The 56,784-nt window shown below is 64.4% G+C and carries 55 protein-coding genes (2 of these 55 only partly in view); 25 read left to right on the top strand and 30 right to left on the bottom strand.

Annotated features, from left to right (window positions below):
* From E1832_RS22225 to E1832_RS22190, 8 genes are all read right to left on the bottom strand, one after another.
* Positions 1–179 carry the 5' end (the start) of a branched-chain amino acid ABC transporter ATP-binding protein/permease gene (locus tag E1832_RS22225; protein ID WP_245514086.1) on the bottom strand. 1,618 nt of this gene lie to the left of the window's left edge, so 179 of the gene's 1,797 nt are visible here — the first part of the coding sequence; it begins with the start codon at positions 177–179; its stop codon lies off the left edge, out of view.
* Positions 172–1,005: a branched-chain amino acid ABC transporter permease gene (locus tag E1832_RS22220; RefSeq protein WP_133361967.1), complete on the bottom strand. Its 834-nt coding sequence runs from the start codon at positions 1,003–1,005 to the stop codon at positions 172–174. The genes E1832_RS22225 and E1832_RS22220 overlap by 8 nt, the downstream gene beginning before the upstream one ends.
* A gap of 89 nt (positions 1,006–1,094) precedes the next feature.
* The gene (locus E1832_RS22215; RefSeq protein WP_133361966.1) at positions 1,095–2,243 is read right to left on the bottom strand and encodes a substrate-binding protein; all 1,149 of its coding nucleotides are present in this window, start codon (positions 2,241–2,243) and stop codon (positions 1,095–1,097) included.
* A 59-nt stretch (positions 2,244–2,302) separates the two neighbouring features.
* Positions 2,303–3,148 carry a nitrilase family protein gene (locus tag E1832_RS22210; RefSeq protein ID WP_133361965.1) on the bottom strand — a complete coding sequence of 282 codons (846 nt, stop codon included), beginning with the start codon at positions 3,146–3,148 and terminating at the stop codon, positions 2,303–2,305.
* A gap of 203 nt (positions 3,149–3,351) precedes the next feature.
* Positions 3,352–3,960, bottom strand: coding sequence for an ANTAR domain-containing response regulator (locus E1832_RS22205; protein WP_133361964.1), 609 nt, complete (start codon positions 3,958–3,960; stop codon positions 3,352–3,354).
* Complete coding sequence (locus E1832_RS22200) at positions 3,957–5,105, bottom strand: transporter substrate-binding domain-containing protein (RefSeq protein WP_133361963.1); 1,149 nt, start codon at positions 5,103–5,105, stop codon at positions 3,957–3,959. The genes E1832_RS22205 and E1832_RS22200 overlap by 4 nt, the downstream gene beginning before the upstream one ends.
* 385 nt (positions 5,106–5,490) lie before the next feature.
* On the bottom strand, positions 5,491–6,510 hold the full coding sequence (locus E1832_RS22195) for an alpha/beta fold hydrolase (RefSeq protein ID WP_133361962.1): 1,020 nt from the start codon (positions 6,508–6,510) through the stop codon (positions 5,491–5,493).
* A 70-nt stretch (positions 6,511–6,580) separates the two neighbouring features.
* Positions 6,581–7,912 (bottom strand): purine-cytosine permease family protein, encoded by a 1,332-nt coding sequence (locus E1832_RS22190; protein WP_133361961.1) that lies wholly within the window; start codon positions 7,910–7,912, stop codon positions 6,581–6,583.
* Positions 7,913–8,321: 409 nt separating this feature from the next.
* On the opposite strand from E1832_RS22190, the gene E1832_RS22185 reads away from it, so the two are divergent.
* From E1832_RS22185 to E1832_RS22140, 10 genes are all read left to right on the top strand, one after another.
* The gene (locus E1832_RS22185; protein ID WP_133361960.1) at positions 8,322–8,594 is read left to right on the top strand and encodes a hypothetical protein; all 273 of its coding nucleotides are present in this window, start codon (positions 8,322–8,324) and stop codon (positions 8,592–8,594) included.
* 285 nt (positions 8,595–8,879) lie between these two features.
* A complete protein-coding gene (locus tag E1832_RS22180) occupies positions 8,880–10,115 on the top strand; it encodes a transporter substrate-binding domain-containing protein (RefSeq protein WP_206021093.1) in 1,236 nt (411 codons plus the stop codon).
* Between the two features lie 72 nt (positions 10,116–10,187).
* Complete coding sequence (gene urtB / locus E1832_RS22175; RefSeq protein ID WP_133361959.1) at positions 10,188–11,057, top strand: urea ABC transporter permease subunit UrtB; 870 nt, start codon at positions 10,188–10,190, stop codon at positions 11,055–11,057.
* A gap of 10 nt (positions 11,058–11,067) precedes the next feature.
* Complete coding sequence (gene urtC, locus E1832_RS22170; protein WP_133361958.1) at positions 11,068–12,150, top strand: urea ABC transporter permease subunit UrtC; 1,083 nt, start codon at positions 11,068–11,070, stop codon at positions 12,148–12,150.
* A 26-nt stretch (positions 12,151–12,176) separates the two neighbouring features.
* Positions 12,177–12,905: an ABC transporter ATP-binding protein gene (locus tag E1832_RS22165; protein WP_165978952.1), complete on the top strand. Its 729-nt coding sequence runs from the start codon at positions 12,177–12,179 to the stop codon at positions 12,903–12,905.
* A gap of 2 nt (positions 12,906–12,907) precedes the next feature.
* Positions 12,908–13,609: an urea ABC transporter ATP-binding subunit UrtE gene (urtE, locus tag E1832_RS22160; RefSeq protein ID WP_133361957.1), complete on the top strand. Its 702-nt coding sequence runs from the start codon at positions 12,908–12,910 to the stop codon at positions 13,607–13,609.
* A gap of 46 nt (positions 13,610–13,655) precedes the next feature.
* Positions 13,656–14,699 carry an aliphatic amidase gene (locus E1832_RS22155; protein ID WP_133361956.1) on the top strand — a complete coding sequence of 348 codons (1,044 nt, stop codon included), beginning with the start codon at positions 13,656–13,658 and terminating at the stop codon, positions 14,697–14,699.
* Positions 14,700–14,766: 67 nt separating this feature from the next.
* Positions 14,767–15,912, top strand: a complete 1,146-nt coding sequence (locus E1832_RS22150; RefSeq protein ID WP_133361955.1) for an AAA family ATPase — start codon at positions 14,767–14,769, stop codon at positions 15,910–15,912.
* 4 nt (positions 15,913–15,916) lie between these two features.
* Positions 15,917–17,077 (top strand): transporter substrate-binding domain-containing protein, encoded by a 1,161-nt coding sequence (locus E1832_RS22145; RefSeq protein WP_245514085.1) that lies wholly within the window; start codon positions 15,917–15,919, stop codon positions 17,075–17,077.
* Positions 17,070–17,669 carry an ANTAR domain-containing response regulator gene (locus E1832_RS22140; protein WP_245514084.1) on the top strand — a complete coding sequence of 200 codons (600 nt, stop codon included), beginning with the start codon at positions 17,070–17,072 and terminating at the stop codon, positions 17,667–17,669. Before E1832_RS22145 ends, E1832_RS22140 begins: the two co-directional genes overlap by 8 nt.
* Before the next feature lie 282 nt (positions 17,670–17,951).
* Here the strand turns inward: E1832_RS22140 and E1832_RS22135 are convergent, their stop codons facing one another.
* The 7 genes from E1832_RS22135 to E1832_RS22105 form a co-directional block, all read right to left on the bottom strand.
* On the bottom strand, positions 17,952–19,235 hold the full coding sequence (locus E1832_RS22135; protein WP_133361953.1) for an ArgE/DapE family deacylase: 1,284 nt from the start codon (positions 19,233–19,235) through the stop codon (positions 17,952–17,954).
* A gap of 1 nt (position 19,236) precedes the next feature.
* Positions 19,237–20,034, bottom strand: a complete 798-nt coding sequence (locus E1832_RS22130; RefSeq protein ID WP_133361952.1) for a dienelactone hydrolase family protein — start codon at positions 20,032–20,034, stop codon at positions 19,237–19,239.
* On the bottom strand, positions 20,031–20,792 hold the full coding sequence (locus E1832_RS22125; RefSeq protein ID WP_133361951.1) for an ABC transporter ATP-binding protein: 762 nt from the start codon (positions 20,790–20,792) through the stop codon (positions 20,031–20,033). The genes E1832_RS22130 and E1832_RS22125 overlap by 4 nt, the downstream gene beginning before the upstream one ends.
* On the bottom strand, positions 20,789–21,760 hold the full coding sequence (locus E1832_RS22120; protein WP_133361950.1) for an ABC transporter ATP-binding protein: 972 nt from the start codon (positions 21,758–21,760) through the stop codon (positions 20,789–20,791). Before E1832_RS22120 ends, E1832_RS22125 begins: the two co-directional genes overlap by 4 nt.
* The gene (locus tag E1832_RS22115) at positions 21,757–22,590 is read right to left on the bottom strand and encodes an ABC transporter permease (RefSeq protein ID WP_133361949.1); all 834 of its coding nucleotides are present in this window, start codon (positions 22,588–22,590) and stop codon (positions 21,757–21,759) included. The genes E1832_RS22120 and E1832_RS22115 overlap by 4 nt, the downstream gene beginning before the upstream one ends.
* Before the next feature lie 26 nt (positions 22,591–22,616).
* Positions 22,617–23,576, bottom strand: coding sequence for an ABC transporter permease (locus E1832_RS22110; RefSeq protein WP_133361948.1), 960 nt, complete (start codon positions 23,574–23,576; stop codon positions 22,617–22,619).
* A 74-nt stretch (positions 23,577–23,650) separates the two neighbouring features.
* A complete protein-coding gene (locus E1832_RS22105; protein WP_133361947.1) occupies positions 23,651–25,213 on the bottom strand; it encodes an ABC transporter substrate-binding protein in 1,563 nt (520 codons plus the stop codon).
* Between the two features lie 225 nt (positions 25,214–25,438).
* Between E1832_RS22105 and E1832_RS22100 the strand changes: the two genes are divergently transcribed.
* Complete coding sequence (locus E1832_RS22100; RefSeq protein ID WP_206021092.1) at positions 25,439–26,839, top strand: amidase; 1,401 nt, start codon at positions 25,439–25,441, stop codon at positions 26,837–26,839.
* Positions 26,836–27,690: a MurR/RpiR family transcriptional regulator gene (locus E1832_RS22095; RefSeq protein WP_133361945.1), complete on the top strand. Its 855-nt coding sequence runs from the start codon at positions 26,836–26,838 to the stop codon at positions 27,688–27,690. Before E1832_RS22100 ends, E1832_RS22095 begins: the two co-directional genes overlap by 4 nt.
* Before the next feature lie 191 nt (positions 27,691–27,881).
* Here the strand turns inward: E1832_RS22095 and E1832_RS22090 are convergent, their stop codons facing one another.
* Positions 27,882–28,721 carry a universal stress protein gene (locus E1832_RS22090; RefSeq protein WP_133361944.1) on the bottom strand — a complete coding sequence of 280 codons (840 nt, stop codon included), beginning with the start codon at positions 28,719–28,721 and terminating at the stop codon, positions 27,882–27,884.
* Between the two features lie 197 nt (positions 28,722–28,918).
* On the opposite strand from E1832_RS22090, the gene ccoN reads away from it, so the two are divergent.
* Genes ccoN through ccoP form a run of 4 tightly spaced genes read left to right on the top strand, consistent with a single transcriptional unit; the run spans position 28,919 to position 32,329 of the window.
* Positions 28,919–30,523, top strand: a complete 1,605-nt coding sequence (gene ccoN / locus E1832_RS22085; protein ID WP_133361943.1) for a cytochrome-c oxidase, cbb3-type subunit I — start codon at positions 28,919–28,921, stop codon at positions 30,521–30,523.
* Between the two features lie 14 nt (positions 30,524–30,537).
* The gene (gene ccoO, locus E1832_RS22080) at positions 30,538–31,266 is read left to right on the top strand and encodes a cytochrome-c oxidase, cbb3-type subunit II (RefSeq protein ID WP_133361942.1); all 729 of its coding nucleotides are present in this window, start codon (positions 30,538–30,540) and stop codon (positions 31,264–31,266) included.
* Between the two features lie 11 nt (positions 31,267–31,277).
* Complete coding sequence (locus tag E1832_RS22075) at positions 31,278–31,463, top strand: cbb3-type cytochrome c oxidase subunit 3 (RefSeq protein WP_133361941.1); 186 nt, start codon at positions 31,278–31,280, stop codon at positions 31,461–31,463.
* Positions 31,460–32,329 (top strand): cytochrome-c oxidase, cbb3-type subunit III, encoded by an 870-nt coding sequence (ccoP, locus tag E1832_RS22070; protein WP_133361940.1) that lies wholly within the window; start codon positions 31,460–31,462, stop codon positions 32,327–32,329. Before E1832_RS22075 ends, ccoP begins: the two co-directional genes overlap by 4 nt.
* Positions 32,330–32,512: 183 nt before the next feature.
* On the opposite strand, the gene E1832_RS22640 is transcribed toward ccoP, so the two are convergent.
* Entirely contained in the window at positions 32,513–32,677 is a 165-nt protein-coding gene (locus E1832_RS22640) for a hypothetical protein (protein WP_165978951.1), read from the bottom strand.
* A 102-nt stretch (positions 32,678–32,779) separates the two neighbouring features.
* Between E1832_RS22640 and E1832_RS22065 the strand changes: the two genes are divergently transcribed.
* From E1832_RS22065 to ccoS, 5 genes are all read left to right on the top strand, one after another.
* Positions 32,780–33,673 carry a LysR family transcriptional regulator gene (locus tag E1832_RS22065; protein WP_133361939.1) on the top strand — a complete coding sequence of 298 codons (894 nt, stop codon included), beginning with the start codon at positions 32,780–32,782 and terminating at the stop codon, positions 33,671–33,673.
* A 120-nt stretch (positions 33,674–33,793) separates the two neighbouring features.
* Positions 33,794–35,230 (top strand): cytochrome c oxidase accessory protein CcoG, encoded by a 1,437-nt coding sequence (ccoG, locus tag E1832_RS22060; RefSeq protein ID WP_206021091.1) that lies wholly within the window; start codon positions 33,794–33,796, stop codon positions 35,228–35,230.
* Positions 35,231–35,232: 2 nt separating this feature from the next.
* Positions 35,233–35,691, top strand: a complete 459-nt coding sequence (locus tag E1832_RS22055; RefSeq protein ID WP_133361937.1) for a FixH family protein — start codon at positions 35,233–35,235, stop codon at positions 35,689–35,691.
* 231 nt (positions 35,692–35,922) lie between these two features.
* A complete protein-coding gene (locus E1832_RS22050) occupies positions 35,923–38,106 on the top strand; it encodes a heavy metal translocating P-type ATPase (protein WP_133361936.1) in 2,184 nt (727 codons plus the stop codon).
* A gap of 4 nt (positions 38,107–38,110) precedes the next feature.
* A complete protein-coding gene (gene ccoS / locus E1832_RS22045) occupies positions 38,111–38,269 on the top strand; it encodes a cbb3-type cytochrome oxidase assembly protein CcoS (RefSeq protein ID WP_133361935.1) in 159 nt (52 codons plus the stop codon).
* Between the two features lie 39 nt (positions 38,270–38,308).
* Here ccoS and E1832_RS22040 read toward each other — a convergent pair whose 3' ends face one another.
* Positions 38,309–40,345: an NADH:flavin oxidoreductase gene (locus E1832_RS22040; protein ID WP_133361934.1), complete on the bottom strand. Its 2,037-nt coding sequence runs from the start codon at positions 40,343–40,345 to the stop codon at positions 38,309–38,311.
* 229 nt (positions 40,346–40,574) lie between these two features.
* On the opposite strand from E1832_RS22040, the gene E1832_RS22035 reads away from it, so the two are divergent.
* Complete coding sequence (locus E1832_RS22035) at positions 40,575–42,236, top strand: ArnT family glycosyltransferase (protein WP_165978950.1); 1,662 nt, start codon at positions 40,575–40,577, stop codon at positions 42,234–42,236.
* Positions 42,237–42,242: 6 nt separating this feature from the next.
* On the opposite strand, the gene E1832_RS22030 is transcribed toward E1832_RS22035, so the two are convergent.
* From E1832_RS22030 to lptF, 4 genes are all read right to left on the bottom strand, one after another.
* Complete coding sequence (locus E1832_RS22030; RefSeq protein ID WP_133361932.1) at positions 42,243–43,709, bottom strand: ArnT family glycosyltransferase; 1,467 nt, start codon at positions 43,707–43,709, stop codon at positions 42,243–42,245.
* Entirely contained in the window at positions 43,675–43,992 is a 318-nt protein-coding gene (locus tag E1832_RS22025; protein WP_245514083.1) for a lipid-A-disaccharide synthase N-terminal domain-containing protein, read from the bottom strand. The genes E1832_RS22030 and E1832_RS22025 overlap by 35 nt, the downstream gene beginning before the upstream one ends.
* Positions 43,989–44,741, bottom strand: coding sequence for a glycosyltransferase family 2 protein (locus E1832_RS22020; RefSeq protein WP_133361931.1), 753 nt, complete (start codon positions 44,739–44,741; stop codon positions 43,989–43,991). The genes E1832_RS22025 and E1832_RS22020 overlap by 4 nt, the downstream gene beginning before the upstream one ends.
* A gap of 221 nt (positions 44,742–44,962) precedes the next feature.
* Positions 44,963–46,096, bottom strand: a complete 1,134-nt coding sequence (lptF, locus tag E1832_RS22015) for an LPS export ABC transporter permease LptF (RefSeq protein ID WP_133361930.1) — start codon at positions 46,094–46,096, stop codon at positions 44,963–44,965.
* 141 nt (positions 46,097–46,237) lie between these two features.
* Between lptF and E1832_RS22010 the strand changes: the two genes are divergently transcribed.
* Positions 46,238–47,827 carry a GMC family oxidoreductase gene (locus E1832_RS22010; RefSeq protein ID WP_206021090.1) on the top strand — a complete coding sequence of 530 codons (1,590 nt, stop codon included), beginning with the start codon at positions 46,238–46,240 and terminating at the stop codon, positions 47,825–47,827.
* On the opposite strand, the gene E1832_RS22005 is transcribed toward E1832_RS22010, so the two are convergent.
* From E1832_RS22005 to E1832_RS21990, 4 genes are all read right to left on the bottom strand, one after another.
* Positions 47,824–48,705 (bottom strand): EamA family transporter, encoded by an 882-nt coding sequence (locus tag E1832_RS22005; protein ID WP_133361928.1) that lies wholly within the window; start codon positions 48,703–48,705, stop codon positions 47,824–47,826. The two genes, E1832_RS22010 and E1832_RS22005, sit on opposite strands and share 4 nt — an antisense overlap.
* A gap of 56 nt (positions 48,706–48,761) precedes the next feature.
* Complete coding sequence (wrbA, locus tag E1832_RS22000) at positions 48,762–49,394, bottom strand: NAD(P)H:quinone oxidoreductase (protein ID WP_133361927.1); 633 nt, start codon at positions 49,392–49,394, stop codon at positions 48,762–48,764.
* Between the two features lie 30 nt (positions 49,395–49,424).
* Positions 49,425–50,402: a cyclase family protein gene (locus E1832_RS21995; RefSeq protein WP_133361926.1), complete on the bottom strand. Its 978-nt coding sequence runs from the start codon at positions 50,400–50,402 to the stop codon at positions 49,425–49,427.
* Between the two features lie 104 nt (positions 50,403–50,506).
* Positions 50,507–51,400 carry a LysR family transcriptional regulator gene (locus E1832_RS21990; protein ID WP_133361925.1) on the bottom strand — a complete coding sequence of 298 codons (894 nt, stop codon included), beginning with the start codon at positions 51,398–51,400 and terminating at the stop codon, positions 50,507–50,509.
* 171 nt (positions 51,401–51,571) lie between these two features.
* Here E1832_RS21990 and E1832_RS21985 point away from each other — a divergent pair, with 171 nt between their 5' ends.
* On the top strand, positions 51,572–52,213 hold the full coding sequence (locus E1832_RS21985) for a DsbA family oxidoreductase (protein WP_133361924.1): 642 nt from the start codon (positions 51,572–51,574) through the stop codon (positions 52,211–52,213).
* 200 nt (positions 52,214–52,413) lie between these two features.
* Here E1832_RS21985 and E1832_RS21980 read toward each other — a convergent pair whose 3' ends face one another.
* From E1832_RS21980 to ectA, 4 genes are read right to left on the bottom strand one after another with little or no spacing between them, the layout of a single operon-like run.
* Positions 52,414–53,913 (bottom strand): aspartate kinase, encoded by a 1,500-nt coding sequence (locus tag E1832_RS21980; protein WP_133361923.1) that lies wholly within the window; start codon positions 53,911–53,913, stop codon positions 52,414–52,416.
* 60 nt (positions 53,914–53,973) lie between these two features.
* Positions 53,974–54,366, bottom strand: coding sequence for an ectoine synthase (locus tag E1832_RS21975; protein WP_133361922.1), 393 nt, complete (start codon positions 54,364–54,366; stop codon positions 53,974–53,976).
* Positions 54,367–54,372: 6 nt separating this feature from the next.
* On the bottom strand, positions 54,373–55,668 hold the full coding sequence (gene ectB, locus E1832_RS21970; RefSeq protein WP_133361921.1) for a diaminobutyrate--2-oxoglutarate transaminase: 1,296 nt from the start codon (positions 55,666–55,668) through the stop codon (positions 54,373–54,375).
* Positions 55,669–55,719: 51 nt separating this feature from the next.
* A complete protein-coding gene (gene ectA / locus E1832_RS21965; RefSeq protein WP_206021089.1) occupies positions 55,720–56,250 on the bottom strand; it encodes a diaminobutyrate acetyltransferase in 531 nt (176 codons plus the stop codon).
* A 249-nt stretch (positions 56,251–56,499) separates the two neighbouring features.
* Here ectA and E1832_RS21960 point away from each other — a divergent pair, with 249 nt between their 5' ends.
* Positions 56,500–56,784: the 5' portion of a MarR family winged helix-turn-helix transcriptional regulator gene (locus tag E1832_RS21960; protein WP_133361920.1), read on the top strand. Its footprint extends 192 nt past the window's final position; 285 of the gene's 477 nt are visible here — the first part of the coding sequence; its start codon is at positions 56,500–56,502; its stop codon lies off the right edge, out of view.

Here is a 56,784-nt window from a genome sequence, read left to right as displayed (position 1 = left end):
GTGATCGCCAGGATGGCGTAAATCATCGACCGCGTCAGAACATTGATGCTGAACCGGTCCAGGAACATCGGGCCAAAGACCACCAGCGCGAGCGCGCACAGGGCGAGCACGCCCAGAAATGCGGCCCGGCGCCGGACCTTTGCGCTGCGGGGAGGCGAGGCGGCAAGCACGTCAGACACGGGCAAACCCTTTCGAACTGATACGGAGGACCAGCGCGCTAAGAACGGCGACCGTGATCCCTCCGAGAATGGGACTGATGAAGGTGGAGACCAGAACCTGGGCCCCGCCGAAGACAAGGCACGCGACGGCCAGGGCCCCAAAGGAGGATCCCGCCACCATCACCAGCATGAAAGAACCGATCAGCCAGGCGACACCCATGGTGGGATCGACGCTGGTCAGCGGCGTCAGAAGGACACCGGCCAGCGCGGTCAACCCGGTGCCGATCATGAAGGTCACCAGACGGATTCGGGTGGTGTCCAGCCCCAGTGCGCGGGCCAGCGATTCATTCATGATGATGGCGCGGGCCGACAGACCGAGGCGGGTTCCCTCCAGCAGAAAGGCGAAACCAAGCCCGATCACGACCGCCGCAGCCAGTGCGAAAATGCGGTAAAGCGAGTAGCTGGTGCCAAGCACATGGATGGTGCCGGACAGCAGGTTTTCGGTGAAATGCACGTCGCGCCCGAACCACAGCGTTATCAGCTGGCCGATGACGATACCCAGCCCCCAGGTGGCAAGGATCGCGTCCAGCGGCCGGGCATAGAGCGGCCGCACGATCAGGCGTTCGGTCACGCCCCCCAGCACCGCCCCGGTGACGAACGCCATGGGCAGCGCCAGCCATGGGTTGAGCCCCAGCCCGCCGGCCACCACGGCGCAATAGGCCCCAACGGTCAGCCAGGCGCCATGGGCGAAATTCACGATTTCCAGAACGCCGAAAATAGCGAGAAGCCCCGCCGAGACGATGAACAGGATGGCTGCGGTGGTCACGATATCCAACAGAAGTGTCATCGGGCCGATTTCTCCATGTGCGGATGGATGCGGGTGTATGCGGATGGATAATGCGGCCGGGGAAAGGGGCCCCCGGCCGCGCTGTCAGATCAGAGCTTGGGACACTGTTCGCCCGGATCGACGTCCTTGAAGGTTCCCACCACCTTGACCGAGCCGTCGTCCTGCACCTGACCCAGATACATGGTCAGCGGCGCGTGGTGCTGTTTGCTCATCTGGATGGTGCCGCGCGGGCCGGTGAAGGACACTTCGTCCAGCGCGTCCAGAACTGCCCTGGCATCGGTGCAACCGGCCTTTTCGATGGCGGCCTTGTAGAGATAGACGGCCTCGTACTGCGGCACCGACAGATCGTTGGGGGTGCGCAGATCATCGCCGAATTTGGCTTTCATCGCGTCCAGAAAGGCCTTGTTCTCGGCACTGTCGATGCCGGTCACATAGGAGGCCGAGATCAGGATTCCGGCCGCGTCGGCACCCATGTTCTTGGCGGTGCCCTCATCGACGGCGAGGTTGGCATAGGGCAGATCGACCCCGGCACCGCGCATTTGCTTGGTCAGGGTGACGTTCGGAGCGCCGCCGGCGGTCGAGGTGATCAGAGCCTCGGCGCCGGAGGCCTTCAGCTTGGAGATGATCGCAGTCCAGTCCGAGCCATCCATAGGCAGGTATTCCTCGCCCACGATTTCGCCGCCGGTGCTTTCAACATAGCTGCGGGCGAATTCGAGCATACCGCGGCCGAAGGAGTAGTCGCTGCCGATCAGGAAGTATTTCTTGGCGCCCTCGGCGTTCAGGTAGTCGACGATCGGCGGCACCTGCTGTTCCGGCACCCAGGCGTTGACGAAGAGGTACGGGTTGCACGAACGGCCTTCGTAGAACGAGGTGTAGATATAGGGCACCTGGCCGCGCGACACGATCGGCAGCCCGGCGTTGCGGGCGGCGCTGGTTTCCATCGAAATCAGGACGTCGACCTCTTTCTGGAACACCAGCGAGTCAAAAGCCTTCTGAGCCCCCGCCGCGCCCGAGGCGTCGTCGGCGATGACCAGTTCCATCGGACGGCCCAGCACACCGCCGGCAGCGTTGATCTGTTCGACCGCCAGTTCGGCCGATTGCACCACCGACGGCGCGACGACGCTGTTGGCGCCCGACAGGCCGACGGGGACACCGATGCGGATCGGATCGTCTGACGCGAAGGCGCCGCCTGCCAGCATGACGCTGGTCACGGTTGCAAGAAGAGAGGGTATTTTCATTGTCGTAGTTCCCTGTTTGGTTTGAGTTGAGTGTGATTGAGCGGAGGGTGATATGGGGTTCAGCCGTAGACGTCGGTGCGCCGGTCGCCGAAAATATCATTGAATTCGTTCAGTTTTCTTTTGGCCGACACCTCTGCCGGGGTGATCTGGGCGTAAAGGATGTCTTCGTTCTCGTGGCTGGCGGGACCGGCCAGCGGCCAGCCGGTGGCGTCGATGATCAGGCTCTGGCCGATGAAGGGCTGGCCGCGTTCGGTGCCGACCCGGTCGGCGCAGGCGATGAACAGCCCGTTGGAATGCGCTGCGGCCTGGTGCAGGATGTTCGACATCGCTTCGTCCTGCGGATCCTGATCGGGCATCGGCACCCAGTTGGTGGGCACGCAGATCACCTCGGCCCCCTTTACCGCCAGCTGGCGGAAGGTTTCCGGGAACCAGCCGTCATAGCAGATCGCAATGCCGATCCGGCCCAGCGGGGTGTCGAAGACCGGCAGGCCGAGGTTGCCCTTTTCGAAGAACAGGTTTTCCCGATACCAAAGGTGCATCTTGCGGTAGGTGCCGATGTACCCATCCGGGCCGCACAGCATGGCCGAGTTGTAAAATGTGCCGCCCGCCGCCTCGGCCAGACCTGAAACGATATAGACCTCCAGTTCGGACGACAGCGCGATCAGGCGCCGGGCACTGCGGCCGTCGGGGATCGGCTGGGCCAGTCTGGCCAGTTCTTCGGCGCTGTCGAAGACATAGCCGCTGTCGGCCAGTTCGGGCAGCACGATCAGCCGCGCGCCCTTGGCATGGGCCTGGCGCACCCGGTCCTCGATCGCGTCCAGATTGGCGTCAAGTTCCCCGATCTTCGGTTCGAACTGAATGCAGGCGATGGTCACGGGGTGTGAATGGTCGGTTTCAAGGGGCACGTCGGTCTCCAAAACGCAAAAAGCCCCCGCCCACGGTCAAAGACCGCAGTATCGGGGGCTACATAGCCGGGATGTGAAGCGGCAACCTTGCCGCAGAGCAATCCTGCTCGTCACCCGCATGCTGTCATGCAAGGCGATCGGGTTCAATTTTAATATTTAGGCAAATGCACAGTTTTTGAGCCGCATTTTTCAGCGATACTGAATCAGCGCCCCAGGCCAAGCCGGCGCATCGTCTCATGGGCCGCGATCAGGTCTTCGGCGATCGCCGCCATCGTGATCCGTTCCGAGGTGGCCTGATCGCGCAACAGACGATAGGCGGCGTCCTCGGCCAGCCCCTGTTCGTCGACCAGCAGCCGGATCGCCCGGTCCACCAGCCGGCGGCCCTTCAGGGTGTCTTCCAGTTTGCGCACCTTTGCGGTCATGCGCGCCTCGTAGCCGTGGCGGTAGCGGGCCAGGGTGAACTGGGTCAGGATACCCAGCGGACGCAAAGGTTTGCTCATCACCCCATGGGCATTGAGATCGTAGATCGCGCGCAGCGAGGTCGGGCTTTCGTAGGTGACGACGGCGATAATCGCCGGGTCGTGGCCTTCGAACACCTGCACGGCCTGGTCTGTCGCCGTGTCCTCGACGCTGATGAACACTGTATCCGTGCCCTCGGGCAGCGCCGCCGGCAACGGCCAGACCGCGTTCACCTCGCAGCCCAGCCGGCGCAATTGGCTGATCAGCACGGTGCCATCCTCGTCGCGCGGATGGATCACCAGAACCCGTGCCCGGCGTAGATCGTCGAGGATGCGGCGTGGCGGACCCTTCATGCCCACTCCCGCAGGGACGGTTCCTCGAAGCGGGTGGTGGCCAGATAGGGGTCGGCATGAACCGGCGCCCCGCCTTCCCAGACGATGTCAAAGAGGCCGTCCGCCCGCGCCACCCCGATCCGCGGCGTGAGCCAGGTATGCCGAGTTTCCGGATCGACATGGATTCGGCCGCCCGGCGCGTCGAAGTCCAGGCCCAGAACGGCCTGCCCGATCCGGTGGGTGTCCATCGCGCCGACCCGTTCCAGCGCACGGGCGAACAGGTGGACCTGATTATAGGCCGGTTCGGACCAGACGCTGGTGACCGCCGTTGATCCGAACCGCGCCTTGTAGGCCGCCACGAAGGCGCGGTTCACCTCGGTGTCGATGGTCTGGAAATAGCTTGCGGCAAGGATGTGGCGGGTGCATTTCTCCGGTCCGATGCGCGCGATCTCGCCCTCGGCCATGGTCAGGCTGGCGATCGGGCAGGCGGCGCGGTCGATCCCAGCGGCGTCGTAAAGCGTATAGAAGGCCTGGGCCGAGGTGCCCACCAGCGTGGAAAACACGGCGTCGGGCCGCACCTGTTCGATCTCGCGGACCAGGGCCATTTCGGCGGTCGCGGTCGCCCCCAGCGGCAGGTAATGTTCGGCCACGGTTTCGCCGCCCCGGGCTTCGATCAGATCGCGCATGATCCGGTTGGATTCCCTGGGGTAGATGTAATCCGAGCCGACAAACAGAATCCGGTTGCCGTAGGTCTGCAGCAGATAGTCGGCCAGCGGCAGGCACAGCTGGTTCGGCGTGGCGCCGGTATAGACGAGGTTCTCGCAATACTCGAACCCCTCGTACATGGAGGGATAGAACAAGAGGCCGTTGTGGCGTTCGACCACCGGCAGAACGGTCTTGCGGCTGCCGGACATCGAACAGCCGAAAATGACGTCCAGTTCGTCCTCGGACAGCATCTGGCGGGCCAGCGTGCGATAGGCGTCATTGTCCGATCCGGGATCTTTGCAGATCGAGACGAGCGGGCGTCCGAGGACGCCGCCCGCGGCATTGATCTCGTCGATGGCGAGGACCGTGCCGTTGTAATGCTCGGTCTCGGTGACGGCGGTGATCCCGCTGCGCGAGAAAAGCACCCCGACTCTCCAGCCGTCCTGTGCAGATGGGGTCATGCTGATACCTCGTGCCAACCGGCCCTGCGGACCTCTTTGGGGATACATACGCGGCAAGCCGGAGCCGCCGCAAGCGGCGCGGGCCGGGCAGGGGCCGCCTCACCCGGCGTTGGCTGCCGTGTCATCCTTTCCGATAGCGGGGCGGTTTGTTGCCGGGCGTCCTGCTCAAGCCTGCAATCTTGTGCGCTCTGGACCGCCTGCTGGGCAGCTTGGCAAAATCGGCGCCGCGCCGCCGCGGGATCTGTGCGGGGCGCCCGGACAGCCCATCATCAAGCCCGGGGGAAACCGCCGTCCGGGCAATGAGGGGCCTCGCCCAGCCACCGATATGCGAAACTGAAAGCGGCGCCTGAAAGGCGCCGCTCCGGGGTGTTGAGGATGCCGCAGTTCAGCTCGCCAACAGTTCTTTGAGTTTCTCGTCGATGAAGGCCACATCTTCGGGATTCGTGCCGGGACCGCCCGCGAAATGGCCCCAGATCGAGGGAACAGGAACATACTCGGCGTTGGGCATGTTCGCGACCTCATTTTGGCTGTCCTCGACCGGGAAATACAGATCGGTCTGACCAGGCATCACGTAGGCCTTTGCCTTGATCGCACCGAGTGCCGCCTTGTAGTCGCCGTTATAGAGATCGTTGTCGCTGATGTCGCCGTGCTGCCAGGTCCAGGCCATGGTCAGCAGGTTGTTTGCGTCCTTGGGCAGGAAGAAACCCTCCCAGAAGCCGATCAGGAAATCTTCCAGCGAGGCATAGCCGAGCGCCTTGAGGTCGAGTTCTTCGCGGTAGAAGGTCTGCGACAGGCCCCAACCGGCATAGACACGGCCAACAGCGCGCAGGCCTTTTTCAGGCTTGCTCGTATAGCGCCCGTTCTCCCACGCCGCATCGGCGCGCAGCGCGGCCTTGACGCCTTCGAGAAAGACATAGTTGTGGCGCGAGCACTTGGCCGAGCCGCAGAAGGGTGCGATCAGCTCCACCATGTCGGGGAAAAGAGCGCCCCAATGGAAGGTCTGAAGCGCGCCCATGGACCAGCCGGTCACCATGCGGACCTTCTCGATACCGAATTTCTCGGTGATCAGCCGGTGTTGCGCCATCACGTTGTCATAGGCGGTGACATCGGGGAAGCGGTCGGCATTGTACGGTTCGGGCGTGTTCGACGGAGAAGACGAAAGGCCGTTTCCGAACATGTTGGGGATGACAATGAAATACTTTTCGGGGTCGAGGGCCATACCCGGGCCGATCAGCCATTCATTGTCGTAGTGCTGGCCGGAGTACCAGGTCGGGTAGACGATTACATTGTCCTTGGCGGCGTTGAGTGTGCCGAAGGTCTTGTAGGCCAGCTTGCAGTCCGGCACGGCCAGACCGCACTGGAACTTGTAGGTGCCAAGGTCGAAGATGTCGTAGTCGAGGGTCATGGTAGGATCCTTTGGTTGTACTGTGTGCTGCGGCCGGAACCGCAGCACACTCGGAACAGGTCCGATGAGATTACGCGCGCGCGGTTTTCCCGGCGAGGGAGCTCAGCACATAATAGGCGATGCCGCCCACCAGGCCGGCAGAAATCGCCGTGGACAGATGCGGCAAATACCACTCGACGATGAAGGCCACTGCCGAGCCACAGGCCCACGCCAGAAAGGCGGTGCCGCGCCAGTCGGCTTCGATCTCCGAGCCCTTCCGGACGAGGTACTGATCGACCAGGATGATCGCCCCGATCGGCGGCACCAGAATACCCAGCAGCGACAGCCACTGAATGAAAAAGGCCCAGACGTTGGTCGCGGCGATGACGATGCCGATCGCGCCGAGGATGATCGCGAAGAGCCGCATGTGGCTGTGCAGGATGCGCGACCAGCCGGTGGCTGCGTTATACAGACAGTGGGCGCAGACCGAGCCGAGGTTCACGTAGAGGAACAGGAAGGCCAGCACGCTGAGCCAGGTCATCTGCTGGGCGTTCATGTAGCCGAACATGTTGTCGGTGCCGAAGGGATTGGCATCCGGCACGGCCAGCGCTGCCGTCATCACGCCGCCGACCAGCATGGCGACCAGGTTGGCAAAGGGGAATGCGCTGAAGGTGGCGACCCACGAGCTTTTCTTGTCCGCAGCCCAGCGATTGAAGTCGGCGGTCACTGTGCCGGCGTCGATGAACAATGCGATGACGACGGTCAGGCCGACCCCCATGGTCATGGTGGCGGTGCCGTTATTTCCCGGATAGGCCATGATCGCGTCCCAGCCCGAGGTGGCGGCGGCGTCGCCGGCGACCCATAGCCCGAGAACGATGAACAGCGGCACCGAGATCGTGCCGATGATGTGCAGCCCTCTTACGCCGACGAAGGTAATGCCGATGTAAAGTACGCCGGCGATCACGGTCATGACAACGTAGTTCAGCCCGTAGGTCGAGCTGACCAGCGCGCCGGTAATCCCGGTCTGCACCGCATACCAGCCCAGCAAGAGGGTCGAGAGCAGGCCGGAGGCGAAGACATAGCCCTTGCGACCGAAGACGATGCTGGCGAGCAGGGCGAAGTTCAGTCCCTTGCGGGCGCCCAACTGGCCCAGCAGGCCGACATAGAACAGCATGATCAGGTTGCCGATGATCATGGCTTTGAGCGCGGCGGCAAAGCCCATGCCGAGCACGAGGATCGAACCGGTCATTGCCCCGGTGATGATCATCGGAAAGCCCATCCAGACCATGGTGATGGAGAACATGCTGCGCCGGGCCTTGGCCGGCACCGGTTCATGTTCGTATTCTTCGCCCAGGGCGTGGTCGACGTTCTCTTCTATTTTCTCGAGCTCATCAGGTTCGATGTGCTTGATTGATCCAGACATTGCAGTACCTCTCTGTCGTTGCAGGCGCGGATTTTTTCCGGAAAGCGGGTTTACAAGGCATGCGATGACCCTTTGCCCGCCGGCGATGCCGAGGGGCGCCCAAACGGACGAACGTGTTGATTGGGGTCTTGTGATCCGCCTGGCCGACAAAGGATGTCCGCAAGAGCGGAGTGTGCCGAGGGGGCGTTTCGGGGTCGAACGTCAGTGCCTTGCGGTGTTTCCTCCCAGCCGGACGGATTGTTGGGGACAACAAAAACGAAAAAAGCCCCGACTCGCCGAATCACTGTCGACTGAGTTCGAGGCCTAACTGCCGAATTGAGGCTCAGGCACGCCTTTGGACCCGAGCTCCCAAATTGCTTGCATGATTCGTTTACAAATGCAAATTTTTGATTCTATCCGGGTGAGATGAGTGGAGAAATCGGCGCATTTTGCCGGTTTTTTGGACCAAAATTCGCGAAAACAGGTCCGTATCGCCCCTAAGTTGAAGGATTTTCGCATTTTCGGGCTTGGCGGGAAGGCCCCCGCGCCGATGGCTTTTCCCTATATGAACCGTGAAATTGCGCAGATGGTGGCTCTGCCTTTTCAGGTGGTTGCTTGGGTGCGAATCGCTTGCTTTGCGGGACGGATCTGCGGTGATGGCCCGCGGTTTCGCAGCCGGCGTCCTGGCGTCCGAGCGGTGTGATTCTCTTGCCGGCACGCTTTGAAAACAGACGAGGCCGCACCTTAGGTATTGCGGCATGGGTTTGCCGAAATCGCCTCATCAACAGTTTAAGCATAAGAAAAATAACCAGAAAATTTTCCTTGCAAAAACAAGGATTATGCTCAACGATTGATTCAGGCTCAAATGCGAGCCTGACAATATGATGAGCAAATAGGCTCTCCGTTCGTGGTGACTGCACCGCGCCGGAGGGCCTTTTTTTATTGCCAAATCCAATGGCTGCTCGCATCCAACAGAGGAGAAGTCTGAATGAAACGTCGTGATTTTCTTGGCAGCCTTGGAGCCGTCGGGACAGCCGGTATGTTGTCGACACCGGCCTTGTTGTCCTCGGCCGGCCGGGCCCTTGCGCAGGGCAACGATATCCCTGTCGGCCTGCTGTTCTCGCTGACAGGTGCGGTGGCCGTTGTGGAAAGCACGTTGCATGACGCCGCCCTGATGGCCATTGAAGAGATCAATGCGTCAGGCGGGATTCATGGCCGTCAGCTGCGACCGATCATCGAGGATCCCGCATCCGATCCGGCGACCTATGCCGACCGCGCGCGTCGCCTCATGATCCGTGACAAATGCGTCAGCGTCTTCGGCTCCTACACCTCGGCGAGCCGCCAAGCCGTCCTTCCGGTCACCGAACAGCGCAAGAACCTCTACTGGTATCCGACGCTCTATGAAGGCCGCGAATGTTCGCGCAACGTCATGTACGGCGGCGCCGTTCCCAACCAGCAGCAGGACGATCTCATTCCCTGGGCGATCGAGAATTTCGGCCCTCGTTTCTACATGATCGGAAACAACTACGTCTATCCGAAAGAAGAAAACAACTATTGCAAGACGCTGCTCGAACAATACGGCGGCGAGGTCGTGAACGAGGAATATGTGCCGCTCGGCCATTCGGATTTCAGTTCCGTCATCAACCGCATCCGTTCGGAAAAACCGGATGTCATTTTCGCCACCGTGGTCGGCGACTCGGACGTGGCCTTTGCCCGCCAATATCACGCCGCCGAACTGGATCCGTCGAAAATGCCGGTGGTCAGCCTGACCCGTTCCGAGGTCGAGGTCAAAGCGATCGGCGGCGAAGCCGCGGCGGGCCATTTCTCGTCGGCACCGTATTTCATGGGGCACGCCACCCCGGAAAACGAAAAGTTCGTCGAAGCCTACAAGTCGCGCTACGGCGGCGACCAGGTGACGCATTTCGTAAGCGAGGCTGCGTATTTCCAAGTCTATCAGTTCAAGGCCGCGCTTGAGAAACTCGATCCCTCGAACATCACGCCGGAAACCATTCGCGATGCGGCCGTCGGCCTGACACTCAACGCGCCGCAGGGCGAAGTCCTGATCGACGAGAACCTGCACACGCATCTTTGGCCGAAGATCGGCCAGTGGCAGACCAATGGCCAGGCCGAGGTTCTCATCGAATCCAAGGAACGGGTCGCGCCCAAGCCCTATGCGGCCTACGCGGGTCAGACCTGCACCGGTAAAGGACTGGTCAAGGCCTGAGTCCACCATTCAACCGAGAAAAGATGTGTCCGGCCCTGAAATATGGGTCGGACCAACTGGAAAGGCGTTCCTATGGACGTGATTGCAAACCAACTTTTCGCCGGTCTGAGCATGGCGTCGATCCTGCTCATGATCGCGCTCGGATTGGCGATCATCTATGGCGCGATGGGGGTTATCAATCTGGCGCATGGCGAGTTCGTGATGCTCGGAGCCTATGCGACCTGGGCGCTACAGACCTATGCCGGCATCGGTATCCTGCCGGCGCTGCCATTCGTGTTCATTTCCGTGGCCGCCGTGGGCTGGATCGTTGAAAAGGTCGTCGTTCAAAACCTTTATCACCGACCCCTCGACACCATCCTTGCCACATGGGGCATCGGGATCATCCTGCAACAGGCTGTGCGTCTTGGCGTGGGCGCTGAATCCCGTTTCGTGAAAGGCCCGGATCTGCTGTCCGGGAACACGGAAATCGGTCCTCTGATCATGTCGAATTACAGGTTGTTCGTGATCGTTTTCTCGATGGCGGTCCTGGCCGCGACCTGGATGCTGATGACCCGCACCGAGTTCGGGATGAAGCTGAGGGCGGTGATCCAGAACCGGGCTATTTCCGAATGCTACGGGATCGAGGCAAAACGCATCTATTCGGTCACCTTCGCATATGGCGCGGGCCTTGCGGGCCTTGCCGGCGCGCTCATCACGCCGCTTTTCAGCACGATTCCGACCATGGGGACCGGCCTGGTCGTCGATGCCTTTCTGGTCGTCATCGTCGGTGGCCTGGGAAGCCTGATCGGGTCGGCCGCGGCCTCGGTCCTGATCGGCGAAGCGACGGCGATCTTCTCCATCGTGATCAACGACACGCTCGGTCGCATCGCGGTTCTGGCGGGCATCATCCTTCTGATCCGGTTCCGTCCTCGCGGACTCTTCCCGACCGAAACACGTCGCTAAGGAAACAGGCATGTCATCTAAATTCCAATACGACCTTGTGGCTCTGGTGATTTTTGCGCTCGTGGTCGCCTTCGGGGTTCCGGCCGTCATGAACTACGACGGTTTCGAGCTCAACACATTCGCGCGGTATCTCGCCCTGGCGATCGTGTCGATGGCGCTGTCGCTCTCCTGGGGGACCGCCGGGCTTCTCAACCTTGGTCAGGCCGCGACCTTCGGCATGGGCTCCTATGCGATGGCGATGCATCTGAAACTGCGCGCCAGCGACGGCCTCCCCGATTTCATGGCATGGAACAATGTCGAAACACTTCCCTGGGTGTGGGTTCCGTTCGAGTCCCTGACGTTCACCTTGCTGGCCGGGTTACTGGTGCCCGCCTTCATCGGCGGCCTGATCGCGATCTTCATGTTCCGTGCGCGCATCGCCGGCGTCTTCGTCGCCATCATTACGCTCGCGTTCCTGGTCGCTTTCCAGCTTCTGTTCATCAATCAACAGGGGCATACCGGCGGGCAGAACGGCCTGACCGGCCTTGCTCAGATGTCCTTGTTCGGATGGATCGTCGATCCCTACAGCATGGGCTTTTACAATCTCGTTGCGGGATGCCTTGTCGTGGCGCTGGCGTTCGGGGTTTACCTGACGCACAGCAAGTTCGGCCTCATCCTGCGGGCCATTCGCGAGGATGCCGACCGGGCCCGGTTCTTCGGCTACAACGTGGCCAACTATCAGACGCTTGTGTTCTGCATTTCCGCCGCGCTCGCGGGGTGGGCGGGCATGCTCTACACGTTGGTGCTCGAGTTCGCATCGCCAACCTATATGAGCGTCTCCTTCAGCCTGGCGATCGTGATCTGGTGCGCCGTGGGCGGACGGGAATCCGTTATCGCGGCGGCATTCGGCGCCATCGTGGTCAACATGCTCGAAGGGCGCCTGTCGGATGTCTTCGTCGAAGGGTGGCACCTCATACTGGGTGTGATCTTTGTGCTGGTGGTCATGTTCATGCCGCGCGGCATCTATGGGCTGCTTTCGGAAAGCTTGCAGAAACTGCGCGGAATAGGCCGCCCGCGCGATCATCGCGACGCTGAAACCTTTCCGAACACGTAATCCCGTACAAGGCAGGAGCAGAACTCATGGAACAACTGCAAGTTACCGATCTGCAAGTGGAATTCGGCGGGCTTCGTGCCGTGGATGGCCTCAGCTTCTCGGTGCAAGAGGGTGAAATCCTTTGCTTGCTTGGCCCAAATGGTGCGGGCAAGTCCACGACGCTGGACCTGATCTGCGGAAAGACACAGCCAACCGCCGGGTCCATTCAACTGAATGGCGTCGAGATTTCACAGATGCTCGAGTTTCGCCGGGCCCGGCTGGGAATTGGCCGCAAATTCCAGGTGCCTTCGGTGTACAAGAACCTGACGGTCGATGAAAACCTGTCCGTCGCCCGGTCCAGACGGCCGGGGATGTGGAGCGCGCTCACCCGGCTTTCCCTGACTGACGCCCGCGAGAGCGCAGCGATCCTGGACCGGGTGCATCTCGGCGCCAAGAGGGCCGAGTTGGCCGGAAACCTGTCGCACGGCGAGACCCAGTGGCTCGAGATAGCCATGCTGATCGCGCAGGACAGCAAATTGATCCTCATGGATGAGCCGACCGCGGGCATGACCATCCAGGAAACGGAACGCACCGCCAAAATCTTTCGATCACTCAGCGACAGCCACACGCTGATAGTCGTCGAGCACGACATGTCCTTTGTGCGCACCGTGGCCGACCGGATCATCGTGATGAACCGCGGGGCGATGCTGGCCGAAGGCTCGATCGAAGAAATCGAAGCCAATGAAGACGTCAAGACAGCGTATCTGGGGCACTGAACATGGAAAACATGAAAGCGAGAGAGCTGTATTCCTACTACGGCACAAGCCCGGTTCTTCAGGGCGTTTCATTCGATCTCGAACAGGGTGAGTTCCTTGCGGTCTTGGGGCGCAATGGCGTTGGCAAGACGACACTGCTGAAATCGATCATGGGTTTGACCGACCGGTGCGACGGCGGTCTTGCCTTCGGTGAGCGGGAGATCCTGAGCCTTTCCACACCGCAGCGATCGCGGCTGGGGATCGGCTATATCCCGCAGGGGCGGGAAATCATCCCTCAGTTCACGGTGCGTGAAAACATCCTGATGGGCACATTCGCGCGGCCGGACGGCAAGCGGGACATTCCCGATTACCTGTTCGACATGTTCCCGATCCTGAAGGAATTCATCTCGCGCCGCGGGGGCGATTTGTCCGGCGGTCAACAGCAACAACTGGCCATTGCGCGTGCGCTTGCGATGGACCCCAAGATTCTCATCCTCGACGAGCCAACGGAGGGCATTCAGCCGAACATCGTCAAGCAGATCGAGGATGCGATCGTCTGGCTCAACCGGGAACGCGGGCTGGGTATTATTCTTGTCGAGCAAAACGTGCCGTTCGCAAGATCGGCGTCGGACCGTTTCCTGCTGCTCGACAAGGGCCGGGTCGTACTGACCGGAAAATCGGATGAGCTGACCGACGACCTCGTCGAAAAACACCTGACCTTCTGACGGATCAGGACACTTCACCAATCAACCCAACGGGAAAGGAAAAAACATGAGACATGGTGATATTTCAAGCAGCGACAGCACGGTTGGCGTTGCGGTCGTGAACTACAAGATGCCCCGGTTGCATACCAAGGCCGAGGTCATGGAAAACGCCGAGAAGATTGGCGAGATGATCATCGGCATGAAGCAGGGGCTTCCGGGCATGGATCTGGTCGTTTTCCCCGAATACAGCACGCAGGGGATCATGTACGACCCCGACGAGATGATGGAAACGGCCGCAAATATCCCGGGTGATGAAACCGAGGTTTTTGCGCGGGCTTGCCGGAAGGCCAATACCTGGGGGGTGTTTTCCCTGACCGGTGAACGCCACGAGGAACACCCGAAGAAGACCCCGTACAACACCCTTATCCTTATGAACAACAAGGGTGAAATCGTTCAGAAGTATCGCAAGATCCTGCCCTGGAACCCGATCGAAGGATGGTATCCCGGCGATCAGACCTATGTCGTCGAGGGGCCGAAAGGGCTCAAGGTCAGCCTGATTATCTGCGATGACGGCAACTATCCCGAGATCTGGCGCGACTGCGCGATGAAGGGGGCGGAACTCATCGTGCGCTGCCAGGGCTACATGTATCCGGCCAAGGAGCAGCAGGTCATCATGGCCAAGGCGATGGCCTGGGCCAATAACAGCTATGTCGCGGTTTCCAACGCGGCCGGGTTCGACGGTGTCTACAGCTACTTCGGCCACTCGGCGATCATCGGGTTCGATGGACGCACGCTTGGTGAGTGCGGCGAAGAGGAAATGGGCATTCAGTATGCCCAGCTTTCGATCCCCGAAATCCGCGATGCGCGCGCGAACGACCAGTCGCAGAACCACCTCTTCAAGCTGCTCCATCGCGGCTACACCGGCATCCATGCCTCCGGCGACGGCGACAAGGGCGTGGCAGAGTGCCCGTTCGAGTTCTACCGCAACTGGGTCAACGATGCCGAGAAGACCCGCGAACAGGTCGAGTCGTTCACCCGCACGACCATCGGCGTCGCATGCTGTCCGGTCGGAGGCCTTCCGACCGGTGCCAAGGAAAAAGAAGCCGACTGAATTGGCGCAACGGATCGGGGCGGCCGTTCGCAACCGCCCCGGTCCACCCTAAATGGCAGGAGAACACATGCCTTTCTTGACGGATCGGATGCATGACAGGCAGCGGCAGGACAAGCTTGCCGCGGCGCTTGCAGATGAAAACTCCGGGGGCGCGGCGCAGATCGGCGACCGGACCAGCCCGGTGCAGGCGCTCGCATCGCGCTTTTCCTTCGACCTTCAGAAAATAGAAGACGAACTGCGCGCATCCATCATCGGGCAGGACGAGGCAATCGAGCAGGTACTGGAGATTCTCAAGGTTGTCCGGGTCGATATAGGCGATCCGCGCAAACCGCTGGCCTCGGTTCTGTTCTGCGGGCCGACCGGCGTCGGCAAGACGGAAACTGTCCGCACGATTGCGCGTGCCATGTATGGCGACGCGGATGCCTTTTGCCGGGTCGATATGAATACGCTCTCGCAGGAACACTATGCCGCCGCGATCACGGGCGCACCGCCGGGATACGTAGGGTCCAAGGAGGGCACCACCATCCTGGATCAGGAAAAGATCGAGGGAACGCGAAACCTTCCGGGTCTGGTGCTTTTCGACGAATTGGAAAAGGCCAGCAACGAAGTTGTCCTGGCTCTCATGAACGTCTTCGACAACGGTCTGCTGACCGTCGCGTCCGGGGAACGTACATATTCGTTCAGGAACAGCCTGATTTTCATGTCGTCCAACCTTGGCGCGCGCGAGCTGATGATGCTGGATGAGCGCGCATCGGGGCTTCGGGGGCTTTGGTCCCGGATGTCGCAAGGAGGAAAAAAGCGAAGCGAACGCGCACATGAAATCGTCATGCGGGCGTTGCTCGAGAGGTTTCCTCCGGAACTGGTCAATCGGATAGATCACATTGATACGTTCAACTGGATCGACAGCAGCAGGATGCCGGATCTTGTCGATGTGGAGTTGCAGCGCCTGAACAGGCGGCTGAAGAAACACGGTCTCTGGCTTGAGATATCTTCGGATGTCAGGGACTTCATCGCATTGAAGGGCTATGATAAGCGGTTCGGGGCGCGCGGGCTGCGCCGCTCGATGCGTCGCCATCTTGAGTTTCCTCTCGCCGGTTACCTTCTGGGCGACCAGGGTGATTTCTCCCCTCCGGAAGGAAGCGCGATTGTGAAACTCTCGGCTCAATGCCGAAATAATGCCGTTTCATTTCGGCAGGCTTCGAAAAAGGAATAGATCTTTGAAGAGTTGGAAAATCGGCCTGCTTTTCTCGGAAACCGGGGTGACGTCGATCATCGAGCGATCGCAGTTGAACGGGGCATTGTTGGCCATTGACCAGATCAACGCGAAAGGCGGTGTGCGCGGCCGCCCGATCGAGCCTGTGTCATACGATCCGGCGTCGGTGACACGAAATTACGGGGAACTGGCCGAGAAAATGATCGTCGAAGACAAGATCGGCGTGATTTTCGGGTGCTACATGTCTTCTTCGCGCAAAGAGGTTCTCCCGGTGGTTGAACGCCGCAATGCCCTGTTCTTCTACCCGACCCTTTATGAGGGCTTCGAATATTCTCCGAATGTCATCTATGGCGGCGCATGTCCGAACCAGAACAGTGTGCCCTTGGCGAACTACCTTATGAACGCCTACGGGAACCGGTTTTACTTCGTCGGCTCCGACTACATTTACCCCAGGGAATCCAACCGCGTGATGCGCAACGTGCTGCGCCAGGGCGGCGGCGAAGTGCTGGGCGAGGTCTACTTCGACCTCGAGGCCGGACAAGCGGATTTTTCGCAGGTGATCGACGACATCATGGACAAAAAACCGGATGTGATTTTTTCGACGGTTGTCGGGCAGGGATGTATCGAGTTCTATAAGGCCTATCATGCCGCAGGCGGGGACGGTCGGAAGTGTCCCATCGCCAGCCTCACGATGAATGAAGGGGAGATAGACGCCATAGGTTGCGAAGCTTCTGCTGGCCACATTACCGCCGCGCCATATTTCCGCTCGATCAATTCTCCTGCGAACCGCAGCTTTCTCAAGGCATATCAGGCCAAGTTCGGCTCGACCGTCGATGTGACAAGCGGGTGCGAGGCCGCGTACAGCCAGGTTCACCTGTTTGCCGCCGCGCTTGAGGAAACCGGAGAGATCGACACAGAAAGCCTGCGCGAAGTCTTGCTGGGCGCCAGCTTTGACGCGCCTCAGGGTCTGATCAAGATCGATCCGGACAACAATCACACCTATCTCCGGTCGTGCATCGCCAAGGTGAATGACGCCGGCGAATTCGTCATACAGGCAAAAGTGCGACGCGCCATCAAACCCGATCCTTACCTAGTCTTCCCCGCCATTCACGATTGGAGTTTCCGCACGCTGAAGGTGGGTGGAACCGGGCGCAGAAATGAGTGATCCGATTCAGGATCTTCGAGACCTTCATGCGCTGGTCGTCCATCCGCGGGACAGAAGCGCTGACGAACTGTTGCAGCAGGTAAACCGGATTGGCTGCAATTTCGATCACATGTGGCCGTTGCCCAAGACCTTGCCCGACAAGTTTGATCTGGTTTTCCTGGATGTCACGGACCAAAGCGCCCAACGGTTGACGTCTTTTCTCAACAGCAACGAGAAAGAGCCGACGATCATAGCGATCATTGGCTATGAAAACCCGTCTGTTCTGGATGTCATTTTCGAAATCGGCGCCCACGCGGTCCTTACAAAGCCGGTCCGCGCCGCCGGGGTCCTCAGCAGCATGCTGATGGCCCGGCGGTACCAACAGGAGCAACAGCGCTTCAAAAAAGAGCTGAAGAAAGTTCGCGAGAAGCTGGATAACGTGCAAAAGGTGAATGACGCGAAATTCATCCTGATGCGACATCGCGGCATTACCGAGCGTGACGCTTATGACCTGATCCGAAAGCAGGCGATGACCAAGCGAACGACGACAACCGAAATCGCGCAGTCCATCATCAATGCCGAGAGCATTCTGAGCAAGATGGGCGACACATAAGTCGTGTTCGCGTGGCGTGCTGCGGAAACAGCGGCAACAGAGGTCAGGGCGCCGGCCCATGCGATGACCCGGCCCTCGGCCTCGAAATAGACCATTCCAAAGAATAACTCTCGAATGCCTATCGGGGCCGCAACTGCCCTTGAGGGTGCAGCCAGGCCCATTTCGCCACGCCTTGCGGGTGCGCAAAGCGTGCGGAGGAGGGGCCGCATTCCGGCGTTTGCGTACCGTGTGAACGGCGGAGAGGTCATTTCAGGCCCCTCCGGCGATGTCGTCACGCCCGCCTCAGGACGCCGGTTCCAGACCACACCAATCGGCGATGAAGAGCGTCATCGCCTTTGTGATCTTTCGCAGCGAGGGCAGGCTGACGCGTTCATCGAACCCATGGATCGAGTCCGCCACCGGCCCGTAGACCAGCGCCGGCATCCCGCCATATAGCCCGAAGAACCGCGCATCGGTGGTGGCGGTGGAGGAGACCTCTTCCAACTCGGTTCCGAACACCGCGCGATGCGCCCCGGCCAGCACGCCAACCGGTTCCTGTGCATCGGTCAGAACATATCCCTCGGCCTCGAAGCCATGATAGGTCACCTCGGGCGGGCTGTTGCGCAGGAACGCGTTGCCGCGCGCGGCGTCAAGAACGGTTTCCTCGATCTCGCGTTTGGCCGCCGCGATGCTCTGCCCGGGATAGATGGCGACCCGGACCTCGAAGCTGCACCAGGCCGGCACGCTGGAGGCCCAGTCGCCGCCCTCGATCCGCCCGACGTTCAGGTTGATCGGATGGTCGACGTCGCGGTAGTGGGCATGGTCCGCCTTGTTGTCGTTCCACCGTGCCTCGAGCCCGCGCAGCGCCTGCATCACACCATAGGCCGCGTCGATTGCATTGGCGCCTGTGGTGGCGTCGGAGGCGTGGACAGGTACGCCGCGCACCGTGACCCGGAACCAGATCACCCCCAGTTGGGCGCGGATCAGGCAATCATGCAGCGGTTCGGGGATCAGCACCGCGTCGGCGCGGTATCCGCGCGCCAGACAGGCCAGCGCGCCATTGCCGGTGCATTCCTCCTCGACCACGCTTTGTACGATAATGTCGGCGGTCGGTCTGAACCCGGCCCGCCCGATGGCATCCAGCGCCGCCAGACAGGCCACCTGTCCCGCCTTCATGTCGCCGCCGCCCCGGCCAAAGAGCCAGTCGCCGTCGATGCGCGGCTCGAACGGCGGTGTCGTCCACATGTCGAGCGGGCCGGCGGGCACCACGTCGATATGACCGTTCAGAATGACCGAGCGTCCCCTTGGCGTTTCGGCCCGATAGGTGCCGACCACGTTCCAGGCATTGTCATAGTTCACATGCGCCGGCGAGAAACCGGGCAGGTGCCGGATCTCGTCCAGATCGATTAGAAAGCGGTCGACCGAGAGGTCCCGCCGGCGCATCTGATCCGCCATGAAATCCTGCGCGGTGGCCTCATTGCCCCGGGTGGAGGGGAAGCGCACCAGATCGGCGGTCAGCCCCACCTGCGCGTCAAAACCTTCGTCAACGGCCGCGTTCAGCGCCTCGGCGATCTTGTCTGTCATCATGTCAGTGCCCCCTGTTTTTCTTGGTATCATTTGCGATGGTCAGGATGAAATCGAGGATTGTCTTCTGTACGTCACGATCCGATGAGAGCCAATGTTTGCCCGCCAGATGCGAGGGCGCGCGGTAGACGATCGCGCGTTGTTCCGGCCCCTGCATGAAGGCGCCGCACTCGCCGTGCAGGACGGGCGCGCGAAACCAGGGATCATCCGCGCCCACCAGGCTCAGGACGGGCTGGCCCTCGGGGGCGTTGAGTCCGCGATACTCGGGCCATCCGGCGTGACAGGTCCAGCCCTCGATCACCCGGCCGTCAGCGCCGATAGCCGGGATGGTTGCCGTGGTGATACCGCCCTCGGACTGGCCCATCAGGATCAGCGGCAGGTCGGGGGCGAGCGCGCGCAGACGCTCGGCGGCAAAGCGCATCTCGGCCTGACGCCAGCCGAGGACGGCGCGGTGCAGCCCGCCGCGCGGGATGCCGGGATCGCAGCTTTTCGGCTTGTTCGTCCGGGCGAAGCTGTCGGGCGCCACCGTCAGCACCCCGGCCTGCGCCAGAAACCGACCGGTGGCGGCCGAGATCTCCGACAGCCCGTCGCAGCCATGGGCATAGACCACCACCGCGCGGGGGGAAGCGGCCGCGAGGTGTTCCGCCAGTTCCGCCGCGCTCAGCCGCGCATAGCCCGCTGCCCCCTCCGCCGGGGCAAAGACCCAGGCGGCGTCCCAGGTTCGTTGCAGCTCATCCGCCGCGCGGGCCCCGGTCCCGGCCCCCAGGGCCAGAGCGAGCGCGACACCCAGAGCCCACCTCATCCGATCGCCGCCATGAGTTTTCTGCTGTAGGGATGCTCCGGCTCGCCATAGAACCGCGCCGCCTCCGCCACCTCGACGAACTCACCCTGATACATCACCGCGATCCGGTGACTGATGTAGCGCGTCGCGGCCAGATCATGGGAGATGAACAGCGCCCCGAACCCGTGCTGATCCTGCAACTCCCGGACAAGGTTCAGCACCTGCGCCTGTACCGAAACGTCAAGGGCGCTGACCGCCTCGTCGAAGACGATGAAGCGCGGCTCGGTGATCAGGGCCCGGGCAATGGCCACGCGCTGACGCTGACCGCCGGAGAGCTGGCCCGGGAACCGCTCGGCAAAGCTGGCGCCGAGGCCGACGTTCTCCAGCATCGCCGCCACCCGCGCCCGCCGCTCCTCTGCCGGGGTGCCGAGAACCACCAGCGGTTCCTCCACAGAGCGGCCGCATTTGAGCCGCGGGTTCAGCGCCCACTCGGGGTGTTGCAGCACCACTGAGAGCTGGCCGCGCCGTTGGCGCAGGGCGCCGAAGGCCTCGCCGCAGAACCGCATCTCGCCCGCGCTGGGGGGCTGCAGGCCGAGGCAGACCCGGCCCAGCGTGGTCTTGCCCGATCCGCTCTCGCCGACCAGCCCGACGGTTTCGCCGGGGGCGATCTGCAGGCTGATCCCCTTGACCGCCTGAAAGCCGTCGCGGCGGAACGGGCCGCCGCCATAGGTGACAACGATGCGGTCCAGATCGACTACGGGGGTGAGGGGAGCAGTCATCGCGCGGCCTCCTTCGGCTCGGTTTGCGTTCCGGCCAGTAGACAGAGCACCTCGCGTCCCTCGACCTCACGCGGTTCAGGCCGGGTCGTATGACAGTTTTCCTCCGAAACCGTACACCGCGGCTCAAACGAACAGGCGGCGCAGCGCGCGCTCAGCAGCGGCGGGGTGCCCGGGATCGGTGTCAGCCAGTCGCCGGGCTTCTCATGTCCCGCCGCCGCCTTCAGCAGCGCGCGGGTATAGGGGTGGACAGGGGCGTCCAGCACCCGACCGGTTGGCCCCTGCTCGACGATACGGCCACCATACATCACAGCTACACGGTCGGCATGGCGGGCGATCATGTGGACGTCATGCGACAGGATCACAAGGCTGGCGCCGCTTTCCGCGCGCAGCCGGCAGAGCGTGCCCATCACCTTGTCCCGGATCGAGGCATCCAGCGATGCGGTCGGCTCGTCCGCGATCAGCAGGCGCGGCGTGCGGGCGGACGCCATGGCAATCACAACGCGCTGTGCCATGCCGCCGGAAAGCTGGTGCGGAAAGCTTTTCGCCACCCGCGCCGGGTCGTCCAGTTCGGCCCGTTCGAGCAGCGCATGGATTTCCTCCGAACCCGCCCTGCGGCCCATGGCGCGCTGCATTTGCCGCCCGATCCGCATGGTGGGATCGAGCGCCACCATCGGGTTCTGAAACACAAACCCCAGCAGGTCGCGGCGCAGTTCGCGCAGATCGTTCGCGGCGATGTCAAAGACCGGCTGGCCGGCGACATCCATCCGGCCGTCTTCCCGTTCCGCCTCGGCGGGCAGCAGCCGGCCCATCGCCATGCCCAGCGTGCTCTTGCCCGAGCCGCTTTCGCCGACGATGGCAAGCGTCTCGCCCTCGGAGATGGTCAGATCCACCCCATCCAGCGCCCGCACCGGGCCGTTCGAGGCCCGATAGGTCACCACGAGATTTTCGCAGGTTACGATATGGCTCATGTCAAAGACCGCCCTTTCAAAGGCTCCAGCGCGTCGCGCACCGCATCGCCGGTCAGGTTGACGGACATGATCGCCGCCGACAGCACGGCGCCCGAGCTCAGCACCAGCCAGGGCGCAAAGGTCAGATAGGCGCTGCCCTGTCGCAGCAGCGAACCGAGCGAGGCATAGGGCGGTTGCACCCCCAGCCCGAGAAAGCTAAGCGCGCTTTCGATGATCATGCCGATCGACAGCGCATAGGTAAGCTGCACGATCACCGCGCCGATAATATTGGGCAGGATATGCACCATCATTACCCGCCAGGGCGAGGCGCCCGCCACCTGCGCGGCGACGATGAACCCGCGCGAGGCCAGCCCCAGCGTGACCGCCCGCACCACCCGGATGAACAGCGGCAGCGTCGCCACCGAGATCACCGCGATCGCCGAAATCTGTCCGGGCCCCATCACCGCCGCGATCAGCAGGCCCGCCAGGATCGCCGGAAAGGCGAACAGGATGTCGGCGCCCCGCGCCACCAGCTGATCGGCAAAGCCCCCGAAAAACCCGGAGACCATGCCCAGCAGCGTGCCGATGACAGCGGTGATGATCACCGCGACCGCGGACAACAGAAAGGTGGCGCGGATACCGTCGACCACCCGCGGCAGGAACGAGCGTCCCAGCTCGTCGGTGCCAAAGGGGAACTGCCAGCTTGGCGGCGTGAGGCGCGGACCGGCGCCGATCCTCATCGGGTCGCCCAGCGGCAGATGCGGGCCGACCAGCCCCAGAAGAATGAGAAAGATCAGCAGACCCAGACCGAAGCGCGACAGCCGGTCCAGGCGCCAGAGAATTGAGAACATTGACGGTATTCCTTTTGCGACCGCCATCAGTGCCGTCCGCTTCCGACCCGGGGGTCGATCAGCGCATAGGCGAGATCGGCCAGCATGTTGATGGTGATAAAGACCGCGGCGGCGATCAGCACGCCGGCCTGCACGATGGCATAGTCGCGGTTCTCAAGGCCGCTGAAGATGAAAAATCCGATGCCGGGGATCGAAAACAGCACCTCGACGACGACGGCGCCGCCCAGCAGGAAACCGAAATAGGTCGTGACGACCGTGACGACCGGAATCGCGGCATTGCGCAGCACGTGCAGCCGGACGATGTCGATCGGCCTCTCGCCACGCGCGAGCGCGGTGGTGATATGGCCCTCGGTCATCACCCGGAGCACGGCATCGCGGGTGGTGCGCAGGACCAACGCGATGCCGAACAGCGACAGCGTGAGCGCAGGCAGCAGCATGACCCGCAGATTGCCAACCGGATCCTCGATCGGGCCGACATAGCCGCCGACCCGCAGCCACAGCGACCAGACCGAAAAGACAAAGATCAGCAGGCTGCCCAGCACGAAATCGGGAACGCTGGCCCCCAGCGCTCCGACCAGCCGCGCCAGCAGTCCGCCCCGATGGTCCGGTGGTGCGATGCCGGCAAGGATGCCCAGCGGCAGGCCGCCGGCGAGCGCGACGATCAGAGCCAGCAGCGCCAGCTCAAGCGTGACAGGCGCGCGGCGGAGAAACTCGTCCAGCACCGGGGCACGGGTCACCATCGAAACACCCAGATCGCCCTGGAACAGCGCCCCCAGCCAGTTCAGATATTGTATCAGCAGCGGCTGATCGAGGCCGTAGCGCACCGCGATCGCCTCGCGCGCCTCGGGCGTCACGAAGGGACCAAGGAGCACATCGGCATAGCCGCCCGGGATCATCCGCAGCGACAGGAACACCAGTGCCGAGACCCCCAGCATGGTGATGGCGGCGACCGCCAGCTTTGGCAGGAAATAGAAAAGGATACGCATGGTTCAGTCCGTATGGAGGCAGGTGTCGCGCGAACGGTCACCAGGGACCATCCGCGCGGCTGTCTTGCCTGTGTTCAATCCAGCGATTTGAAATCGTAGATGAACTGGAACGTGTTCGACGACCCGGACCGGTTCGCCGCCTTCACCTCGATCTTGTCGGCGCGATAGGCGATGTAATCGGTGCGGCTGACCAGCGCGAGCAGGTTGGCGCCGTCGTCGATCAGGTCACAGATCTCGACCAGCTTGGCGTCGCGGATTTCGCCGTCGGGCAGGGATTTCACCTCTTCCAGGGCGGTATCGAGCGCCGGCACATCCTCTTGGAAGGACTGGTTCCAGACGGCGAAGGTCGGGTTCCACCAGGCAATCACCATTGTTGGGTCGGTGTAGCCCGCCAGCCAGGACAGCGAGACGTCGAAATCGCCCTTGGTAAAGACCTTGTCGAGGTATTCGGCCATCGGCGGCTGCACGATGTCGGCGACAAAGCCGGCCTCGGCCACGCTCTGCTGCGCGACCTGGGCGATGCGGCCATAGACCGGATCGGCGGAGGTCGCCATGATGGTGATCTCAGGCGCGGTGGTACCGGCCTCGGCCAGCAAGGCCTTGGCCTTGGCCAGACGGTCTTCGCGCGACAGCGCATAGGTGGGGGCGTTCTGGCAGGCCGATTTGCCAAAGGCGGCGGGCACCGGGTAATCCACCGTGGTGGAGCCGGCGAAGACCAGATTGTTGATCGCATCCCGGTCGAGCGCCAGGTTGAAGGCCTGCCGCACCCGCTTGTCGTGGAACGCTGAGGCTTCGCTCTTCGCGTTCACGTCCATGCGGTAATAGTTGGTGGTCTGTTGCGGCAGCACCTCGATGTTGCTGTCGCGCGACAGCATCAGCGCCACGTCGGGATTGCTGAAGGTGGTGAAATCGATACGCCCGTCGCGCAGGGCCGCCATGCGGGCGGAATCGTCGGGGATGATCGGCGCGCTCAGCGTCCCGGGCGCGGCCGCGTCCTTGCGCCAGTAGTGCGGGTTTTTGGCCAGCGTCCAGCTTTCGTCCTGCTTGTGCTCGGCCACCATGAAGGGGCCCGAGCCCATCAGTTGCGAGGTCGGATCGAAGCTGCCGTCTTCCAGTTCCTTGATCGGCAGGATCGCCGCCGTGATATGCGCCAACGCGGCCAGAAAGGCGGTGTGCGGCGCCTCAAGCTCGACCGTCACGGTGTGATCGTCCGGTGCCTCGATCTTGGCGATCGTGCCAAGCTGCGCGGTCCAGTAGGAGGCGGTTTCAGGATTCTTGATCCGCATCAGGCTGCCAATCACATCGGCCGCGACCACCGGACGGCCGTTGGAGAAGGTCGCGCCGGGGCGGATCCTGAAGACATAGCTGGTGGGCGAGGTCTGCTCCCAGCTTTCGGCGAGACCGGGCTGCAACGCCATGGCGTCGTCGGTGGTCAGAAGGGTTTCATAGACCATCTGGTACATCTGCCAGGAGGTCACGGTCCCCGCGACATGGGCGTCGAACCCGGTGATCTCGCCCGGCTTGCCCCAGATAATGGTGTCGTCTGATGCAAGGGCCGCGCCCGGCAGCCCCGCCATCACCCCCAGCCCCGCCGCGAAAGCGAGCCCGAGAAGTCCCTGTTGTGTTGTCGTTTTCATTTATCGCTCTCCTGAAGTGTGATCCGAGAGTTGCTGGATATGGTCACATCGGCATGCCGTTATCGGCGCCGATGTCGATATTGATGGTAGACATATCACATCAAGTCAAGCAATGTTATTTTGGAAACTTTTGGCCAAACGCCCGACCATGCCGTCTGGTGAGGCACAAACCTGAAAACAGGGCAGGACATGATAGGGCATTTCGAATACCGTAAACACGACGCCTTGGGACTCGCAGATCTGGTGCGCTCGGGGCAGGTCACGCCAGAGGAGTTGCTGGAGACCGCCATCGTCGCGGCCGAGGCGTCCGACCCGGCTGTGCATGCGCTGTCGCAAAAGCTCTACGATCATGGACGCGAGGCGCTTTGCCACGGCACGGAAAAGGGGGCCTTTGCCGGGGTGCCGTTTCTGCTCAAGGACATCGGCGCGACGCTGAAGGGGACCGTGACCACCCAGGGCTCGCGGTTTTACGCGGATCAGCCGCCGGCTGAGGCGGACTCGACCCTGACCGCCCGTTATAAGCGGGCAGGGCTGGTGATTTTCGGCAAGACCACGACGCCGGAAATGGCGCTGGCGGCCTCGACCGAGGGGGGCTTTACCGGCACCACCCGAAACCCCTGGGCGCTGGACCGGACCGCGGGGGGCTCCTCCGGCGGGGCGGCGGCGGCGGTGGCCGCGGGCATTGTTCCCGCGGCACATGCCAGCGACGGCGGCGGCTCGATCCGCATCCCGGCCTCCTGCTGCGGGTTGTTCGGGCTGAAACCCACCCGCGCCCGCACGCCGGCCGGACCCTATGCCGGCGAAGGCTGGGGCAGCCTTTCGGTAAATCATGTGCTGACCCGCAGCGTACGCGACAGCGCCGCGCTGCTGGACGCCACCCAGGGCTATGCTCCGGGCGATCCCTATTGCGCGCCCGCCGTCGAGCGCCCCTATCTTTCGGAAATCGGCCAGCCGCCCGGCCGCCTGCGAATCGCGCTCCAGCGGCACCCGCTGTCCGGTGTCCCGGTCGATCCCGAATGCAGCCGCGCCGCCGAGGCCGCCGCGCATCTTTTGGCGGACCTGGGCCATGATGTCGAAGAGGCGCAGCCGCCCGGCGATTGGGAGGCTTTGGGATCCGCGCTTTGGACCCTGGTGTCCAGCAATGTCTCGGCGACGCTCAGGAAACGCGCCGCGGAACTGGGCCGGCCGCTGTCGGAGGGTGATGTCGATCCGGTGACCTGGAACGCCGTCACTCATGCCGCGACGCTTGATGTCGATGCCTATCCCGACGCGCTGTCGGAGATCCACATGCAGGGACGCCGGATGGCGGAATTCCACGCGATCCACGACGTGATTCTCAGCCCCACGCTGGCTAGGCCGCCGGTTCTCCTGGGAACGCAGCGCACCGACAATCCGGATCTGGAGGCCTATGGTCGCGCCCTTGCCGAATTCAGTCCCTTCACCCAGCTCTTCAACATCACCGGGCAACCGAGCATGTCGGTGCCGCTTCACTGGTCGCCGGACAACCTGCCGATCGGGGTGATGTTCAGTGCCCGTTTCGGCGACGAGGCTTTGCTGTTCCGCTTGGCATCGCAGCTGGAACAGGCCAAACCTTGGTTTGACAGAGTTGTGACCGTGAGCCGATGACCGAACCGATAGCCGATACCCTGCGCAAAGCCTTCCCGGATCTGACCAGATCCGAGAAGGCGGTCGCAACCTATCTTCTGGCCCATATGCAGCAGTTGCCGTTCGAAACCGCCGCCTCGATCGCCGACAGTGTCGGCGTCAGCCAGATGACGGTCAGCCGGTTTCTCAGGACGCTGGGGTACAAGGGGTTGAGCGACCTGAAAGAACGTCTGCGCGCGGATCTGGCGGCGACGCCGCTGCTGGTTTCGGACCGGCTCGACCGGATCCGCACCGATCCGGCGGCGGATGCGCGGCTTGCCAGAAATCTCGAGCGGGAACTGCAGGCCACCGTCGCGGTTTATGAATTGCGGCACAGCCCCACCTGGCACCGGGTGGCCAGGCAGCTGTGCAGCGCCGAGGCGGTCTTTGTCGCGGGGTTTCAGACCATCAGTGGCATTGCGTCGGATTTTGCCGGCAGGTTGGACTATATCCGTCCCAACGCGGTGTTTCTGCAAGACAAGAGCGGCACCTTCAGCGAGCTTTTCGCCTCTGGCGGGGACGGCAAGCTGCTGATCCTGTTCGAGATGCGCCGCTATACTCGGCTCAGTTTCCAGCTTGCCCGCGCCGCGTCCGAAGCCGGTATTGCCCTGGCGATCATCTGCGATACCCATTGCTACTGGGCGCATGATTTCACCGAGGACGTGCTGGCGGTGAACACCGAGGCCGAGTTGTTCTGGGACTCTCAGGCCCCCTTTGCGACGCTGAACAATCTGCTTCTGGACGACGTCATCGCGCAACTGGGCGATCAGGTCGCCAAGCGCATCCAGCATATGCGTCGCCTGCAGGACCAGTTCGAGGCCTTTGTCGACTGACACCGGACCGGTCCGGCGGTGACCGGGGCAGTCAATGGCCTTGCTGTCATTCTGCGCGCGGTTCCGCCGCAAGAGGGGCCGATATTCAATGAAAAATCGCGCCGCCTGGGAGCGGCGCGATCTGCAATTCATCCGGTCAGGGGGCGATCCGTTGTTGCCCTGCCTCCCGACACCGCCGGCCCGGAGCGGGCCTAGTGGGCCATGAAAACCGGAACCTTGGCCTTTTCCAGCATATTGCGGGTGGCGCCGCCCAAGATCGCCTCGCGGAACCGCGAATGGCCATAGGCGCCCATGACGATCATTTCGGCGCCGGTGTCGGCGGCGTGGCGGTTCAGAACGTCCGAGACCCGCGTCATCGTCTTGCTCAGCACGTCGATCTCGCAATTCACGCCATGGCGCGACAGCATCTGCGAAAGCAGGCCGCCGGGGTCGGACCGTTCGGGCCCGTGCTGCGGCGGGTCGATCACCACGATGCGCACCTGTTCGGCCCTGGTCAGGAAGGGCAGCGCCTTGCGGATTGCCGCCATCGCCTCGATGCTTTCGTTCCATGCGACCAGAATCGTTCCGGGCTGGGCAACCGGCGCCGCCTCGTCCGGGACGACCAGAACCGGGGCGCGTCCTTCGAACAGGGCGGCCTCGATGATCGGCTCTGCCTCGGCGCCATGGCCATCGCCATAGGGGCGCGGCAGCACCACAAGGTCGGAGAACCGCGCGCGATAGGCCACATGCCGGCCCAGATCGGCGATCTGCGCGACGCCGTCCTCGGCCGACCAACGCACCCCCGATTTGCCCAGCTTGTCCTTGGCGTAGGCCAGCGTCGCCTCGGCCTCCTTGGTGGCGCGTTCCAGAGTTTCCTGTAGAATCATCGCATTGGCGCCAGCGTAATAGTAACCGGTCTGCGTCCGGTCCACACCCAGACAAAGCGCTTCGGCATGAGCATCCTGCGCCTCGGCCAGCGCAACAATCTGCGCCAATGCCGCATCCGACACTTTCGGGTCGGTCAATACGGTCAGCAGGGTTTTGTAAGCCATTGGAACCTCGTTCTCTTTTCATATGGCCCCGGCAGATCCCGAAGCCCTTCGGGTAGTTTCGATCCGTGTCATAGAATTGGCAAGGGTGTCTTGATGCAGATCAAAGCGATTGCATAAGCCCTCCGGCATGACATCATCGGTCTGAATCCGTCTGGCGCGGCGGAAGAATCGCGCGGGACAAGGAAAAGGGACGTGACATGTCAAACACACTCAAGCTAATCGCGCTTGGTCTGATCACATTGTTTTCGGCAATGGCGATCAACTATGCGCGCGACCTGGCCTATATGGTGCACGCAGCGATCATTCTGCTCGTGGCCGGTGGCCTGTTTCTTTATACATTGCGCAGGACAGGCGATCCCACGCCCGCGATTCCGCAAAATGAATATTTCGACAGCGTGGTGCGCGCCGGGGTGATCGCCACCGCCTTCTGGGGCGTGGTCGGTTTCCTGGTCGGAACGTTCATCGCCTTCCAACTCGCCTTTCCTCAGCTCAACTTCGACTGGCTGAGCGGTTTTGGCAATTTCGGCCGCCTGCGCCCGCTGCACACCAGCGCGGTGATCTTTGCCTTCGGCGGCAACGCGCTGATCGCCACCTCCTTCTATGTGGTGCAGCGTACCAGCGCGGCACGGCTCTGGGGCGGCAACCTGGGCTGGTTCGTGTTCTGGGGCTATCAGCTCTTTATCGTGCTGGCCGCGACCGGCTATCTGCTGGGCGCCACCCAGTCCAAGGAATACGCCGAGCCGGAGTGGTACGTCGACTGGTGGCTGACCATCGTCTGGGTCGCCTATCTGGCCGCCTTTCTGGGCACCATCATCAAGCGCAAAGAGCCGCATATCTATGTGGCCAACTGGTTCTATCTGTCCTTCATCGTCACCGTGGCGATGCTGCATGTGGTCAACAACATCTCGATCCCGATCTCGATCTGGGGATCGCGCTCGGTTCAGGTGATGTCGGGCGTGCAGGATGCGATGACCCAGTGGTGGTACGGCCACAACGCGGTGGGCTTCTTCCTGACCGCGGGCTTCCTGGGGATGATGTACTATTTCATCCCGAAACAGGCCGAACGCCCGGTGTTCTCCTACAAGCTGTCGATCATCCACTTCTGGGCGCTGATCTTCATCTATATCTGGGCCGGTCCGCACCACCTGCACTATACCGCGCTGCCCGACTGGGCCTCGACGCTGGGCATGGTGTTCTCGATCGTGCTGTGGATGCCCTCGTGGGGCGGCATGATCAACGGGCTGATGACGCTGTCGGGCGCCTGGGACAAGCTGCGCACCGATCCGGTCATCCGGATGATGGTGATCTCGGTCGGTTTCTACGGCATGTCCACCTTCGAGGGGCCGATGATGTCGATCCGCGCGGTCAACTCGCTGTCGCACTACACCGACTGGACCATCGGCCACGTGCACTCGGGTGCGCTGGGCTGGAACGGCATGATCACCTTTGGCGCGCTTTATTTCCTCGTGCCGGTGCTGTGGAAGCGTGAACGCCTCTATAGCCTGCAGATGGTGTCCTGGCACTTCTGGCTCGCGACCATCGGCATCGTGCTCTACGCCGCGTCGATGTGGGTGACCGGCATCATGGAGGGCCTGATGTGGCGCGAGGTGGATGCCAACGGCTTCCTGGTGAACTCTTTCGCCGACACCGTGGCCGCCAAGTTCCCGATGTATGTGGTGCGTGGTCTGGGCGGGGTTCTGTACCTCACCGGGGGCCTCGTGATGGTCTATAACCTGTGGATGACCGTGAAGCGGGCGCCGGCCAAAGAGGCCAGCCTCGCCACCACGGTCCCGGCTGAATAAGGAGGGTCGGAGCAATGGCAATTCTCGACAAACATAAAATAATCGAGACCAACGCGACCCTCCTGCTGGTGTTCAGCTTCCTGGTCGTGACCGTGGGCGGCATCGTGCAGATCGCACCGCTGTTCTGGCTGGAAAACACCATCGAGAAGGTGGACGGGATGCGTCCCTACACCCCGCTCGAACTGGCCGGACGCGAAATCTACGTGCGCGAAGGCTGCTATGTGTGCCACAGCCAGATGATCCGCCCGATGCGGGACGAGGTCGAACGCTATGGCCACTACAGCCTGGCGGCGGAGTCGATGTACGACCATCCGTTCCAGTGGGGGTCCAAGCGGACCGGGCCGGATCTGGCCCGCGTCGGCGGCCGCTACTCGAACGAGTGGCATGTGGATCACCTGCGCAACCCGCAATCGGTGGTGCCGGAATCCGTCATGCCGAAATATCGCTTTCTCGAGGATCGTGTGATCGACGGGCGTTACATCCAGGACGTGATGTCCACGCATGCCTTTGTCGGCGTTCCCTATACCGACGAGATGCTGGAAAATGCCCAGGCCGACTTTCTGGCCCAGGGCGACCCGGACAGCGATTATGACGGTCTGATCGAGCGGTATGGCGACAAGGTGACGGTGTCGAACTTCGACGGTCAGCCTGGCCTGTCCGAAGCCGACGCGCTGATCGCCTATCTGCAAATGCTCGGGACTCTGGTCGATTTCTCGACCTTCACGCCCGACGCAAGCCGCTGAGGGAGGGTGTCATGGAAATCTACACACTCCTGAGGCAATTCGCAGATAGCTGGGTGCTGTTGGCGCTGTTCGCCTTCTTTGTGGGCATTATCGTCTGGGTGTTCCGCCCGGGCAGCAGCAAGACCTACAACGACACGGCCGACATTCCGTTCAGGCACGACGACAAACCCGCCACGGACAAGGAGGCGAGGACATGAGCAAAGCCCCTCAAAAGCACAAGGGCGATCCGGAAACGACCGGCCACAGCTGGGACGGGATCGAAGAGTTCAACAATCCGCTTCCGCGCTGGTGGGTCTGGGTGTTCTACGCCTGTATTGTCTGGGCCATCGGCTACAGCATCGCCTATCCGGCCTGGCCGGGCGTCAAATCCGCGACAGCGGGTCTGTTGGGCTGGTCTACCCGGGCCAATGTCCAGAAAGAGATCGACGCGGTGGCCGAGGCCAATGCGGCGATCAACGAACGGCTGGTTTCGGCCGAACTGACCGAGATCGCGGCGGATCCCGAACTGAACAGCTATGCTGTTTCGGCCGGTTCGGCGGTGTTCAAGACCTGGTGCGCCCAGTGCCACGGTTCCGGCGCGGCCGGTGCCAAAGGCTATCCCAACCTGCTGGACGACGACTGGCTCTGGGGCGGCAACATCGAGGATATTCATGCCACGATCTCTCACGGCGTCCGCAACGAGGACGACGGTGATGCGCGGTATTCCCAGATGCCCGCCTTCGGTCGTGACGAACTGCTGGCCGGGGACGAGATCGACCAGGTGGTGAACTATGTCATGTCGTTGTCGGGCACGCCGCAGGACGCGGCGCAGGTCGAGGCGGGCGCGGTGGTGTTCGCGGACAACTGTGCGGCCTGTCACATGGACGACGGCACCGGCGACCGGACCCAGGGCGCACCGAACCTGACCGATGCGATCTGGCTCTATGGCGGCGATTTCGACACCCTCAAGGAAACCGTCACCAACAGCCGCTTTGGCGTGATGCCCGCTTGGGGCCTGCGTCTGAGCGAAGACCAGATCCGGGCGGCCGCCATCTATGTCCACCAGCTGGGCGGCGGCGAGTAACCTGTGATGAGAGATACCTTCGGACCGTCCCTGCGGTCCGGAGGCACGGCGCCGGCTTTTCGATCTGTTCGCGCGTTTCCTGAGAAGCCGGCGCCGACCAGTTAGTGAGTGAAAGTATAAACCTGTGGCCGGGCCCGTCCATATCTTCGGATATGGGCGGGTTCGTTCGTTTCGGGCCGTGGCTTACAGCCGGGTCGGGTCCTTGCAGCGCGATTTCTCCACCCACCAATGCCCCTTCGGCAGCCAGCGGCGGCGCTGGCCGGCGGGTTTGGCGGGCGGCACGCCCCGCATCCGGACGCAGCCGGTGCGGGTGGCGGTCATGAAACTCTGGGCATAGATGGTGATCATGGTCCTCTCCTCGGGTTGCGGGCGATATGTCCATGCAGACTTGACCAAAACGGGGAATGATGCGATTCAATTGGAATTCCAATCTGTAAGTGGGGCTTACATATGGACTGGCTCACCATGCCGCCTCTCGCCGCCCTGCGCGCCTTTGCGGCCTTTGCCGAGACGGGCAATCTGGCCCGCGCCGGCGCGTCGCTGAACATCAGCCACGCCGCAGTGAGCCAGCATTTGCGCGCGCTTGAGCGTCATATGGGTCTGCCGCTGATGGACCGGTCTGGCCGGGCGCTGCGGCTGAACGCGCAGGGTCGGCAACTGGCCGATTCGCTGGCGCTGGGCTTTGGCACCATCGCCGCAACGGTGCAGGATCTGTCCGGTCGCGGCGCCGACCGGCCGCTGCACGTCTCGGTCACGCCCAGCTTCGCGGGCTATTGGTTGTTGCCGCGGCTCGCAGTTTTTTCCCAGGCGCACCCCGATATCAGCCTGCGCGTCGATCCCTCGCCGCAGCTCATCGATCTGACCCCGGGGGGCATCGATCTGGCGCTCCGCCACGGCGCGGGCGGCTGGCCGGGATTGCACAGCGAGGTATTGCTGCCGGCGCCGCTGATCGTGGTGGCCGCGCCGACGCTGTTGCAGGGCCGCCGGATCGACAGCCCGGCCGACCTGATCGATCTGCCCTGGATCGAGGAACTGGGCACTAACGAGGCCAGCACCTGGCTGGAAACCCATGGCGCGGCGCCCGGGGGCGCACGCCGCCGCATCCAGCTGCCCGGCAACCTGATGCTGGAAAGCGCGCGGCAGGGGCAGGGGGTGTTGATCACTGTGCGGCTCTTTGTCGAGCCCGACCTCGCCGCCGGCCGGCTGGTCGAGCTGTTCGAGATGCGCCATGACGCCTATTATCACGTCGTCACCCGCCCCGGTGTGCTGCGACCGGCGGCCCGGGCCTTTGTCGCCTGGTTGCGGCGCGAGGCGCGGGCGGCATCGTCCCTTGCGGCCGGGTGAGCCCCGCGTCACAAGAGCACATTCCAAACCTGCCTTGCCGATGCGCATTTTTGATACAAATCAAAGTGTGCGGCCGCGCCAGATGTGACAAGGCCGCAACCCCAAATGCCCAGCCGGAGTATGTCCGTGAGCGATTCCAATCCCACCTCCAGCCTTTATGCCGCCCGGGAGCCGATCTTTCCGCGCCGCGTCTCAGGCAAGTTCCGCAATCTGAAGTGGGTTCTGCTCACCCTCATGCTGGGCCTTTATTATGTCATGCCCTGGTTCCGCTGGGACCGGGGGCCCAGCCTTCCGGATCAGGCGGTACTGCTCGACCTGGCCAACCGGCGCTTCTATTTCCTCTGGATCGAGATCTGGCCGCATGAGTTCTATTTCGTCGCCGGTCTGCTGATCATGGCGGGGCTGGGGCTGTTCCTGTTCACCTCGGCGCTGGGCCGGGTCTGGTGCGGCTATGCCTGCCCGCAGACCGTGTGGACCGACCTGTTCATCCTGGTCGAGCGCTGGATCGAGGGCGACCGCAACGCCCGGCTGCGCCTGCACCGGCAGAAGAAACTGGATTTCCGCAAGACGCGGCTGCGGCTCACCAAGTGGATCGCCTGGCTGCTGATCTCGGTAGCCACCGGCGGGGCCTGGGTGTTCTATTTCACCGATGCCCCGACGCTGTTCGTCGACCTCTTCACGCTCAGCGCCCATCCGGTCGCCTACACGACGATCGCGGTGCTGACCGCCACCACGTTTTTCTTCGGCGGCTTCGCGCGCGAACAGATCTGCATTTATGCCTGTCCCTGGCCCCGCATCCAGGCGGCGATGATGGACGAGGATACCATCACCATCGGCTACCGCGAATGGCGCGGCGAGCCGCGCGGCAAGCATCGCAAGGCCGAAGGCGCCGAACAGCTTGGCGATTGCATTGACTGCATGGCTTGCGTCAACGTCTGTCCGATGGGCATCGACATCCGCGATGGCCAGCAACTGGCCTGCATCACCTGCGGGCTATGCATCGACGCCTGCGACGATGTGATGGCCAAGGTCGGCAAGCCGCGCGGACTGATCGACTATATGGCGCTCAGCGACGAACCCTCGGAACGATCGGGCAACGCGCCCAAGAACATCTGGAAACACATTCTGCGCCCGCGCACGATCCTTTATACCACGCTCTGGGCGCTGGTGGGCTTCGGGCTGGTCTTCGCGCTGTTTATCCGTTCTGATATCGACCTGACCGTGGCGCCGGTGCGCAACCCGACCTTCGTCACCCTGTCGGACGGCTCGATCCGCAACACCTATGACATCCGGCTGCGCAACAAGCATGGCGAGCCGCGGCCATTCAAATTGTCGGTGGTGGGCGATCCGACCCTGCGGATCCAGCTCGAGGGGACGCCCTACGACTCGGTTGAGGTTCCGGCCGATACCGCGCATCTTCAACGGGTCTATGTGGTCTCGCCCAAAGGATCGGTTCCCTCCAACGCAGAAGCGACCGATATCCGCTTCTGGATCGAGGATCTGGCCAGCGGCGAGCGCGCGTACAAGGACAGCACCTTCAACGGCCGGGCAAACTGACCATGTCGGAACGCAAATTCACGGGGCGCCATGCGCTGATGCTTTTTGTCGGCGCCTTCGGGGTGATCATCGCGGTGAATCTCACGCTGGCCTACAGCGCGATCAGCACCTTTCCCGGGCTGGAGGTCAGGAATTCCTATGTCGCCAGTCAGGAGTTCGATGACCGCCGCGCCGCGCAGGAGGCTCTGGGCTGGACCGTCAACGTGTCCTATACCGGCGGGCTGGTGATCATGGCGGTGACCGATAGCGCCGGCGCCCCGGTCCGCGCCGCCAGGATCGAGGCCACCGTCGGCCGCGCGACCGAGCGGCGGGACGATGTCGCACCGGCCTTCGAATTCGACGGGACCGCCTATGTCGCCCCGGCCGAACTGCGCCCGGGGAAATGGGATCTGCGCCTCAAGGCGCTGGCCGGGAACGGCACCGAATTCACCCAGCGCCTGGTGTTCTTTGTGAAAGGCTGAGATGACCGCATTCCCCTCCACCCGCGCGGGTCCGAGCGCCCGGCCGACCGCCGCTTCGATGCGGCGGGCGCAAAGCTGGTGGAGGCCGCCGGGCCGTGACAGCCTTGCGCAGCGAACCTTGGTTCTGCGGCCTCGCCCCCGCCCCGCGGGGGACGGGGGCGGCGCGCCTGCGGCGCGCTTGTCTGCGGAACATCTGATCGGCCTTCCTTGTTCTCAACCGCGGGTATCCCCATGACCGCTGAACTCCGCCCCCCTTCGGCCGCCGCCTGTCCCGGCTGCCTCGCCGCCCCGGCTCAGCCGGTGGAGGAGGCGCCCAAGGACGCCCGTATCGCCCTGTCGCTGCCCGGCATCCATTGCCAGGCCTGCATCTCCACAGTCGAACGGGAACTGGCGGCAGCCCCGGGCGTGCAGTCGGCTCGGGTCAATCTGACGCTGAAACGCGCGATGATCGAGGCCGACCCGGATGTGCGCGCCGCCGACCTGATCCCGGTGCTGGAGCGCGCGGGATATGAGGCGCATGAGCTGGATGCCGGCGCGCTGCAGGCGACCCAGACCGACCGCGCCGGGCGCGACCTGCTGATGCGGCTGGCGGTCGCCGGGTTTGCCTCGATGAACGTGATGCTGTTGTCCGTCTCGGTCTGGTCCGGGGCGACCGATGCGACGCGGGACATGTTCCACTGGATCTCGGCCGCGATCACGCTGCCGGCCATCGCCTTTTCGGCGCAGCCGTTCTTCCGCAACGCCTGGAGCGCGCTGCGGGTGCGGCGGCTGAACATGGATGTGCCGATCGTCCTGGCCATCGTTCTGGCGCTGGCCACATCGCTTTGGGAAACCTCGCTCTCGGGCGCGCATGCCTATTTCGATGCCGCCCTCACGCTTACGTTCTTTCTGTTGGCGGGCCGTTACCTGGACTATCGCACCCGCGCCGTGGCCCGCTCGGCCGCCGAGGAGCTGACCGCGCTGGAGGTGCCCCGCGCCCTGCGGCTGACGGCGGACGGCAGCGAAGAGGAGGTTTCGGTGGCCGAACTCAGGATCGGCGATCTGATCCGTGTGCGTCCCGGCGGGCGGATGCCGGTGGATGGCGAGATCATCGAGGGGCGCTCGGAACTCGACCGCTCGCTGCTGACGGGCGAAACCGTGCCGGTCTTTGCCGAGCCGGGGCTGGGCGTCTCGGCGGGCGAGGTCAACCTGACCGGCCCGCTCACGGTGCGCGCCAGCGCGGTGGGCGAGGATACCTCGCTGCACCGGATCGCCGATCTGGTGGCGATCGCTGAATCGGGCCGCTCGCGCTATACCTCGCTGGCCGACAAGGCGGCGAAACTCTACGCGCCGGGCGTGCATATCCTCTCGGCGCTCAGTTTTGTCGGCTGGTATCTCTACACCTGGGATCTGCGCACCGCGCTGAACATCGCCGCCGCCGTCCTGATCATCACCTGTCCCTGCGCGCTGGGCCTTGCGGTGCCGGCGGTGACCACCGCCGCCTCGGGGCGCCTGTTCCGCAAGGGCATGCTGATCAAGCATTCCACCGCGCTGGAGCGGCTTGCGCAGGTCGATACCGTGGTGTTCGACAAGACCGGCACACTGACCGCCGGCACGCCGGAGCTGACCAATTCCGGCGATCACACCCGCGCCGATCTTGAGATCGCGCTGGCGCTGGCCGAGGGGTCGTCGCATCCGCTGTCCGTCGCGTTGGTCAAATCGGCGCGCGCCGCCGGGATCAGGCCCGCCACCCTGTCGGACGTGATCGAGGTGCCGGGGTATGGCACCCAGGGCATCTGGCGCGGGCGCACCGTGCGTCTGGGCCGGGCGGGCTGGGTCGGGGCCGAACAGGGCGCACAAACCGCCGCCTGGCTGTCGGTGGGCGAGGGCGATCCGCGCCCGTTCTATTTCTCCGACGCGCTGCGTCCCGGTGCGGCCGCGGCGGTCGCCGCGCTGCGCGAGACCGGCAAGGAGGTGCTGCTGATCTCGGGCGATACCGCCGGCGCGGTCGAGGCGCTGGCGCAGCGTCTGGGCATCGCCAGATGGGTGGCCGAGGCGCTGCCGCAGGACAAGGCCGCGCGCATCGCCCACCTGACCGAGGAGGGCAGGACCGTCCTGATGGTGGGCGACGGGCTGAACGATACCGCCGCGCTTGCCGCCGCCCATGTCTCGATCTCGCCGGCCTCGGCGCTGGACGCCGCGCGCGTCGCCTCTGACATCGTGCTGCTGGGCCAGGATCTGACACCGATCGCCGATGCCTGCGTCACCGCGCAGAAGGCGACCCGCCGGATCCGCGAGAATTTCCGCATCGCCACGGTCTACAACTTGATCGCGGTGCCGCTGGCGGTCGCAGGGCTGGCGACGCCGCTGATTGCCGCATTGGCGATGTCGTCGTCGTCGATTACGGTCTCGCTGAACGCGCTACGGTTGAGGTGACCCGATGGAAATGCTTTCGTACCTGATCCCGATCTCGCTGACGCTGGGCGCTGTGGGGCTGGTGGCCTTTCTCTATACGGTGCGGAGCGGCCAGTACGACGACCCCGAAGGAGACAGCCGCCGCATCCTCAGTGACGAGTTCGATGATCATCCGAAACCGTGACCGGCCCGGCGGGGCACGCCGTTTCGTACAGTTTTTCGCTCAGATCGTACGCGCCAGCCTTAGCGCATCGTAGATCGCCGCGTGGGTGTTGCGCGCCGAGACCGCATCGCCGATCCGGTACAGAAGGAAATCGCCCCCGGCACCTTGGCACCCCGGTTGCGGCGCGCCGTCGATCAGCGCCTGATAGTCCACCGCGCCGCGGTTGCGCGACCGCGGCCTGAGGTCGAAATACAGCTCGTCCAGCGGCCGCGTGCCGTGGTTGACCACCACCTGATCGAACAGCCGCTCCTCCCGGTGGGCCGAGTAATCGGTGCCGATCACGGCGCGGAGCGCGTTGCCCTCACGGTGCAGCGCTTTCAGCCGGTAGGTGACGGTAAGGCGCACGTCCTTGTCCTGCAGGCTGCGCATGTAGGGGACCAGGTTCATCCCCATCACCTCGGGCGCGAAACTGCGGTCGGGCGTCATGATCTCCACATGGGCGCCCGCATTGGCGATGATCTCGGCCGCCTGCAGTGCCGGCGGGTCGCCCGCGTCGTCATAGACCAGCACCCGCGCGCCCGGCGCCACGTCGCCAGCGATGATGTCCCAGGCGGAGATCACCAAATCGTTGCCCTCCTCAAGAACCTCGGTGTCGGGCAGGCCGCCGGTGGCGACGATGGCCACGTCGGGGGCGAGGTCCAGGATATCCCCGGCCTCGGCATAGGTGTTGAAGCGGAAGGCGACGTCATGGGCGGCGCATTGCGCCATGCGCCAGTCGATGAGGCCGATCATCTCGCGCCGGCGCGGGCTTTGCGCGGTCAGCCGCACCTGCCCGCCGGGGTCGGGGGCGGCCTCGAACACGATGACCTCGTGACCGCGCAGGGCGGCCACCCGCGCGGCCTCCAGTCCCGCCGGGCCAGCGCCGGCGATGACCACGCGTTTGCGGTCGGTGGCGGGGGCGATGGCATGCGGCACGGTCAGCTCGCGTCCGGTGGAGGCGTTGTGGATGCACAGCGCCTCGCCGCCCTGATAGATCCGGTCGAGGCAATAGGTGGCGCCAACGCAGGGCCGGATTTCGTCCTCGCGCCCGGCCATGATCTTTTGCACGATATGCGGATCGGCGATATGCGCCCGGGTCATGCCGACCATGTCCAAGAGCCCCTCGGCGACCGCATGGCGGGCGGTGGCCACATCGGGAATGCGGGCGGCGTGAAAGGTGGGCAGCCCCACCTCGGCCCGCACGCGGCCGGCGAAATCCAGATGCGGTGCGCTGCGCATCCCCTGCACCGGGATCACGTCGGTGAGATCGGCGTCGGTTTCCACCCGGCCCTTGATGATGTTGAGGAAATCGACGGTGCCGCTGTCGCGCAGCCTGCGCCCGATCTCCAGCCCGTCCTCGGCGGTGATGCCGTTCGGGGCCAGATCGTCGGCGGTGTAGCGGACACCGACGATGAACCCGGGGCCGACCCGGTCACGGATGGCGCTGAGCACGTCGAGCGAGAATTTCATCCGCGCGGACAGATCACCGTTCCAGGGCGCCTCCAGCTTGTTCTGGCGCGGCGACCAGAAGGCGTCCATCAGGTGGCCGTAGGCCTCCAGCTCGATACCGTCTAGCCCGGCCGCCTGCATCCGTTCTGCGGCGTCGGCATAGTCGGTGACGATGCGGGCGATGTCCCAGTCCTCTAGAACCTTTGGAAAGGCGCGGTGCGCCGGCTCGCGCAGGGGCGAGGGGGCGACGACCGGCAGCCAGTCGGCCTTGTTCCAGCCGGTGCGCCAGCCCAGGTGGGTGAGCTGGATCATCACCGCGCAGCCGTATCCGTGGCATTCGTCGGCCAGACTGGCCATCCACGGCACCACCTCGTCGCGCCAGGCCTGAAGATTGCCGAAAGAGGCCGGGCTGTCGCGCGAGACCAGCGCCGAGCCTGCCGTCATCACCATCGCCACGCCCCCCTTGGCGCGCTCGACGTGATAGGCGCGATAGCGGTCCTTGGGCAGCCCGTCCTCGCCATAGGCCGGTTCATGCGCGGTGGTCATGATCCGGTTCTTCAGGGTGAGGTGTTTGAGCTGATAGGGCTGGAGCAGCGGATCGGTGGTCATGGCGGTCCTGTCGGGTCGATATTTTCCGTCAAGCCTATCAGCGGGCAGACCCGCGTCGATGCAGAAAACGACAGCGCAGGGCGTTTCCGGACGACCGCGGGGGGCGGCGGCAGTGCCGCGAGGCCTTCGGCGGGCCTATGGGCGAGAGATGACGCGACGGGCGGGCGGATTGCAATGCGGAGCGGTTTCGGCCAGAGAGAAAGGCGGAAAACCAAGGCGGGAGACGCAGGTGACTTGGCGTGATCGCACAGAGCTGGCCCTGGCGGGGCTGGCGGCGGACCGGCCGGCGCGGCCGATGATCTTTGTCGCGCTGTTCGCGCTGCTGATGTTTCTGCCCGGGTTCTTCAGCCTGCCGCCGATCGACCGGGACGAGACCCGCTTTGCCCAGGCCTCGCGCCAGATGGCACAAAGCGGGGATTACATCGATATCCGGCTGGGCGAGGGGACACGGTACAAGAAACCCGTGGGCATCTACTGGCTGCAATCGGCGGCGGTGAAACTGGTTGGGGAAAGCCACGCGACCGAGATCTGGGTCTATCGCCTGCCGTCGCTGGCGATGGCGGTGGCGGCCTGTCTTCTGACCTATCTGATCGCGCTGTCGCTGGTGGGGGCGCAGGCGGCGCTGTTGGCGGCGCTGCTGATGGCGGTCTGTTTCGTGCTGGGCGGCGAGGCGCGGCTGGCCAAGACCGATGCGACGCTGCTGGCCACGGTGCTGGCGGCGCAGCTGGTGCTGGCGCGGCTGCACATGCGCGGGGCCGAGGCGGTGCGCGGCGGCTGGCCCTGGCTGTTCTGGGGCGCGATGGGCGCCTCGATGCTGATCAAGGGGCCGATCGGGCCGATGGTGGTGGGGCTGACGGTGCTGGCGCTGATCGTCCTGCGGCGCGGGGTGCGCTGGCTGGCGCCGTTGCGCTGGGGCCGGGGGCTGCTGCTGTTCGTGGCGATCGTGCTGCCCTGGTATGTGGCGATCACGGTGAAATCCGGCGATGCCTTCTGGGCCGAGGCGCTGGGCCGCGACCTGATCGGCAAGATCGGCGAGGGACAGGAGAGCCACGGCGCGCCGCCGGGCGCCTATGCGCTGGCGGTCTGGCTGACCTTCTGGCCGGCCTCGATCCTGCTGCCGTTTGGACTGTGGTATGGCTGGAGCGCCCGGCGCGAGCCTGCGGTCCTGTTCTGCCTGGCCTGGATCCTGCCAAGCTGGCTGGTGTTTGAAATCACCGCGACCAAGTTGATCCATTACGTGATGCCGACCTATCCGGCGCTGGCGGTTCTGGCGGCGGCGGGCTGGCTGGCGCGGCCTGACGGGCCGCTGAGCCGGCCCTACCGGCTGTTCCTGGCGGCGATGCTGGCGCTGGCGCTGCTGCTGGGGGCGGCGCCGCTGATCTTTTCGCTGCAATACGGCACCGGGCCGAGCGTCCTTTGGGCGCTGGGCATCGCGCTGTCGCTGGCGGGGATCTGGTCGGTCTGGACGGCGATGCGGGCGCGCGCGCGGCTGCGTGTTGTGCTGGGCATGGGGCTGTTGTCGCTGGGGTTGTCGGTGAGCCTGTTCGGCCATCTGGCCCGGTTCGGGCATATCTGGCCCTCAAACGCGCTGGCCGGCCTCTACGTGCAGGCGGCCGGGATGTGCGAGGATCCGGCCTATCTCTCGGTCGGTTATGGCGAGCCGTCGCTGATGCTGCTGAGCCGGAAACTGCCGCACTTTGTCGGCCCGGAGGAGGCGGCGGGGGCGGTGCCGGACGCGGGGGCGGGCTGCGCGTTGGTCTTTGTCGAGGATCGCCGGCGGGCGGATTTCGACATCGCCGTTTCGCGCCAGGGCGAGGTGATCGGGCGGGTGGAGGGCTTTGGCCTGGGCGGCGCGGATGCGCTGGGGATCACCGCCTATCTGTTCCGCTGATCGGGATCAGTCGGCAGCCGGCCAGCAGGTGGTGTCGCGCAGAAAGAGCGACAGGGTATTCGGGGCAAAGATGCCGGGTCCGGGTTTCCAGGTCGCCACCGGCGGCGCGCCGGGGCAGGGCGGCGTATCGCCCAGCGTGGCAAACAGGAACGACCCCCTGCGGTCGGCCGGATAGGGATGCTTCTGAGCGTAGAAATGCGGCGGGTGTTCGGGCATGGGGACGGCGTAGATATGGATCCCGCTACCCTTGGCCGCGTGAAAGAGATCGGCCAGCAGATGGCGGTTGCCCGAGACCACGGCGCTGACGCCTTGTTTGCGGGCCTCTTCGAGGATGCGCGCGCTCATCGCCTGTTGACCGACGTAGCGGCGCATCAGCAGCCGGCCGTCGCTGGCGCGGGTCCAGTTGGTGGCCTGGGTGGCGGCGAAGGGCAGAAAGGCGGTGGCGGCGAGGTTCAGCGCCAGCCCGGCCCAGAGCCACATCCGCGCCCGGTGCCAGAGCACCGGCACCACCAGCAACAGCGCGGCTGCCACGGCGGTGACCGCCCAGTTGGCATAGGCCTTGGACAGCAGCGCCTGACCCGTTACCAGGACCAGCGTCGGTGCCGACATCCAGACCAGCCAGCGCGGCTGCCAGTCCGGGCGGGCAAGGCTGCGGGCGGCGATCAGCAGGTAGGCGCCGAACAGGACCGGACCCATCACCATGAACTGCGCCAGCAGGAACTCCACCGCGCCCTGCGGATTGAGGTGGACGCCCGGCCGGCGCACCCAGTCGACGTTGTCGGCGGTATGCGACAGCGTGGTGAGGTCGTTTTGCAGGTTCCAGACCAGATTGGGCGCGATCACCAGCAGAAAGGCGAGAGCGGCGAGGGCTGCGTCGCGCCAGGCGATCCGCGCCGGGGGCAGCAGCGCCGCGCCGATCCCGGCGCCGATCACGAAATAGATCGCGGCGTATTTGGCCAGCATCCCCAGCCCGAGACAGAGCCCGAGCGCCAGAGCACGCGGTGCCGAGGGGCTGCGCGCCAGTGTCAGATAGAGCCAGAGCGCCCCGGCAAAGAACGGCAGCAGGATCGAGTCGGTGGAGATCAGCAGCGCGCCGACCGCGACCACCGGCAGGGTGACATAGGCCACCCCCACCATGGTCGCCGCGCGCCGGTCCGTCACCTCGCGCGCCGCGCCGATCAGGATCAGTGCCGTGGTGGCCTGGAACAGCACCCCGGGCAGGCGCACCCAGAAGGTGCTGTCGCTGCCCGACAGCTCGTTGAAGGCGCGCAGCACCCAGCCGATCAGCGGCGGCTTGGAATAATAGCCCCAGTCGAGCTCCTGCCCCCATTGCCAGTACTGGCTTTCGTCGACGAAAAGCTCGGCGCTGGAAAAGCCGAGCATCACCACGCGATACAGCGTGATCGCGGCGATAACCGCAACGCCGGTCCAGAGCGGATCAGGAGCCTTGGCGCGTGGTGCGTTTTTCAGCATAAATCAGCCAGAGATTGCGGAGATATATCACCACGCCCAGCGACTGGCCGAGGATAAAGACCGGATCCTGCCGGTGAATCGCATAGGCCAGAAGGGTCAGCCCGCCGGTGATCGAGAACCACCAGAACAGCTCGGGCACCACCGATCGGCGCTGCTTTTCGGAGGCGATCCACTGGATGATGAAGCGCATCGAGAACAGTAGTTGCGCCCCAATCCCGATGACCACCCAGATCAGCTCGGCCCTTGTGTCGACCTTGAAGAAGCTCAGCATCGTTTCGATCACGCGGCGGTCCCCTCGTCCCGATCCCGGGCCGCCGGGTCCACCGGGCGCACGGTCTTGGCGCGGCGGATCAGCCATGCGACCCCGATCAGGTCATAGATGCCGACCAGTGCCCGCTGCAGGTTGTTGTATTTCGAGGTGCCGCCGCCGCGTTCGCGGTGCGAGACGTCCACGTGCGCCACCTGCCAGCCGTCGCGGGCGAACAGTGCCGGCAGATAGCGGTGCATGTGGTTGAAGAACGGCAGCCGGAGAAAGGCATCGCGGCGAAACGCCTTGAGCCCGCAGCCGGTGTCGCGGGTGTGATCGTTCAACATCCAGGCGCGCAGCCCGTTGGCCAGCTTTGAGGCGATCTTTTTCGACCAGGTATCCTGCCGCTTGACCCGCTGGCCGGCGACCAGCCCCAGATCGTCGGGCGCATCGGCGGCGAGCAGCGGCGCCACCAGTTTCGGGATCTCTGACGGCGGGTTCTGCATGTCGCCGTCCAGCGTACAGATCACCTGCCCGCGCGCGGCCAGAACGCCGCTGTGCACCGCCGCAGACTGGCCGCCGGCACGCGGGTGCTGCACCAGCCGCAGCCAGGGAAACTCGTCCTGCAGGGCGCGGATCAGTTTCGCGGTGTCGTCGGAAGAGCCGTCATCGACCAGGATCAGTTCCTTATCGGGCAGCCCGGCGCAGGCGCTGTCGATCTCGCGCACCAGCGCCGAGACGTTCTCGGCCTCGTTGTGCATCGGGATCACGATGGAAAGCTGCATGGTCACGGGTCCGCCACGTCGCGTTTCATTTCTCCGGCCGAGTATAACGGGCGGAACCGGGGTTTGCACGGCATCGCCCGGCGCCCTGACGCCCCGGCCGGGGCCCACATTCGCCGGGCGCGCGACGCCTGGATCTTCCGCCGCGCTCCGGCGGGGTCTCAATACACCTTCGCAGCGATTGTTCAACGGGAATGTGCCGGGGCGGGCGGTGTCCGGCCCGGTCACGCCCCTGGCTTGTCCCGGCGCATCAGCAGGCGGATCGGCCGCCCGGCCAGGCGCAGGAACACGGCGGCCAGCGCCAGCCCGGCCACGCTGGGCAGGTACAGCAGCCACCACATCTGCGGCCGTTCGACCACCATCGGGGTGGCCAGCCCGCGCAGCGCCTCGAGAACCAGAAGGATGCCGAAGGCGCCCAGCACCTGCGGCCAGAGGCCGAAGCGCGAGAATCCGCCCAGCATCAGCGTGGCATATCCCACCAGAGGCGTGGCAATGCAGATGAAGATCCAGGCCAGACGCTCATGCAGTTCCTCGGCGATCTGGCCGCTGGAATATCTCTCTTCGCTCAGGATCCGCTCGCGTCCGGCGGGGCTGATCAGATCGGCGGTCGGAACGCCGCGGATGTTGCGCGTCAGCTCGTCGCGGCCGGCGGCCATGGCGCTGATGTCGTAAGAGAAATCCTCGAACACCGTGGTCGAGAGGGTGTTGCCCCCGGCGTCATAGCGCAGCGCCATGCCCTGTATCATCACCAGATTGATCCGCGCCCCGTCGCGCACCAGAAAGGCGCGCGCGCCGGTATAGGTGATCGGGTGGGACGGATCGCGCCGGTCGGACAGGAACACGTCGTTGAGGGTGCCGTCGCTGTCGATCTTGCCGATGTAAAAGGTCACCCCGTCGGCCGGGTGCATGAAACTGCCCTCGTTCAGCAGTTGCGCGGTGAGATCGCGCGAGACCTCGGCCTGGCGCTGTTCGAGCTGCTGGATCGAGGCCGGGCGCAGATAGGTGGTCAGAATGCCCATCATCAGCGCCGCCACCAGCCCGAAATAGAGCACGGGGCGGCCCAGCCGAAGCGGGCTCGCCCCGGTGGCGAGCATCACGGTCATCTCGCTGTCGCGGCTGAGCCGGTTGGTGGCATAGACCGCGGCGCCGAAGGCCGCCATCGGCATCACCGTGCGGATCAGTGTCGGCAGCGACAGGGTGGTGAATTCCAGAAACACCAGCGCCGACTGCCCGCCGCCGATCAGCTTGTCAAACAAGCTGACCGAGCGGGAAATCCATAGCACACCCACCAGAACCAGCAGGAAGAACGAAAACAGCACCAGAAGCTGGCGCAGTACGTATCCGTCAAATCTCGACATGGCTCTCCCGTGGTGCGCCGCGCTGCGGACCATATGGCAGTTGATGCGCCGTTGGAACCGCAATCTGGCCCGCCCGGTCTGGACCCCGGCGGGATTGTGACACAGGATCGGCGTCAATCGGAATGAGGGGGAGGCATGGGTATGAGCGGGCAGGATTACGATTACATCATCGTCGGCGGCGGCAGCGCGGGCTGCGTTCTGGCCAACCGGCTGAGCGAGGACCGCGACAGCCGCGTGTTGCTGCTGGAGGCGGGCGGGCGCGACAATTACCACTGGATCCATATCCCGGTCGGCTATCTCTATTGCATCGGCAATCCGCGCACCGACTGGTGTTTCAAGACCCGGGCTGAGCCGGGGCTGAACGGGCGCAGCCTGGGCTATCCGCGCGGCAAGGTGCTGGGCGGCTGCTCGTCGATCAACGGGATGCTTTATCTGCGCGGGCAGGCGCGCGACTATGACACCTGGCGGCAGCTCGGCTGCACCGGCTGGGGCTGGGACGATGTGCTGCCCTATTTCCTGAAGTCGGAGGACCATCACGCCGGGGCGTCGGAGGAGCACGGCGCGGGCGGCGAGTGGCGGGTGGAAAAGCAGCGGCTGCGCTGGGACGTCCTCGACGATATCGCCGACGCCTTCGAGGCGACCGGCATTCCGAAGCGCGACGATTTCAACACCGGCGACAATTTCGGGGTCAACTATTTCGAGGTGAACCAGCGCAAGGGCTGGCGCTGGAACACGGCCAAGGGGTTCCTGTCGCCGGTGCGGGACCGGGCCAACCTGACGGTGCGCACCGGGGCGCAATGCGCGCGGATCACCTTCGAGGGGCGGCGGGCGACAGGGGTGGAACTGATCGGCGGCGAGCGGTTGAGCGCGCGGCGCGAGGTGATCCTGTCGGCCGGGGCCATCGGCTCGCCGCAGCTTTTGCAGTTGTCCGGCGTGGGGCCGGGGGACCTGTTGCAAGAGCACGGCATCGACATGGTGCATGAGGCGCCCGAGGTGGGGCGCAACCTGCAGGACCATCTGCAACTGCGCTGCGCCTACAAGGTAACCGGGGCCAGGACACTGAACACGCTGTCGGCCACTCTCTGGGGCAAGGCGAAGATCGGGATGGAATACGCCCTGTTCCGCTCGGGCCCGATGTCAATGGCGCCGAGCCAGCTGGGCGGCTTTGCCTATTCCTCGCCCGATGTGGAGACGCCGGATCTGGAATATCACGTGCAGCCGCTGTCATTGCCCGCCTTCGGTCAGGATCTGGACGATTTCCCGGCGGTGACCGCCAGCGTCTGCCATCTGCGCCCGGAGAGTCGCGGCCATGTCTCGATCGTGTCGCAGAACCCTGGCGACGCGCCCGAGATCGCGCCGAATTATCTTTCGGTCGAGGCCGACCGGCAGGTTGCCGCCCGGGCGATCCGGCTGACGCGGCGGGTGATGGCGGCGGACCCTCTGGCGAAGTACCGGCCCGAGGAGTTTCGGCCGGGGCTGGAATACCAGAGCGACGAGGATCTGATGCGCGCCGCCGGCGATGTGGGTACCACGATCTTCCACCCCGTCGGCACCGCGCGGATGGGTGTCGATGCGGGCGCGGTGGTCGATCCGCAGTGCCGGGTCAAAGGGATCGAGGGGCTGCGGGTGGTGGACGCCTCGGTGATGCCGCGGATCACCTCGGGCAACACCAATTCGCCCACCATCATGATCGCCGAGAAGGCCGCCGACATGATCCGCACCGGCGCCTAGGCCGGGCGGGCGCGCGCGCGGCGGGGCAGCGGTCCGCGCGCCGCCCGCTGGCCCAGCCAGACCGAACCCAGCACCGTCACGGCGCCCGCCATCTGCATCGGGCTCAGCGCCTGCCCCAGCAGGCCCCAGCCCAGCAGCACGGCGGTGACCGGGCTCATCATCCCCAGCATCGAGAGCGCGCCGGGGTCGATCCGGGCGATGCCGCGGAACCACAAAAGATAGGTCAGCGCGGCGCCGATCAGGCCGAGATAGAGCATTCCGCCGATGTTTTCGGTGGAGAGCGTGGGCAGCGGCGGCTCGGTCAACAGCGCCACCGGGATCAGCAGCAGCCCGCCGGCGGTGAGCTGCCAGGCGGTGAAGGTGAGCGGTGGAACGGGGGGCTGCCATTTACGGCTGAAGACGGTGCCGGCGGCCATCGACGCCGCCCCGCCGAGACCCGCCGCCACACCGAGCGGATCGAGCGCGGCGCCGCCGCGCAGCACCAGCAGCGACACGCCGCCGAGGCCCGCGAGGGCGGCCAGCACCGAGAGGGCGCGTATTGGATGGCCCATCGCCAGCCTTGCCAGCCCCAGCACGATCAGCGGCTGCGTCGCCCCCAGCGTCGCCGCCACCCCGCCGGGCAGGCGGTAGGCGGCGACGAAGAGCAGCACCCAGAAGATGGCGAAGTTGAACGCGCCCAGCAGCAGCACCCGGCCGAGCCAGGCGCGCGGCGGCAGGTGGCGGACGACCAACAGGAGCAGAAGCCCGGCGGGCAGCGCGCGCAGCACCGCCAGCGTCACCGGGTAGCCCTGCGGCAGGAACTCGGTGGTCACGAAATAGGTGCTGCCCCAGATCGCCGGGGCCAGCGCGGTAAGGATCAGATCGGTGCTGCGGGACATCGGAGCCTCCTGTGAAAGGGAATGGGCGGGGCGCTCGCCGCCCCGCCGGGCCGCGCTCAGGCGGCTTCGGTTTCGGCTGAGGCGGGCGCCGAAGCGGCCAGCCGTGCGGCGATCTGCGCCACGTGGCGGCCCTGGAACCGGGCGCCCTCCAGCTCGGTCTCACTGGGTTGGCGCGACCCGTCGCCGCCCGCCACGGTGCCCGCGCCATAGGGCGAGCCGCCCACGATCTCGTCCATCCGGGTCTGGCCGGCGAAGGTATAGGGTAGCCCGGTCACCAGCATCCCCATGTGCATCAGCGGCAACTGGGTGGAGAGTATGGCGGCCTCATGCCCGCCGTGTTGCGAGCCGGTCGAGGTGAAGACACCGCCGACCTTGCCCACCAGCGCGTTCCGCGCCCAGAGCCCGCCGGCCATGTCGAAGAACTGTTTCATCTGCGCCGCCATATTGCCGAACCGGGTGGGGGTGCCGATGATGATGGCGTCGTAATCAGGCAGATCGGCGACCTGCGCCACGGGGGTGTCATCCTCGACGAAGCCCGCTTGCGCGCGGATCTCGGCGGGAACGGTTTCGGGCACGCGGCGGATATCGACCTGAACGCCCGGCACAGAGCGCGCGCCGTCGGCTTCGGCTTCGACCATCTGACGGATGTGGCCGTAGCTGGAGTAATAGAGAACCAGAACTTTGGTCATTGGAGGGATCCTTTCGGGGGAGGGAGAGGGTTACTTGATGGGCAGCGCCACGGGGCGCATCGGGGCGGCATCGGCGCCGCGCAGCTTGAGCGAGCCGCCGATGAAGGCGAATTCGTGGAGGCCCTCGGCGGCGAGCTCTTCGAGATAGACGAGCTCCATGATCGGGACGCCCTGCTGGGCCAGCAGATAGGTGTGGACCGGCACGTAGTTGCCTTCGATCTCGGAGGGGAAGGCCTCGAAGCTCAGGTTGTCGGCGCCGACGATCATCGCGCCGGAGTCCTCGGCGAGGAAGCGCGCGGCCGCGATCCCGAGACCCGGCGGGTTGTGCATATAGGCGCCGGCATCCTCGTAATCGGCCATCCGCCCGGTGCGGATCAGCACCACGTCACCCTTGGCCAGTTCGGTGCCCTGAGCGGCCAGCGCCGCGATCAGATCGTCGCGGGTGATGCGGTAGCCCTCGGGCAGCATGGCCAGCCCCTTGGCGCCGGCCACGTCGATCAGCACGCCGCGCGCGACGATCGGCGGGATGGTCTCGGCGCCGGTGACGGTCCAGCCGGTATCGCCCAGATGGTCGTCGGCGGCGAAATGGTTGTAGATCCTGCCGTCGAGGCCGAAGTGGTTCAGCGCGTCGATATGGGTGCCGGTGTGGGTGTACATCGAGATCGCCGAGCCGGTGTAGCTGACATGCGCGCCGATCTCTTCGCCGACGCCGAGCGGGTCGGAGATCGCGGCGCCGCGCGGCGTGTGGGTCATCCAGAACTGGTAGCGGGGATCGCCGGCGGCGTGCCAGCCGGGCATGCCGATGAAATATTCGACCGACAGGTCAAAGGCGCGGCCGCCGTCGAGGCGCGACAGGATCGCGGCGCGCGAGGCCTCGGTCATCAGGTTGAGCGCGCCGAGCTCGTCGGCGGGCCCCCAGGGGCTGCTGCCCACGGTGGCGGTATCGGCGGCGGCCGGCGCGGCCAGCGTCAGGGCCAGCAGGGCGGCGGAGAGGATCTTTGGTGTCATGGCATCGGTCCGGGATTTGTTGGCGATGCCGGAAAGATGCCTGTTGACCGGGCGCGGAATAACCGGCCCGGGCGCAAGTCACTCTTAACGAGTATTGAAGAATGTCAGCGCGGACTGCGCAGTGCGGTTTGCAGGAAATCGAGGAAGGCCGCCGTTTTCGCATCGGCGGCGAGGCGCGAGGCGGTGACCGCGTAGACATGGCGCGGTGGCAGGTCGTGGTCGGGCAGCACCCGGATCAGATCGCCCTTGGCCTCGGGCGCGTTGGAGATGAAATCGGGCAGCGCGCCGATGCCCATCCCGGCGATCATCATGTCGCGCAGCACCAGGCTGGAGCCGATCATGTGGCGCGAATGCAGCGGCACGGGGATGACCCCTTCGGGGCCGGTCATCTCCCACTGGCCGGTGGCGGAGGAGAGCAGGAATTCCAGCGTCTGGTGGTCTGTCAGATCCTGCGGGGCCTGCGGGATGCCATGCGCGTCAAGGTAGGCGGGGGCGGCGAAAAGCGCCTGACGCACCGGCGCGATGGGGCGGGCGATCAGGCTGGAATCGGGCATGTCGGGCCGCACCCGGATCGACAGGTCGAAGCCGCCCTCGATCATATCGACAACGCGGTCGTCGAGCGACAGGGTCAGGTTCAGATCGGGGTTCCGGGCGAGAAAACCGGGCAGGATGGGGGCCAGCGCGGTGACGCCGAAAGAGTGCGGCGCGTTCACCCGAAGCCGCCCGGCGACGGTGCCCGCGCCCTCCCGCACCCGGTCCTCCATCTCGGCCACCTGGGCGAGCAGGCGGCGCGCCTCGTCATAGTAAAGCTGCCCGTTCCCGGTCAGCGACATGGTGCGTGTCGTGCGGGTCAGAAGGGTGCAGCCGAGGCTTTGCTCCAGCAGTTTCACGTCGCGGCTGAGCAGCGCGGCGGAAACGCCCAGATCCTCGGCCGCGCGGCTGAAACTGCCGCGCTCGACGATGCGGCAAAAGGCCTTCATCACCGACAGCTTGTCCATGCTCTGATCCCTGTTCGCGGCGCGCCAGACCCAAGGCTAGCAGAGAAACGGGTCGTGCGCGACAGGGCATTCCTCAGCCTGCGTTAAGAGTGAGTTGCGCGGGCCGTGCTTATTCGCGGTGATTTGTCCGGTCATTCTGCCGATGGACTTTTCAGGACAAGGAAACAGGACATGACCCGGCTGACCCTCGATTTCTATCACGACGTGGTATGTGGGTGGTGCTTCAATCTCTCGCCGCGGCTGCACCGGCTGGCGGAGGAGTTCGGCCTAAAGGTGCGTCACCGCAGCTTTGTGTTGCAGGACAGCCCGGCGCAGATGGTGGCGGTCTTCGGCTCGATGCAGCAGGCCAAGGCGGTGATCCTGGGCCATTGGGTGGCCTGCCGTGCGGCCAGCGACAGGCCGGATGCGTTCAATATCGAGGACATGCGCACGGCGCGGTTCGACTATCCGCACGGGCTGCCGGCGGCGCTGGCCTGCAAGACGGCCGAGCGGCTGGCGGGGCAGGCGGGCCACGGACGCCTGTTCGACGCGCTGCAACGCGCCCATATCAGCCAGGCGCGCAACGTGGCCGATCCCGGCGTCATCGCGGCGGTGGCGGCAGAGGCCGGCTTCGATGCGGTGGAGTTCGGCCGGGTCATGGGGCAGGACGCCACCCGCTCGGCGGTCGAGGCGGATCGCAAGCTGGCGCGGCGGCATCAGGTCGCCTCGGTGCCCACGGTGATCGTCGAGGAGACCGGTGCGAGGCTGGTCAACGGGCCAATGGCCGATCTGCGCGCGCAGATCCGGGCGAACCTGCGGTTGGCGGAGGTGTGAGGCACAAGGTTGCCTTGCCCGGAATCGAGGCGCGAACCGCCGCCGGGCGGCGCCATGCGGCCCCATCGCACCAAAGGTGCGCCAGCAATCGTCTGCACGCCTGCGGCGTGACCGGCGGGCGCGGCCCTCTGTCGGGGTGGGGAATTAACGCAAAAGGGGCGGGACCATAAGGCCCGCGCCGTCCTCCCTGTCCGACCCTGTCAACTCGCGTTGCTGAGCTGAAATCCGGTTTCCGGCGCCTGTGTCGGCGGCGCCTTGCGCTCCAGCCGGATCGGCTGCGTGCCGCTCGCCGCCGGCTTTTCGATCAGCGCCCGGTGCAGCGTCTTGATCGCCCTGTCGCGGTCGTCCTTGGCGACGAGGAACTGGATGTCGACACTGCCCGGCAGGTGCTGGACCGCCAGCGGCGTGATCTGTGCCGCCTGCAGCGCGGCCAGTCCGGCCTGGGTGGCGTTCAGCCCGTTCAGGTCGCGGCCGATCACCGAGACCAGCGCCAGCCCCTGCACCGTCACGTCGGCATTGGGGAACTTCTCGGTCAGGTCGTGCTCGGACCGGCGCACCGCCTTGAGCGGCGCGTCGAGGTAGTGGGTGATCGTGTTGGCGTTGGTGCCCTTGGACACGATGTGCACCTTGTGCCGCGCGAGGATCTCCAGCACGCTCTGATCATAGCCCTTCACGCCGACCATGTCCTGTTCGAACAGCGACAGCGCATAGGTGTTCAGCCCGGTCACGATCTCGGCTGCCGGCGCTTCGGCCGGGGCATCGTCGATCAGTGTGCCCGGATCGCCCGGATCGAAGGCGTTGGTCACCCGCAGCGGGATGCCCGCCTTGCGCAGCGTCTTGGCCGCGTTGGGGTGGATCGCCTCCATGCCCAGATTGGACAGCTGGTCGGCCACGTCGTAGTTGGTGTGGCCCAGCTTGCGCACCGCGTCCTCGCCCACCAGCATCGGGTCGGCCGAGGACAGGTGGAATTCCTTGTGGATGATCGCTTCGTTGGCCTGGGTCAGGGCGGCGATGTTGGAAAACGTCACCTCGGAATAGCCGCGGTCGAACTCGCGCATCAGCCCTTCGGTGCACTGGGCATAGCCGGTGACGATGGGCATCTCGGTGGCAAGGTCGACCTGGTCCAGGCCGGCGAGAATACGCTCTTTCAGGCTGTGCTCCTCTTCGTCGCGCCAGCCGCTGAGGTCGACGAACCGGGCGTTCACACCGGCGCGTTGCAGCAGCAACGTGGTGGCAAAGGCGGAATGCGCCTCGCCCAGACCCGACAGCAGCTCGCGGATCACCATCATGTGGCTCGACAGGCGGAAATGCCCGTAGGAGCACAGCCGCCGCAGATCGAACAGGCACGAGCGTGCGCCTTCGATCCGCTCGCGCACGAACTCGTCGGCGGCGGTCAGGTCGGCGGGATGATCGAGCACGGCGCTGTGCGCCTCGCGCATGGCGTCGGCCACGCGGGTCAGCCCGTCCAGCCAGTCGTGGCCGTTGTCGTCATTGGCAAACAGCGCATAGACGCCGGGCGTGCCGGTCTTCTTGTGCTCCAGCAGCAGGTTGGTGATGCCGCCGAATGCAGAGACAACAAAGATACGGTGATACAACTCGGCATCCTTGCGGGGGCCGATGAAAAGCGTATCGCGCAGCTCGCGGATACGGCTCATGGAGGTGCCGCCGATTTTCTCGACGGTATGGTTGGGAAAACTCACGGGGGGGATTACCCGGCGGTGTGCGCCGGGCCTCCTTTGTTCAGTTCCGGGGCAGGTGGCTCAGGCCGATTCCAGCGCGTAGGAGCCGTCGGCCTGATGCACCTCGTTGCCGGTCACCGGCGGGTTGAAGCAGCAGGCCATAACCAGCTCTTCCTCAGCGCGCAGGGTGTGCTTGTCATGCTCGTTCAGAGCATACATCACGCCCGGCTTGATCTCGTATGTCTCGCCGGTGGCCAGATCGGTGATCGAGCCCTTGCCCTGCATGCAATAGACGCTCTCGAAGTGGTTCTTGTAATGGAACGTATGTTCCGAGCCGGCCTCAAGAAAGGTGATGTGGAAGGAAAACCCCATCCCGTCGTCGGCCAGCAGCATCCGAACCGAGGACCATTGTGCGTCGGAGACGACGCGATTGGGCTCGGTCTTGGTGATTTCGTTGAAGTCGCGAACGATCATCGGTTGTTACTCCGCTGCAATGCTTTTGGGTTCTTCGGACAGGACCTCGCGGGCCGCTTCCAGCAGGATGTTCAACCCCTTGCGGAAGACATCCTCCGGCGTGGTGAGGGGGGCGAGAACCTTGACCACTTCATCTTCGGGGCCCGAGGTCTCGATGACAAGCCCCTTGCCGAAGGCATGGGCGCAGATCCGGCCGGCCAGCTCGCCCGAGCCGACATCGACCCCCTGCATCAGCCCGCGACCTTTCAACCGTGCGCCGGGGATCATCTCGGCCAGCTCGCCCAGGGCGGTGGTCAGGATCATCGCCTTTTCGACCAACGTTTTCTGGAACGCGTCGTCGGCCCAGAATTTCTCGATCGCCACGCGGGCGGTGACGAAGGCGTGGGTGTTGCCGCGGAAGGTGCCGTTATGCTCGGCCGGGCCGAACACGTCGTATTGCGGGCGCACCAGCGTCAGGGCCATCGGAAGGCCAAAGCCCGAGATGGATTTCGCCATCGTCACGATGTCGGGCACGAATCCCATCTCTTCGAAGGAGAAGAAGGTTCCGGTGCGGCCGCAGCCAGCCTGAATGTCGTCGATAATCAGCAGCGCGCCATGCTCGTGGGCCAGGTCGGCAACGCGCTTGATCCACTCGGGGCGCGCCGCGTTCAGCCCGCCTTCGCCCTGCACGGTTTCCAGCAGGATCGCCGCCGGCGCGTCGAGGCCGCTGGAGGTGTCGCGCAGCATCGCCTCAAGGAAATCGGCGGTATCGACGCCCTCGCCGAAATAGCCGTCGAAGGGCATCCGCGTGACGCCGTGCAGCTCGATCCCCGCGCCGCCGCGGTGATAACCGTTGCCGGTGGCCGCCAGCGCGCCCAGGGTGACGCCGTGAAACCCGTTGGTGAAGGCCACGATATTGGTGCGCCCGGTCACCTTGCGCGCCAGTTTCATCGCCGCCTCGACGGCGTTGGCGCCGGTCGGTCCGGTGAACATGACCCGGTGATCCAGATCGCGCGGCTTCAGGATATGGGTTTCGAACGCCTGAAGGAACGCGGCCTTGGTGTCGGTGTGCAGGTCCAGCGCATGGGCCAGCCCATCATCGGTCAGATGCTCGATCAGGGCGATCTTCATGTCCGGATCGTTGTGGCCGTAGTTCAGCGACGAGCAGCCGGCGAGAAAGTCGATATAGCTGCGTCCCTGGGTGTCGGTCATTTCCGAGCCCCGGGCCGAGGTGAAGACGGTGTCGAAGCCCCGGCAGTAGCTGCGGGCCTCGGATTCGCGGCGTTCAAAGATCTTGATTTCGGCTGACGTGTCAGTCGACATGAGTAATCCTTCCAGAAAAAGATTTGAGAGCACGGGCGGGCGCAGCATCGCTTAGGCCGCTTTCTTCATCCGCCCCGGCAGTTTGATGGTGACCATGTATTCGGTGGGGTGCAGCCCCATGAAGTGGTCGTCGCGGATGAAATGCGGCTGCGATTCGAATTGGCCGAACCGGCGCTCGCAGAAACGGCGGAACAGGCTCCACGAGGCCTCGTTGTCGCGCGTGATGGTGGTTTGCAGGCGAGTGACATCCTCGCAGGCGTCGCGGTCCAGGATATGACCCAGCATCTTGGTGCCCAGACCCATCCCGCGCGCATCGGGGGACACGGCGACCTGCCAGACGAACAGCGTGTCCGGCTCGCTGGGCATGACATAGGCCGAAACCCATCCCAGAATCGCACCGTCCAGTTCGGCCACGACGCAGGTGTCGCGGAAGTGATCGCACTGGATCAGGTTGCAATACATGGAATTTTCATCGAGCGGCTTGCATGCGCGGACCAGGTCCCAGATCGCGCCGCCATCTTCTGCGGCGGGTTTGCGCAGGGTGGGGCGCGACTTGTGCGGCATGTTGGTTGCCTGTGCCATGACGAATTCGGTTCCTCCGGTTGCTTCGATTGTCAAAGTAACGTCGCGCGCGAAAACTTCAACATGTAAAAGCAAAAATACGCTATGAGCGCGGAAAACTGCCTATTTCGGCCAGTATTCCTTGGTTCTGGGGCGGATTATGCTTTGGAAATATTAATCATATGGTGGATTGTGTCTGAACCTGCGCGAAAGTATTGAAGCGCGCCTAAGGCTCTGTCATCATTGGCAATACCGCAGGCAGGAGGGTGGATGGACCGGACCGATATCAGCTTGATCGCCTTGCGGCGGATTCTCAGGGCGACTGAGCTTTATGGGCGCGAACTGGCGCAGGCGGCCGGGTTGACGGCGGTTCAGTTCCGGGTGTTGCAGCTGGTCAGCGAGCGGGGGCACTGCACCGCCACCCAGATTTCCCATCGCATGGGCGTGTCGCAGGCCACCGTCACCTCGCTGGTGGACAAGCTGGTGCGCCAGGGCATGGTCGAACGCCAGCGGTCGGAAAAGGACCGGCGGCAGACCAATATCGTGACCACAGAC

This window comes from Antarcticimicrobium luteum (genome assembly GCF_004358185.1).
In the GTDB taxonomy this organism is placed as follows: Bacteria; Pseudomonadota; Alphaproteobacteria; order Rhodobacterales; family Rhodobacteraceae; genus Antarcticimicrobium; species Antarcticimicrobium luteum.
Note: the sequence above shows the minus strand (reverse complement) of the source record. Positions and strands in the feature narration are given on the sequence as shown.

Coding starts and splice junctions, on each gene's coding strand:
- ccoO (WP_133361942.1), top strand. CDS start 30,538: ATGGCAATTCTCGACAAACATAAAATAATCGAGACCAACGCGACCCTC.
- E1832_RS21985 (WP_133361924.1), top strand. CDS start 51,572: ATGACCCGGCTGACCCTCGATTTCTATCACGACGTGGTATGTGGGTGG.
- E1832_RS22075 (WP_133361941.1), top strand. CDS start 31,278: ATGGAAATCTACACACTCCTGAGGCAATTCGCAGATAGCTGGGTGCTG.
- urtE (WP_133361957.1), top strand. CDS start 12,908: ATGGAAAACATGAAAGCGAGAGAGCTGTATTCCTACTACGGCACAAGC.
- E1832_RS22065 (WP_133361939.1), top strand. CDS start 32,780: ATGGACTGGCTCACCATGCCGCCTCTCGCCGCCCTGCGCGCCTTTGCG.
- E1832_RS22030 (WP_133361932.1), bottom strand. CDS start 43,709: ATGCTGAAAAACGCACCACGCGCCAAGGCTCCTGATCCGCTCTGGACC.
- E1832_RS22150 (WP_133361955.1), top strand. CDS start 14,767: ATGCCTTTCTTGACGGATCGGATGCATGACAGGCAGCGGCAGGACAAG.
- ccoS (WP_133361935.1), top strand. CDS start 38,111: ATGGAAATGCTTTCGTACCTGATCCCGATCTCGCTGACGCTGGGCGCT.
- E1832_RS22220 (WP_133361967.1), bottom strand. CDS start 1,005: ATGACACTTCTGTTGGATATCGTGACCACCGCAGCCATCCTGTTCATC.
- E1832_RS22190 (WP_133361961.1), bottom strand. CDS start 7,912: ATGTCTGGATCAATCAAGCACATCGAACCTGATGAGCTCGAGAAAATA.
- ccoG (WP_206021091.1), top strand. CDS start 33,794: ATGTCCGTGAGCGATTCCAATCCCACCTCCAGCCTTTATGCCGCCCGG.
- ccoN (WP_133361943.1), top strand. CDS start 28,919: ATGTCAAACACACTCAAGCTAATCGCGCTTGGTCTGATCACATTGTTT.
- ccoP (WP_133361940.1), top strand. CDS start 31,460: ATGAGCAAAGCCCCTCAAAAGCACAAGGGCGATCCGGAAACGACCGGC.
- ectB (WP_133361921.1), bottom strand. CDS start 55,668: ATGTCGACTGACACGTCAGCCGAAATCAAGATCTTTGAACGCCGCGAA.
- E1832_RS22135 (WP_133361953.1), bottom strand. CDS start 19,235: ATGATGACAGACAAGATCGCCGAGGCGCTGAACGCGGCCGTTGACGAA.
- wrbA (WP_133361927.1), bottom strand. CDS start 49,394: ATGACCAAAGTTCTGGTTCTCTATTACTCCAGCTACGGCCACATCCGT.
- E1832_RS22640 (WP_165978951.1), bottom strand. CDS start 32,677: ATGATCACCATCTATGCCCAGAGTTTCATGACCGCCACCCGCACCGGC.
- E1832_RS22005 (WP_133361928.1), bottom strand. CDS start 48,705: ATGTCCCGCAGCACCGATCTGATCCTTACCGCGCTGGCCCCGGCGATC.
- E1832_RS22195 (WP_133361962.1), bottom strand. CDS start 6,510: ATGACCCTCGACTACGACATCTTCGACCTTGGCACCTACAAGTTCCAG.
- E1832_RS22130 (WP_133361952.1), bottom strand. CDS start 20,034: ATGAGGTGGGCTCTGGGTGTCGCGCTCGCTCTGGCCCTGGGGGCCGGG.
- E1832_RS22110 (WP_133361948.1), bottom strand. CDS start 23,576: ATGCGTATCCTTTTCTATTTCCTGCCAAAGCTGGCGGTCGCCGCCATC.
- urtB (WP_133361959.1), top strand. CDS start 10,188: ATGGACGTGATTGCAAACCAACTTTTCGCCGGTCTGAGCATGGCGTCG.
- E1832_RS22180 (WP_206021093.1), top strand. CDS start 8,880: ATGAAACGTCGTGATTTTCTTGGCAGCCTTGGAGCCGTCGGGACAGCC.
- E1832_RS22165 (WP_165978952.1), top strand. CDS start 12,177: ATGGAACAACTGCAAGTTACCGATCTGCAAGTGGAATTCGGCGGGCTT.
- lptF (WP_133361930.1), bottom strand. CDS start 46,096: ATGTCGAGATTTGACGGATACGTACTGCGCCAGCTTCTGGTGCTGTTT.
- E1832_RS22115 (WP_133361949.1), bottom strand. CDS start 22,590: ATGTTCTCAATTCTCTGGCGCCTGGACCGGCTGTCGCGCTTCGGTCTG.
- E1832_RS21975 (WP_133361922.1), bottom strand. CDS start 54,366: ATGATCGTTCGCGACTTCAACGAAATCACCAAGACCGAGCCCAATCGC.
- E1832_RS22040 (WP_133361934.1), bottom strand. CDS start 40,345: ATGACCACCGATCCGCTGCTCCAGCCCTATCAGCTCAAACACCTCACC.
- E1832_RS22155 (WP_133361956.1), top strand. CDS start 13,656: ATGAGACATGGTGATATTTCAAGCAGCGACAGCACGGTTGGCGTTGCG.
- E1832_RS22120 (WP_133361950.1), bottom strand. CDS start 21,760: ATGAGCCATATCGTAACCTGCGAAAATCTCGTGGTGACCTATCGGGCC.
- E1832_RS22095 (WP_133361945.1), top strand. CDS start 26,836: ATGACCGAACCGATAGCCGATACCCTGCGCAAAGCCTTCCCGGATCTG.
- E1832_RS22215 (WP_133361966.1), bottom strand. CDS start 2,243: ATGAAAATACCCTCTCTTCTTGCAACCGTGACCAGCGTCATGCTGGCA.
- E1832_RS21995 (WP_133361926.1), bottom strand. CDS start 50,402: ATGACACCAAAGATCCTCTCCGCCGCCCTGCTGGCCCTGACGCTGGCC.
- E1832_RS21990 (WP_133361925.1), bottom strand. CDS start 51,400: ATGGACAAGCTGTCGGTGATGAAGGCCTTTTGCCGCATCGTCGAGCGC.
- E1832_RS22125 (WP_133361951.1), bottom strand. CDS start 20,792: ATGACTGCTCCCCTCACCCCCGTAGTCGATCTGGACCGCATCGTTGTC.
- E1832_RS22140 (WP_245514084.1), top strand. CDS start 17,070: ATGAGTGATCCGATTCAGGATCTTCGAGACCTTCATGCGCTGGTCGTC.
- E1832_RS22010 (WP_206021090.1), top strand. CDS start 46,238: ATGAGCGGGCAGGATTACGATTACATCATCGTCGGCGGCGGCAGCGCG.
- E1832_RS22090 (WP_133361944.1), bottom strand. CDS start 28,721: ATGGCTTACAAAACCCTGCTGACCGTATTGACCGACCCGAAAGTGTCG.
- E1832_RS22050 (WP_133361936.1), top strand. CDS start 35,923: ATGACCGCTGAACTCCGCCCCCCTTCGGCCGCCGCCTGTCCCGGCTGC.
- E1832_RS22105 (WP_133361947.1), bottom strand. CDS start 25,213: ATGAAAACGACAACACAACAGGGACTTCTCGGGCTCGCTTTCGCGGCG.
- E1832_RS22055 (WP_133361937.1), top strand. CDS start 35,233: ATGTCGGAACGCAAATTCACGGGGCGCCATGCGCTGATGCTTTTTGTC.
- E1832_RS22205 (WP_133361964.1), bottom strand. CDS start 3,960: ATGAAGGGTCCGCCACGCCGCATCCTCGACGATCTACGCCGGGCACGG.
- E1832_RS22200 (WP_133361963.1), bottom strand. CDS start 5,105: ATGACCCCATCTGCACAGGACGGCTGGAGAGTCGGGGTGCTTTTCTCG.
- urtC (WP_133361958.1), top strand. CDS start 11,068: ATGTCATCTAAATTCCAATACGACCTTGTGGCTCTGGTGATTTTTGCG.
- E1832_RS22020 (WP_133361931.1), bottom strand. CDS start 44,741: ATGCAGCTTTCCATCGTGATCCCGATGCACAACGAGGCCGAGAACGTC.
- ectA (WP_206021089.1), bottom strand. CDS start 56,250: ATGGCACAGGCAACCAACATGCCGCACAAGTCGCGCCCCACCCTGCGC.